This is a genomic window from Nocardia sp. NPDC003726 (genome assembly GCF_053586955.1).
In genome coordinates this window covers 290,946-348,616 of sequence record NZ_JBSFNF010000002.1, presented here as the reverse complement: position 1 = coordinate 348,616, position 57,671 = coordinate 290,946, and the positions used below count along the sequence as shown (strand labels likewise).

Annotated in this window: 51 protein-coding genes (2 of these 51 cut by a window edge); 24 read left to right on the top strand and 27 right to left on the bottom strand. The window is 70.1% G+C overall.

The genetic code is table 11. The features are described from left to right. The 4 genes from ACWDMM_RS04055 to ACWDMM_RS04040 all read left to right on the top strand — a co-directional run. On the top strand, positions 1-733 hold the 3' portion of the coding sequence (locus ACWDMM_RS04055) for a ferritin-like domain-containing protein (protein ID WP_397069926.1). The gene continues 197 nt to the left of window position 1, outside the view; only the last 733 of its 930 coding nucleotides appear in the window; its start codon lies off the left edge, out of view; the stop codon is at positions 731-733. A gap of 11 nt (positions 734-744) precedes the next feature. After that, positions 745-2,250: a flavin-containing monooxygenase gene (locus ACWDMM_RS04050; RefSeq protein ID WP_357104519.1), complete on the top strand. Its 1,506-nt coding sequence runs from the start codon at positions 745-747 to the stop codon at positions 2,248-2,250. Positions 2,251-2,343: 93 nt separating this feature from the next. After that, positions 2,344-3,126: a MerR family transcriptional regulator gene (locus ACWDMM_RS04045; protein WP_195077555.1), complete on the top strand. Its 783-nt coding sequence runs from the start codon at positions 2,344-2,346 to the stop codon at positions 3,124-3,126. Between the two features lie 40 nt (positions 3,127-3,166). Continuing rightward, positions 3,167-4,261 carry a methyltransferase gene (locus tag ACWDMM_RS04040; RefSeq protein ID WP_323123916.1) on the top strand — a complete coding sequence of 365 codons (1,095 nt, stop codon included), beginning with the start codon at positions 3,167-3,169 and terminating at the stop codon, positions 4,259-4,261. Positions 4,262-4,295: 34 nt separating this feature from the next. On the opposite strand, the gene ACWDMM_RS04035 is transcribed toward ACWDMM_RS04040, so the two are convergent. Then, positions 4,296-4,646, bottom strand: coding sequence for a hypothetical protein (locus tag ACWDMM_RS04035; protein ID WP_195077554.1), 351 nt, complete (start codon positions 4,644-4,646; stop codon positions 4,296-4,298). 239 nt (positions 4,647-4,885) lie between these two features. On the opposite strand from ACWDMM_RS04035, the gene ACWDMM_RS04030 reads away from it, so the two are divergent. The 3 genes from ACWDMM_RS04030 to ACWDMM_RS04020 all read left to right on the top strand — a co-directional run bounded on the left by ACWDMM_RS04030 (position 4,886) and on the right by ACWDMM_RS04020 (position 7,374). Then, positions 4,886-5,590 (top strand): ESX secretion-associated protein EspG, encoded by a 705-nt coding sequence (locus ACWDMM_RS04030; protein ID WP_357104513.1) that lies wholly within the window; start codon positions 4,886-4,888, stop codon positions 5,588-5,590. 93 nt (positions 5,591-5,683) lie between these two features. Beyond that, positions 5,684-6,058, top strand: a complete 375-nt coding sequence (locus ACWDMM_RS04025; RefSeq protein WP_195077552.1) for a hypothetical protein — start codon at positions 5,684-5,686, stop codon at positions 6,056-6,058. Then, on the top strand, positions 6,055-7,374 hold the full coding sequence (locus ACWDMM_RS04020) for a superantigen-like protein SSL4 (RefSeq protein WP_357205112.1): 1,320 nt from the start codon (positions 6,055-6,057) through the stop codon (positions 7,372-7,374). The genes ACWDMM_RS04025 and ACWDMM_RS04020 overlap by 4 nt, the downstream gene beginning before the upstream one ends. An 838-nt stretch (positions 7,375-8,212) precedes the next feature. On the opposite strand, the gene proB is transcribed toward ACWDMM_RS04020, so the two are convergent. The 10 genes from proB to ACWDMM_RS03970 all read right to left on the bottom strand — a co-directional run bounded on the left by proB (position 8,213) and on the right by ACWDMM_RS03970 (position 22,118). Next, positions 8,213-9,355 carry a glutamate 5-kinase gene (proB, locus tag ACWDMM_RS04015; RefSeq protein ID WP_397069921.1) on the bottom strand — a complete coding sequence of 381 codons (1,143 nt, stop codon included), beginning with the start codon at positions 9,353-9,355 and terminating at the stop codon, positions 8,213-8,215. A gap of 131 nt (positions 9,356-9,486) precedes the next feature. After that, on the bottom strand, positions 9,487-10,941 hold the full coding sequence (gene obgE, locus ACWDMM_RS04010; protein ID WP_195077550.1) for a GTPase ObgE: 1,455 nt from the start codon (positions 10,939-10,941) through the stop codon (positions 9,487-9,489). A gap of 121 nt (positions 10,942-11,062) precedes the next feature. Beyond that, positions 11,063-11,329, bottom strand: coding sequence for a 50S ribosomal protein L27 (rpmA, locus tag ACWDMM_RS04005; protein WP_195077549.1), 267 nt, complete (start codon positions 11,327-11,329; stop codon positions 11,063-11,065). A gap of 22 nt (positions 11,330-11,351) precedes the next feature. Further along, complete coding sequence (rplU, locus tag ACWDMM_RS04000) at positions 11,352-11,663, bottom strand: 50S ribosomal protein L21 (protein WP_039796660.1); 312 nt, start codon at positions 11,661-11,663, stop codon at positions 11,352-11,354. A gap of 330 nt (positions 11,664-11,993) precedes the next feature. Then, positions 11,994-15,254 carry a translation initiation factor IF-2 N-terminal domain-containing protein gene (locus ACWDMM_RS03995; RefSeq protein ID WP_449935836.1) on the bottom strand — a complete coding sequence of 1,087 codons (3,261 nt, stop codon included), beginning with the start codon at positions 15,252-15,254 and terminating at the stop codon, positions 11,994-11,996. Positions 15,255-15,723: 469 nt separating this feature from the next. Further along, a complete protein-coding gene (ndk, locus tag ACWDMM_RS03990; RefSeq protein WP_039796656.1) occupies positions 15,724-16,140 on the bottom strand; it encodes a nucleoside-diphosphate kinase in 417 nt (138 codons plus the stop codon). An 86-nt stretch (positions 16,141-16,226) separates the two neighbouring features. Continuing rightward, complete coding sequence (locus tag ACWDMM_RS03985; RefSeq protein ID WP_195077548.1) at positions 16,227-16,643, bottom strand: DUF4233 domain-containing protein; 417 nt, start codon at positions 16,641-16,643, stop codon at positions 16,227-16,229. Positions 16,644-16,749: 106 nt separating this feature from the next. Further along, a complete protein-coding gene (folC, locus tag ACWDMM_RS03980) occupies positions 16,750-18,135 on the bottom strand; it encodes a bifunctional tetrahydrofolate synthase/dihydrofolate synthase (RefSeq protein WP_449935988.1) in 1,386 nt (461 codons plus the stop codon). 77 nt (positions 18,136-18,212) lie between these two features. Then, complete coding sequence (locus tag ACWDMM_RS03975) at positions 18,213-20,891, bottom strand: valine--tRNA ligase (protein ID WP_195077547.1); 2,679 nt, start codon at positions 20,889-20,891, stop codon at positions 18,213-18,215. A gap of 300 nt (positions 20,892-21,191) precedes the next feature. Beyond that, on the bottom strand, positions 21,192-22,118 hold the full coding sequence (locus tag ACWDMM_RS03970) for an NAD(P)/FAD-dependent oxidoreductase (protein ID WP_195077546.1): 927 nt from the start codon (positions 22,116-22,118) through the stop codon (positions 21,192-21,194). A 91-nt stretch (positions 22,119-22,209) separates the two neighbouring features. Between ACWDMM_RS03970 and ACWDMM_RS03965 the strand changes: the two genes are divergently transcribed. Both ACWDMM_RS03965 and ACWDMM_RS03960 read left to right on the top strand, forming a co-directional pair. Continuing rightward, positions 22,210-22,803: a helix-turn-helix domain-containing protein gene (locus ACWDMM_RS03965; RefSeq protein ID WP_195077545.1), complete on the top strand. Its 594-nt coding sequence runs from the start codon at positions 22,210-22,212 to the stop codon at positions 22,801-22,803. Between the two features lie 159 nt (positions 22,804-22,962). Next, a complete protein-coding gene (locus ACWDMM_RS03960) occupies positions 22,963-23,622 on the top strand; it encodes an AAA family ATPase (protein WP_323123919.1) in 660 nt (219 codons plus the stop codon). 20 nt (positions 23,623-23,642) lie between these two features. Here the strand turns inward: ACWDMM_RS03960 and ACWDMM_RS03955 are convergent, their stop codons facing one another. Then, a complete protein-coding gene (locus ACWDMM_RS03955; RefSeq protein ID WP_449935831.1) occupies positions 23,643-24,587 on the bottom strand; it encodes a YegS/Rv2252/BmrU family lipid kinase in 945 nt (314 codons plus the stop codon). Continuing rightward, entirely contained in the window at positions 24,584-26,161 is a 1,578-nt protein-coding gene (locus tag ACWDMM_RS03950) for an FAD-binding oxidoreductase (protein ID WP_449935985.1), read from the bottom strand. Before ACWDMM_RS03950 ends, ACWDMM_RS03955 begins: the two co-directional genes overlap by 4 nt. 145 nt (positions 26,162-26,306) lie before the next feature. Here ACWDMM_RS03950 and ACWDMM_RS03945 point away from each other — a divergent pair, with 145 nt between their 5' ends. Then, on the top strand, positions 26,307-26,927 hold the full coding sequence (locus tag ACWDMM_RS03945; protein ID WP_195077544.1) for a TetR/AcrR family transcriptional regulator: 621 nt from the start codon (positions 26,307-26,309) through the stop codon (positions 26,925-26,927). Positions 26,928-26,970: 43 nt separating this feature from the next. Beyond that, positions 26,971-28,512 carry a glycerol-3-phosphate dehydrogenase/oxidase gene (locus ACWDMM_RS03940; protein WP_449935829.1) on the top strand — a complete coding sequence of 514 codons (1,542 nt, stop codon included), beginning with the start codon at positions 26,971-26,973 and terminating at the stop codon, positions 28,510-28,512. A 13-nt stretch (positions 28,513-28,525) separates the two neighbouring features. Here ACWDMM_RS03940 and ACWDMM_RS03935 read toward each other — a convergent pair whose 3' ends face one another. Then, the gene (locus ACWDMM_RS03935) at positions 28,526-29,044 is read right to left on the bottom strand and encodes a GNAT family N-acetyltransferase (RefSeq protein ID WP_323123920.1); all 519 of its coding nucleotides are present in this window, start codon (positions 29,042-29,044) and stop codon (positions 28,526-28,528) included. Positions 29,045-29,086: 42 nt separating this feature from the next. Continuing rightward, positions 29,087-29,758: a TetR/AcrR family transcriptional regulator gene (locus ACWDMM_RS03930; RefSeq protein WP_195077541.1), complete on the bottom strand. Its 672-nt coding sequence runs from the start codon at positions 29,756-29,758 to the stop codon at positions 29,087-29,089. Positions 29,759-30,165: 407 nt separating this feature from the next. Here ACWDMM_RS03930 and ACWDMM_RS03925 point away from each other — a divergent pair, with 407 nt between their 5' ends. From ACWDMM_RS03925 to ACWDMM_RS03910, 4 genes are all read left to right on the top strand, one after another. Continuing rightward, the gene (locus ACWDMM_RS03925; RefSeq protein ID WP_195077540.1) at positions 30,166-31,419 is read left to right on the top strand and encodes an FHA domain-containing protein; all 1,254 of its coding nucleotides are present in this window, start codon (positions 30,166-30,168) and stop codon (positions 31,417-31,419) included. An 86-nt stretch (positions 31,420-31,505) separates the two neighbouring features. Then, positions 31,506-33,803, top strand: coding sequence for an FdhF/YdeP family oxidoreductase (locus ACWDMM_RS03920; protein ID WP_449935826.1), 2,298 nt, complete (start codon positions 31,506-31,508; stop codon positions 33,801-33,803). 121 nt (positions 33,804-33,924) lie between these two features. Next, positions 33,925-34,764, top strand: coding sequence for a formate dehydrogenase accessory sulfurtransferase FdhD (gene fdhD, locus ACWDMM_RS03915; protein WP_357205099.1), 840 nt, complete (start codon positions 33,925-33,927; stop codon positions 34,762-34,764). Between the two features lie 80 nt (positions 34,765-34,844). Further along, entirely contained in the window at positions 34,845-35,426 is a 582-nt protein-coding gene (locus ACWDMM_RS03910) for a hypothetical protein (protein ID WP_195077537.1), read from the top strand. Positions 35,427-35,473: 47 nt separating this feature from the next. Here ACWDMM_RS03910 and mihF read toward each other — a convergent pair whose 3' ends face one another. Next, positions 35,474-35,788: an integration host factor, actinobacterial type gene (gene mihF, locus ACWDMM_RS03905; protein ID WP_039796616.1), complete on the bottom strand. Its 315-nt coding sequence runs from the start codon at positions 35,786-35,788 to the stop codon at positions 35,474-35,476. A 463-nt stretch (positions 35,789-36,251) separates the two neighbouring features. Between mihF and ACWDMM_RS03900 the strand changes: the two genes are divergently transcribed. The 4 genes from ACWDMM_RS03900 to ACWDMM_RS03885 all read left to right on the top strand — a co-directional run bounded on the left by ACWDMM_RS03900 (position 36,252) and on the right by ACWDMM_RS03885 (position 38,840). Further along, positions 36,252-36,545, top strand: coding sequence for a hypothetical protein (locus ACWDMM_RS03900; RefSeq protein ID WP_195077536.1), 294 nt, complete (start codon positions 36,252-36,254; stop codon positions 36,543-36,545). A gap of 134 nt (positions 36,546-36,679) precedes the next feature. Beyond that, positions 36,680-37,057, top strand: coding sequence for a nuclear transport factor 2 family protein (locus ACWDMM_RS03895; protein ID WP_449935823.1), 378 nt, complete (start codon positions 36,680-36,682; stop codon positions 37,055-37,057). Between the two features lie 106 nt (positions 37,058-37,163). After that, positions 37,164-37,733, top strand: a complete 570-nt coding sequence (locus ACWDMM_RS03890; RefSeq protein WP_195077534.1) for a carboxymuconolactone decarboxylase family protein — start codon at positions 37,164-37,166, stop codon at positions 37,731-37,733. Between the two features lie 225 nt (positions 37,734-37,958). Continuing rightward, on the top strand, positions 37,959-38,840 hold the full coding sequence (locus ACWDMM_RS03885; protein ID WP_323123921.1) for a hypothetical protein: 882 nt from the start codon (positions 37,959-37,961) through the stop codon (positions 38,838-38,840). Positions 38,841-38,948: 108 nt separating this feature from the next. Here ACWDMM_RS03885 and ACWDMM_RS03880 read toward each other — a convergent pair whose 3' ends face one another. The 7 genes from ACWDMM_RS03880 to ACWDMM_RS03850 all read right to left on the bottom strand — a co-directional run bounded on the left by ACWDMM_RS03880 (position 38,949) and on the right by ACWDMM_RS03850 (position 45,320). Continuing rightward, positions 38,949-39,212, bottom strand: a complete 264-nt coding sequence (locus ACWDMM_RS03880) for a ribosomal protein L7/L12 (protein ID WP_195077533.1) — start codon at positions 39,210-39,212, stop codon at positions 38,949-38,951. Between the two features lie 27 nt (positions 39,213-39,239). Further along, positions 39,240-39,650 carry an STAS domain-containing protein gene (locus ACWDMM_RS03875; protein WP_195077532.1) on the bottom strand — a complete coding sequence of 137 codons (411 nt, stop codon included), beginning with the start codon at positions 39,648-39,650 and terminating at the stop codon, positions 39,240-39,242. A gap of 148 nt (positions 39,651-39,798) precedes the next feature. Next, entirely contained in the window at positions 39,799-41,079 is a 1,281-nt protein-coding gene (gene clpX, locus ACWDMM_RS03870; protein ID WP_067802795.1) for an ATP-dependent Clp protease ATP-binding subunit ClpX, read from the bottom strand. Positions 41,080-41,541: 462 nt separating this feature from the next. After that, positions 41,542-42,210 (bottom strand): ATP-dependent Clp protease proteolytic subunit, encoded by a 669-nt coding sequence (locus ACWDMM_RS03865; protein ID WP_039796610.1) that lies wholly within the window; start codon positions 42,208-42,210, stop codon positions 41,542-41,544. A gap of 70 nt (positions 42,211-42,280) precedes the next feature. After that, positions 42,281-42,868: an ATP-dependent Clp protease proteolytic subunit gene (locus tag ACWDMM_RS03860; protein ID WP_067802392.1), complete on the bottom strand. Its 588-nt coding sequence runs from the start codon at positions 42,866-42,868 to the stop codon at positions 42,281-42,283. A gap of 235 nt (positions 42,869-43,103) precedes the next feature. Beyond that, on the bottom strand, positions 43,104-44,480 hold the full coding sequence (gene tig, locus ACWDMM_RS03855) for a trigger factor (RefSeq protein ID WP_195077531.1): 1,377 nt from the start codon (positions 44,478-44,480) through the stop codon (positions 43,104-43,106). Positions 44,481-44,744: 264 nt separating this feature from the next. Then, on the bottom strand, positions 44,745-45,320 hold the full coding sequence (locus ACWDMM_RS03850) for an FKBP-type peptidyl-prolyl cis-trans isomerase (RefSeq protein WP_195077530.1): 576 nt from the start codon (positions 45,318-45,320) through the stop codon (positions 44,745-44,747). 206 nt (positions 45,321-45,526) lie between these two features. On the opposite strand from ACWDMM_RS03850, the gene ACWDMM_RS03845 reads away from it, so the two are divergent. The 5 genes from ACWDMM_RS03845 to ACWDMM_RS03825 all read left to right on the top strand — a co-directional run bounded on the left by ACWDMM_RS03845 (position 45,527) and on the right by ACWDMM_RS03825 (position 51,521). Continuing rightward, on the top strand, positions 45,527-47,995 hold the full coding sequence (locus ACWDMM_RS03845) for a phosphoketolase family protein (RefSeq protein WP_449935815.1): 2,469 nt from the start codon (positions 45,527-45,529) through the stop codon (positions 47,993-47,995). 65 nt (positions 47,996-48,060) lie between these two features. After that, entirely contained in the window at positions 48,061-48,681 is a 621-nt protein-coding gene (locus ACWDMM_RS03840) for a TetR/AcrR family transcriptional regulator (RefSeq protein ID WP_195077528.1), read from the top strand. Between the two features lie 180 nt (positions 48,682-48,861). Further along, a complete protein-coding gene (locus ACWDMM_RS03835; RefSeq protein WP_449935812.1) occupies positions 48,862-49,611 on the top strand; it encodes a DUF6008 family protein in 750 nt (249 codons plus the stop codon). Between the two features lie 851 nt (positions 49,612-50,462). Continuing rightward, on the top strand, positions 50,463-50,837 hold the full coding sequence (locus ACWDMM_RS03830; protein ID WP_195077526.1) for a hypothetical protein: 375 nt from the start codon (positions 50,463-50,465) through the stop codon (positions 50,835-50,837). Between the two features lie 141 nt (positions 50,838-50,978). Continuing rightward, positions 50,979-51,521: a hypothetical protein gene (locus ACWDMM_RS03825; RefSeq protein WP_195077525.1), complete on the top strand. Its 543-nt coding sequence runs from the start codon at positions 50,979-50,981 to the stop codon at positions 51,519-51,521. Between the two features lie 37 nt (positions 51,522-51,558). Here ACWDMM_RS03825 and ACWDMM_RS03820 read toward each other — a convergent pair whose 3' ends face one another. The 4 genes from ACWDMM_RS03820 to ACWDMM_RS03805 form a co-directional block, all read right to left on the bottom strand. Beyond that, the gene (locus tag ACWDMM_RS03820) at positions 51,559-54,111 is read right to left on the bottom strand and encodes an ATP-binding protein (RefSeq protein WP_449935807.1); all 2,553 of its coding nucleotides are present in this window, start codon (positions 54,109-54,111) and stop codon (positions 51,559-51,561) included. A 42-nt stretch (positions 54,112-54,153) separates the two neighbouring features. Next, entirely contained in the window at positions 54,154-56,685 is a 2,532-nt protein-coding gene (locus tag ACWDMM_RS03815) for an ATP-binding protein (RefSeq protein WP_449935805.1), read from the bottom strand. A 115-nt stretch (positions 56,686-56,800) separates the two neighbouring features. Then, complete coding sequence (locus ACWDMM_RS03810; RefSeq protein WP_323123922.1) at positions 56,801-57,376, bottom strand: dihydrofolate reductase family protein; 576 nt, start codon at positions 57,374-57,376, stop codon at positions 56,801-56,803. Positions 57,377-57,617: 241 nt separating this feature from the next. Then, positions 57,618-57,671, bottom strand: the end of a protein-coding gene (locus ACWDMM_RS03805) for a MerR family transcriptional regulator (protein ID WP_067802421.1). Its footprint extends 681 nt past the window's final position; only the last 54 of its 735 coding nucleotides appear in the window; its start codon lies beyond the right edge, outside the window; its stop codon occupies positions 57,618-57,620.

Here is a 57,671-nt window from a genome sequence, read left to right as displayed (position 1 = left end):
GAAGGCGCCGAACGAGACGCTGCGCGAGATCTACCGCTATTTCCATGCCGAGGAGCAGAAGCACGCGAACGCCGAGCTGGCGCTGATGCGCCGGTGGGGCATGCTGGAGGGTGACGAGATCCCGCAGCCGAACGTCAACGTCAAGCTGGTGATCGACTTCCTGGACAAGTACTCCGACGACATGTCGCTGTCGTTCCTCGGCACGGTCATCCCGATGCTCGAGGTCGCGCTCGACGGCGCGCTGATCAAGTTCATCATGGACGAGATCGAGGACCCGGTCTGCCAGGAGGCGTTCAAGAAGATCAACTCCGACGAATCCCGCCACCTCGCCGTCGACTTCGCCGTGATGGACCTGCTCGGCCACGCGGAAATGCGCAAGCTGCTCATCGACCTGGTCGGCGGCTGGGCCAAGCCGTCGCTGATCATCGGCGTGCTGAGTTACGTCCCGCTGCTGAACAAGATGCGCGACAACATCGTCGCGATGGGCGTGGACGAGGAGAAGCTCTACGGGGCGCTCAAGCGGTACGCGAACGTGGGCGAGCGCAGCGAATTCGCCCGCAGGCTGCCGATGTACCAGATCGTGAAGATGCACGGCAGCTGGGTGATCGACCGCGGACACCCGTATCACCTGGTGGCCGACGCGCTGGTGAAGATCACCGGGTTGGTGCCGAAGACGCTGCTGCGCAACAACCCCACGTGGTCGAAGGAACTGACCTACGAGCCCGCCGCATGACAGGGAATCCGATGAGCACGCACACCCTCGACGTCGCCGTCATCGGCGGCGGGTTCGCCGGAATCGGCACGGCCATCCGGCTGAAGCAACGCGGGATCCGCGATTTCGCGATCCTCGAACGCGGCGCCGCGATCGGCGGCACCTGGCGCGACAACACCTATCCCGGTGCGGCATGCGACATTCCGTCGCGGCTGTACTCCTACAGTTTCGCGCCGAACCCGAACTGGTCGCGCACCTACTCCGGCAGCAACGAGATCCTCGGCTACATCGAGACGATGGCAGCGCAGTTCCGGCTCGGTCCGCACATCCGGCTCGGACACAACGTTTCCGGCATGGTGTTCGACGAGCGGGCGGGAGTCTGGGAGATTGCGGTCGACGGCCACGCGGAGCCGATCCTCGCCCGCACCGTCGTGCTGGCGTCCGGCCCGCTGGCCAACGCCAGTTTCCCGGACATCCGCGGGATCGAGACCTACAAAGGCCACAAGATCCACAGTGCCCGCTGGGATCACGACTACGACTTCACCGGCAAACGCGTCGCCGTCGTCGGCACCGGGGCCAGCGCGGTCCAGATCATCCCGGAGCTGGTGGAGAAGGCCGCCTCGGTGAAGGTTTTCCAGCGCACGCCCGGCTGGGTGCTGCCACGGGTCGACCGGCAGACCAACGGCTTGACCAAGGAGCTCTACCGCCGGGTGCCCGCGGCCGAGCAGCTGGCGCGGCGGGCATGGTTCTACGGCCACGAGTCGGTTGCGCTGGGCGTGGTCTGGAACACGCCGCTGACCAGGGTGGTCGAACTGGTCGGCAAAGCCCAGTTGCGCAGGCAGGTCAAGGATCCATGGCTGCGCCGCCAGCTCACCCCTGACTTCCGCGCGGGCTGCAAACGCCTGCTGATGACCGACGACTACTACCCCGCCCTGCAACGGGACAACTGCAAGCTGATCACGTGGCCGATCGCCCGGATCTCCGAGCACGGCATCCGCACCGCGGAAGGCATCGAGCACCAGGCGGATTGCATCGTCTTCGCGACCGGTTTCGACGTCTCGAAAACCGGGACGCCCGTTCCGGTGGTCGGACGCGACGGCCGGGTTCTCGCGGACGAATGGTCGCGCGGGGCCTACGCCTACAAGAGCGTCGCCGTCTCCGGTTATCCCAACCTCTATCTCACGTTCGGACCCAACTCCGGCCCGGGACACAACTCGGCGCTGGTGTACATGGAAGCCCAGATCGACTACCTCGTCGGCGCGATCGGCATCATCCTGGACCGGAACCTGCGCATGCTGGACGTGCGGCGCGACCGGCAGGACCGCTACAACGCCGCCATCCAGCGCAAGTTGTCGGCCACCACCTGGAACTCGGGATGCCGCAGCTGGTATCTCACCGAGGACGGCTTCAACGCGACCATGTACCCGGGCTTCGCCACCCAGTACGTCCATCAGCTGCGCAAGGTCGATCTCGACGACTACCTGGTGGTCGAATCGACCGCCGACCAGCGGCGACAACGAGTGGCGCCGGTTTCCTAGGTGCCGGAACACCGGCGGCGCGGACGATAGACTCGGTCCGCAGGGAGTTCTACGGCGCGCCGCCGGTCATCGGCGCCGTGGTCAGCGAGGGAGGTGAGGTCGACGCCGGAGTACCGGATCGATGACCTCGCGCGCGCCGCGGGCACCACCACCCGCAACGTGCGCGCCTACCAGGAGCGCGGGCTGCTGCCGCCGCCGGTCGGCAAGGACGGCAGGGCCAGCATCTACGACGACGCCCACCTCGAGCGGCTGCGCTTGATCGACGCGCTGCTGCAGCGCGGCTTCACCACCGCGCACATCGCCGACTTCATCACCAGCTGGGAGACCGGCAAGGACCTGACCGAGGTGCTGGGCCTGCAACACGCCGTGACGGCGTCCTGGGCCAAGGACGAGACCTTCGAGGTGCCGCGCGAGCTGATCGGCACCATCCTCGGCGCCGAGGCCGACGAGCTGGTGGACCGGCTGCGCGAGATGCGGCTGGTCCGGCTGGAGGGCGACACGGTCGTGTTCACCGAGACCCAGTTGCTCACCTCGTTCGCCGAACTGCACGAGTACGGCCTCGAGCTGCGCACGCTCATCGAGATCTATGCCAAGGTGGCCGACCGGATCGATGACATCACGCACATCATGATCACCGCCGCCAAACAGCACATCATCGACGAGCACGGCCCCGGCTGGATGCCCGACACCAGCAGCGAGATCGCCGAGACCACAACGATGCTCAACAAGATGCGCGAGCTGGCGGTGGCCTCGGTGCACGCCACGCTCGCCCGCTCGCTGGACGTCACGCTGCGCCGCGAACTCGGCGACTATCTCGCCACCGCCGCCGAGCGCGACAAACAGCGCAGCGAATCCGGCCGCGACGTACCCTCCTAGACGAAGCGCAGAGTGCCTACCTTCGACGGATGGAGTCGCCGTGGCGTCCGATCGACCGAGAATTCCGCCACTGCCGCTGGTACGGGCCGTCGAATCGGTGCGCGCCGCCATGGCCGTCGCGTTCCGCAAGCTGGTGCCGGGGCACCTCGCGCTGATGGAGCTGATCGCCGCCGGCTGGATCACGCAGGCCATCCACGCCGCCGCGGCGCTCGGCGTGGCCGACGCGCTCGCGGCTGGGCCGCGGCGGGGTGCGGACCTCGCGGCGGCGGTCGGCGCCGACGAAGACGCGCTGCGACGGTTGCTGCGGCTGCTGATCAGCCACGGCATCTTCACCCAGCGGCGCGACGGGCGGTACGCGCTGACGCCGATGGCGCGCGCCCTGTGCCGCGACTCGGACGTGTCGTTGCGCGACGCGGTGCTGTTCTTCGGTTCGCCCGGCCACCGCAACCATTGGACGCACCTGGTCGACGCCGTGCGCACCGGTGAACCGGTCGGCGTGAAACTCGACGGGATGCCGTTCTTCGAATACGTCCAGCACGACCGGGAACTCGGCGAACTGTTCGACCGGGCGATGAGCAGCATCGGTACCCTGTCGATGGAATCGCTGCTGGCCGCCTACGATTTCGGCCGCTACGAGACCCTGGTCGACGTCGGCGGCGGCGAGGGTTCGCTGCTCACCGAAATCCTGCGCCGCGCTCCCCGGTCGCGCGGCATCCTGTTCGACCTGCCCGAAGTGGTGGCCGCGGCCCCGGCCCGGCTCGCCGCCCTCGGCCTGGCCGATCGCTGCGCGGTGGAAGCCGGCTCCTTCTTCGACCGCGTTCCGAAGGGAGCGGACGCCTACATCCTCAAGCACATCCTGCACGACTGGGCCGAGCCGGACGCCGGGCGCATCCTGCGTACCGTGCGCGCGGCCATGCCACCGCACGCGCGGTTGCTGCTCGTGGAATTGGTCGTCCCCGAACACACCGCACCGCATCCGAGCAAGTACATCGACTTGGAGATGCTGGTCAACGCGGGCGGACGGGAACGCACCGAGGCCGAGTACCGCGACTTCCTCGCCGGGCACGGATTCACGCTGATCCGGCGCGTGCCGACGGCTTCCCCCGACAACGTGCTCGAGGCCAGGCCGAGCTGACCGCCGCGATCCCGGTCGGCGCCGATTCGCGGTGTTACGACGTCGCGGGGACGATGAACGCGAGCGTGGCGATCCCCACGGCGCCCTCGGAGACACAGGTGACGCGCATCGGCTTGCCGACCGGCGTCTGTCGCGACTCGAAGCCGCTGTAGTAGCCGAACACCGGCGTGGACCGCTCCGACGGCAGGAAGAAGCCGAGGCATTCGGCCTCGAGCACCGACGCCCCTTCACCGCTGTGGCACAACGCGGCCGCATCGGTGACGCCACGGTCGACATAGCAGCCGCCGGGTTCCGCTGCGGCGGGCCCGGCTCCAGCGCAGACGAGGCCACCGGCCAGGAAAGACAGAACGGCTCCCGCGCCCAGCTGCCGCTTCATGGTGTGCACCGCAATTCCTCCTCGGCAGATCGCATTCCTACCCGGTCGTTGCCGTGCCTTTCTCTTATTTCAGCAGAACAGAAGGGGAGGGTCGAGCACGACACCGTCGCGAACCAGGGTTTTTCAGGCCGGATGCCGGACGCGTCCGGCGAGGCGCCGGGGTCCCCGCGCGGGACTTCCCCCGTCCGGCGTCGGAAACGCTAGGCTACGAGCAGCATTGGCGGGTTCGGTGAGGATGTGATTCGGCCGTGGAATGGACCTTCACTCCGGACGAGTTCGCCCACATATGGCGCGAGACCGACTTGGACCGCCACCCCTTCCCGCTGCGCATCCTGGAAACGCCCAGAACCGAGGACGACGCCGAGAAGCTGCGCATCACTCTGGCCGAGCGGCTGCCGCTCGGCTCCGATCCCGACTTGTCGGCCTGCCTGCGCATTCTGGCCAGGCCGCACACCAGGATCGTGGCGATCGGCGGCACCCACCAGCCGGGGGGCGAACTGCGGCTGCTGGCCGCCGCCATCTACGACCGCGCCGTGCTCGCGGTGCAGGAACCCGGAACGAGCCCCGATTTCGGTGGACGCGTGCGTATTTCGATCGGACACAGCGCCAAACTGGGCCGGCGGATCGCGGCGCTGCTGCCGAAGACCCCCGCGGGCCGCGAACCCGCTCGTGTCGCGTCCGGAGCCGCGGTGCGCGATCAGGAGACCGTGCCCGCACGACAGCAGGCGGCGCCACGGATCCGCAAGTTGCTGCTGGAGCCGCATACCGCCGAGGGCCACATCAGGATCGAACCGCGGCTGGATCGCCCGACCCCGCCCCCACCGATCCACTACACCTGGATCGATGTGCGTGACGACGGAAGATACCTGATCAAGGCGGGCGACGAAGTGCGCATCGCGCCCGCGTCGGCCGAGCAGATCGCCACCCAATTGCAAAAGCGCATACCGATATAGCTCACTTTCGTGACCGCGGCCGGTGCCTATTGCTGACCCCGCACAGGGCTTCCGGTTAGTCTGGGGCGGACCGACCGATCTCAGGGGTGAGCGATGACGATCGAGAACAGCCGAGCCGATATCGCCCGATTCAAGGAGGCCGCGCAGGCCGGGACCGTCCAGTTCGATCCGGCGGCGGCTCGGCAGTGCGCCGAGATGTACGAACGGCAGGCCGATCGGCTGATCCACCTACAGCAGAGCCTCGAATCCGCCGCGGAACTCGGCGGTTTCGGCGGGTTCGTCTCCGCCCAGCAGTTGCAGGCGGGTTTCAGCCATAAAGCGCGGGACGCGGCGGCGCTGCTCGATCACTACATCGAGGCGGCCTACCGCATGAAGGAAGCGTTCCTGATCAGCGGAGGACTGTTCGAAGAGGCCGACGCGGCGAGTGCCGCCGCTCTGCGCGCGGTCCGGACGAGGTTGCCCCGATGACCGGTTCCGATCCCACCTACATCAACTCGATGGAACATTTCGAGTCGCTGCGGCACGAGGAGATCTACGCGAAGGCGCAGCAGATCGACGCCGCGCAGGTGCTGCGCGCCTCGACGATCTGGCTCGACGCGGCCGGCGCGCTCGCCACGTCGTTCCCGCTCACCCACGGCGGCGTCGACCGCGTGATGAACACGGCCGAGTGGCGGGGCGCCGCCGCCGACGCCGCCCAGGCCTGCGCTCGCAGTTTCGCGGCGTCGGCCGACGAGCTGGCCGCGGTGCTCGGTCAAGTAGGCGCACGGCTCGGCGGGGTCGCCGCGGCCGCCGAGGCGGTGAAACTCGCGGTGGTTCCGCCGGGCGCTTCCGGACCGGTCGGCGCGATAGCGCAACTGCTGGAGGCGGCGCACGTCATCGACGCGCAGATGGCGCAGGAGGCGCTGCGCCAAGAGGCCGTGCTCACGATGAACATGGTCTACAAACCAGCCTATTCCGCGGCGGGATCCGCCGTGCCCGCGCTGCCCGCACCGCCCGCGGCCACGGCGCCGCAGTCCGCCTCGCCCGGCACGCCGCGATACTCGGCGCCCGAGCAGACATCACCGAACGACGAATGGTCGCCGCGCGCAACGCAGCCCGAGCCTTCCGGTCCGGAAACGCCGGGGCCATCACACAATTCGTCGCCACCCACACAGCCGAAGCCGGAATCGCAGCAGACTCCTTCCGCACCGCCTGCCCAGCAGGCTCCGACGCAGCAAGCGCCGTCCACCGAACAGCCCACTCCGTCACCGGAGTCGACACAGCAGGCGCCGTCCACAACCGCGCCGCCGAGCCCCACTCCGGCGCCACAGTCCCCGGCGCCCACGCAACCGCCGAGTTCGTCGGCCCCTCCCCCGCCGCCGACCACCGAGCCGACGCAACCACCCAGTTCATCCGCCCCGGCAGCGCCTGCGACCCCGGAACCGACGCAGCCGCCGAGCTCGTCCGCGCCACCACCCCCGCCTCCGGCCCCGGAACCACCGAGCTCATCCGCGCCACCTGCGCCACCGAGCCCACCGCCGGCCCCCGAACCACCGAGCTCATCCGCGCCACCTGCGCCACCGAGCCCACCGCCGGCCCCCGAACCACCGAGCTCATCCGCGCCGCCAGCGCCCCAGGCCCCCCAACCGCCTCAGGCACCGCCGCCGAGCCCGCAGCCCGCGCCGCCTCCCGCACCCTCCGTGCCGATGCCCGACCCGAACGGCCAACCCGGAGTCACCGGACCGGTGGACGGCAGCCAACAGCAGATCCCGACCACCAACCAACCCGGCGTCGTCCCATCCTGACGCCCCGCACCGGATCTTCCGCCGCAACGCGAGGCGCGTCCTGGCGACCTCGGACCCGTCAGCAGCACTCGTGGCGGTCGGACCACTCCGATCGCCACGACAGCGCCGCACCTCTCGGCTGCATACGCCTGATCATGTTGCGCCGGACACCGTGAGGGGGTCGAACGGCCTAGTGGTCGTGTGCTGGGCGACTCGTGGCGAGTTGGGTTCTGCATGCGTTCTGTATCTCATATGCGAGTTGCGGTTCCGATCGACCCCAGCCCGCTCCCCACTCGTCTTCGAGATCGAATATCCGGCCGAGTGGAAGTGCGAGGACGCTGTCGGCATAGCCGGACCGGGCGACGATCTCGTAAACCTTGCCCAGGACCCATCTCTCGGTGGCTCGGTTGTCGGCGTGCATGCGTGCGAGTTTGGTGAACGCCACCTGGGCCGCGGCTGCGTCCGAGTCCGGGATGGCTGCGCCGCAGTCGGCCAGCGCCGCGGGCAGTATGTCGTGGACCTCATGAGGATCCCTGCCACTCAACCCAGCCAATTCTCTGAGCGTTTCACCGTCGTACCCTTGAATCAGCCACTGCGCTGCCCAGAGTGGGATTCGTTCGGACGGGATGGTGTCGAGCGCTACCCACGCTGCGACCAATTCCGGGGTCGGGACCTCTCCGGAGTCGGGTGCGGGCCAATCGTGCATGCCGGCCATGATGCCCGACCACGTCGTACTGCGTTCGGCTGGCAGCGGTCGGTGCGACTGCCCCCGAGATACGGAGGGCTTCAGCAGCCATGCCTCGCGGTGATCGGAGCTCCGGGACGTAGCGCATCGGGCGCCGACTCGAACGGCGCGTGCTCAGACCTTCACGAGGTCGTCGGCGTGGATGACGGGACGTTGCATCGTGTCGGGGAGTTCGGCGGTGGAGCGGCCGAGCATGCCCGCCAGTTCGGTGCTGTCGTACTCGACGACGCCCCTGGCGACGACGCGGCCGTCCGGGGCAACCAGGTCCACCACGTCACCGCCGTAGAAGCGGCCGCGGACGCCGACGATCCCGGCCGCGAGCAGCGACCGGCGCCGGTGCGCCACCGCCTGGACCGCGCCGTCATCGATGAGCAGCGTGCCACGGCTGTCGGCGGCGTGCCGGACCCAGAATTTCCGGGCGGACAACCGTACCGGGCGGGCGGCGAACGCGGTCCCGACGGTGCCGGTGCTCAGCGCGGTGGCGGCCGACGACGCGGCGGCGAGCAGGACCGGCACGCCCGCGTCCGCGGCCAGGCGCGCCGCCGACAGCTTGGACGCCATGCCGCCGGTGCCGAGCGCGCCACCGCTGCCCGCGATGACGCCGTCCAGATCGGCGCTGCTGCGCACCTCGGGGATCAGCGTGGCCGCGCCCTTGCGGGGGTCGCCGTCGTAGAGGCCATCCACATCCGACAGCAGCACCAGCGCGTCGGCGCCGATGAGGTGGGCGACCAGCGCGGCGAGCCGGTCGTTGTCGCCGAAGCGGATCTCCTCCGTCGCGACCGTGTCGTTCTCGTTCACCACCGCGATCGCGCCGAGCGAGCGCAGGCGATCGAGGGTGCGCTGCGCGTTGCGGTGGTGCTCGCGCCGGGCGAAGTCGTCGGCGCTCAGCAGCACCTGCCCCACCGTGCGGTCGTAGCGGGCGAACGACGTGCCCCAGGCGTGCGCGAGGGCCAGCTGCCCGACGCTCGCCGCCGCCTGCTTGGTCGCCAGGTCACGCGGACGGCTGGTCAAGCCCAGCGGCGCGATGCCTGCGCCGATGGCGCCCGAGGAGACCACCACCACATCGGATCCGGCGCGCATCCGCGCCTCCACCGCGTCGGCCAGCCGATCCAGCCGCGCGGTGTCCAGTCCGCCCTTCAGGCTGGTCAGCGCGGACGAGCCGATCTTCACCACGACCCGTCGCGCCGCCGCGATCGCCTGCCGCGCCTCGCTCAGGCCCGAGGAATCCGCCTCGGCGCTGATAGACCTCACCTGCATCGCCACCGAACTCCCTGCACCACCATCGAATCCACGTCGGCCGGGGCGGTTGTCCCGGCCTGGACCGGACCGCGCACGATCGAGTCCGGCGCCCACCGGGGGCGCACGGCGGCTCGACCGTGGTCCACGTCCTACTCCTCGTCTTCGCGTACCAGGCCGCGGCGCACCCGGGACGCGTGCTTGCGCTCGGCCGCGCTGACCCGGTCGGTCTGCTCGAGCCGGATGTCGGTGCCGCGCCCGGTGGGCACCATGTCGATGCCCGCCGAGATCTGCGGCTCCCAGTCGAACGTCACGTCGCCGATGGTCACCGGCGCTCCCGGCTCCGCGCCCTGCCGCACCAGCTCGTCTTCCACGCCCAAGCGCGCGAGACGGTCGGCCAGGTAACCCACGGCCTCGTCGTTGTCGAACTGGGTCTGCCGCACCCACCGCTCCGGCCGGGTGCCGCGCACGATGAAGCCGCCCGGCTCCTCCGGGTCGGCGATCACGCTGAATCCGGTGTCGTCCACCGCGATCGGGCGAATGACCGGGCGCTTCGGCGCGGCCTTCGGATGCTCTTCACGGTAGCGGCGCACCAGGTCCGCGAGAGCGAAGGTCAACGGGCGCAAGCCCGCCCGGCTCACGGCGGAGATCTCGAACACCGGCCAACCGCGTGCGGTGAACTCCGGGGTCACCATCTCGGCCAGTTCGGCCGCGTCGGGCACATCGATCTTGTTCAAGATCACCACGCGGGGGCGGTCGGCCAGGTCGCCGAGCCCGGCGTCCGCGCTGAGCGCGGGCTGGTAGGCGGCGAGTTCGGCCTCGAGCGCGTCGACGTCGGACACGGGATCGCGGCCCGGCTCCAGCGTCGCGCAGTCCACCACATGGGCGAGCACCGCGCAGCGCTCCAAGTGCCGCAGGAAGTCCAGCCCGAGGCCGCGGCCCTCGCTGGCGCCCGGGATCAGTCCCGGCACATCGGCGATCGTGAAGGTGGTCTCACCGCTGGCGACGACGCCGAGATTGGGCACCAGCGTGGTGAACGGGTAGTCCGCGATCTTCGGCTTGGCCGCCGAGAGCACCGAGACCAGCGAGGACTTGCCCGCCGAAGGGAAGCCGACGAGCCCGACGTCGGCGACCGATTTCAGTTCGAGCACCAAGTCGAGTTCTTCGCCGTCCTCGCCGAGCAGCGCGAAGCCCGGCGCCTTGCGGGCCTTCGAGGCCAGCGCGGCGTTGCCGAGCCCGCCGCGGCCGCCGCGGGCGACGATGAAGCGGTTGCCGGTGCCGACCAGGTCGACGAGCACTTTGCCGTCGTCGTCGAGCACCACGGTGCCGTCGGGCACCTTCAGCACCAGGTCGGCGCCCTGTTTGCCGTCGCGGTTGCCGCCTTCACCCGGCTTGCCGTTGCCGGCCTTCGCGTGGGGGTGGAAGTGGAAGTCCAGCAGCGTGTGCACGTTGGAGTCGACCTCGAGGATGACGTCTCCACCGTTGCCGCCGTTACCGCCGTCCGGGCCGCCGAGCGGCTTGAACTTCTCGCGGTGCACCGAAGCGCAGCCGTGGCCGCCTTTGCCCGCACGCACATGTAGCACGACACGGTCGATGAACTTGGACATACGCCGAATCATCCTCCTTCGGGACTGGTCGTACTGAGAGCGGTCGTTCGCGAACACGAAAAACGGGCCAGGGTTCCGAGACCCTGACCCGCTCGCTGTCTATCCGGATGTGGTTCGGCGGTCAGGCCTGAACCGGCTCCGGGGTGACGATGTTGACGGTCTTGCGTCCGCGCTTGGTGCCGAACTCCACCGCGCCCGCCGCCAGGGCGAACAGGGTGTCGTCACCGCCACGGCCGACGTTCACGCCGGGGTGGAAGTGGGTGCCGCGCTGACGCACCAGGATCTCGCCCGCCTTGACCGTCTGGCCGCCGAAGCGCTTGACGCCGAGTCGCTGGGCGTTGGAATCGCGTCCGTTCCGGGAACTGGACGCACCCTTCTTGTGTGCCATGGCTGGTTCTCCTCGGGATGTCTTACTTGATGCCGGTGACCTTCAGGACCGTCAGCGGCTGACGGTGACCCTGGCGCTTGTGGTAGCCGGTCTTGTTCTTGAACTTGTGGATGCGGATCTTCGGGCCCTTGGTCTGCTCGACCACCTCGGCGGCCACGGAGACCTTGGCCAGCTTGTCGGCATCGGTGGTCAGCTCGGCGCCATCGACGACGAGAACCGGATCCAGCGCCACGGCGGTACCCGGCGCACCCTCGATCTTCTCGACCTTCACCAGGTCACCGACCGCGACCTTGTACTGCTTTCCGCCGGTCTTGACGATCGCGTACGTTGCCATCGGTCGGCTGCCCTTCTTCCTATAGTGCTCGGCACTTGCTCACGCGGCGACTCCTCCGGTCTGATGCCACCGGAAACCGCCACACGACTGGTCTGGTAATCGCCACCGCCTCGGCATCTGGTGGCTCTCGGTATCGCACTGTCGAGAACCGGGCCACGAAGACAAAACATGTTGTCACCGGGCAGCGACTGTCCAAGATTACAGGACGGCCACCGTGACGACCAAACCGGCGTCCGCCCGAGCACCGCGGTCGTGCCGCGGATTCGCTGCCCGGACGCCCGTGGCCCCCGCCGGAAGGACCGGCGAGGGCCACGGGACGGCGGCCAGACCTCAGTTCGAGGCGTCCGGCGCGCCTGCCGGGCGACCGACCGACCGCCTGCGCGGCCTGCTGCGCTGCGGCAATTCGACCGGCTCCGGCTGGGAGTAGTCGATCGCCGGCGCGGGCGCCTGCTCTCCGGTGGGCAGCACGAACACCGCGCCGGAGCTGTCCGCGGCGGGCGCGGCGGCCGAACGGGCAACCCTCCGGCGACGAGCCGGACGGCTCGGCTCGGCGGCACCGTTGGCGGTGGCACCGTTCTCGGTCGTCGCGACGGGCTCGGCGGCCGCCGCGGTTTCGGCGACCGGCTCGGGTTCGGCGACCGCAGCGGACACCGCTACGGGCTCGGCGGCCGGGACAACCGCACCGGCGGGTTCCGCGTCGGCCTCGCCCGCGGAGACGGGCTCTTCCGCCGGCACCGCCTCGGTCTTCTCGACTTCCTCGACGACCTCGACCACTTCGGCGGGCTCGGTCTCCGGTTCCTCGGCGGGCACCGCCACCGCGGCCTCCACGGTCTCCGTGACGACTCGCTCCTCGGTGGCCGCGTCGGCGACGGTGGCCTCGCCCACCCCCGCGACCTGCGGCTCGGCGAAGGTATCGCCGGCCGTCCCCGGCGCCTGCTCGGTGTCGTCGGGCTGGTGCGCCGCCATCGCCAGCGCCACCGGGTGCGCCCGCTTGACGGCCGCGTCGTCCTCGGTGTGCTCGGCGGCGGGACCGGACCCGTTGGCGGGCTGCGGCGCCGCGGCCGCACCCTTGTCCCGGCCACGACGCCTGCGCGAACCGCTCTCGCGGGTGCGCCCTGCGGGCTCTTCGCCGGAACCGGTCTCCACCGGGTAGCTGTGCACGAGGATGCCGCGTCCGTGGCAGTGCTCGCAGGTGGTGGAGAACGCCTCGACCAGGCCGGTGCCCAGCTTCTTGCGGGTCATCTGGACCAGGCCGAGCGAGGTGACCTCGGAGACCTGGTGGCGGGTGCGGTCCCGGCCGAGCGCCTCGGTCAGGCGGCGCAGCACCAGGTCGCGGTTGGACTCGAGCACCATGTCGATGAAGTCGACGACGATCATGCCGCCGATGTCGCGCAGCCGCATCTGGCGCACGATCTCCTCGGCCGCCTCCAGGTTGTTCCTGGTGACCGTCTCCTCCAGATTGCTGCCGCCCGCGCCGGTGAACTTGCCGGTGTTCACGTCGATCACCGTCATGGCCTCGGTGCGGTCGATCACCAGGGTGCCGCCGGAAGGCAGCCACACCTTGCGATCGAGCGCCTTGGCCAGCTGCTCGTCGATCCGGTAGGTCTCGAACACGTCGACGCCGTTGTTGTCGTGCCGCGAGACCCTGGCCAGCAGGTCCGGCGCCACGGTGCCGATGTACTTCTCCACCGTGCTCCAGGCCCGGTCACCCTCGATGACCAGCTTGGAGAAGTCCTCGTTGAACAGGTCACGGATGACCTTGACCAGCAGATCGGGCTCTTCGTAGAGCGTCTTGGGCGCGTTGTTGTCCTTGCCGGTCTGCTCCTGGATTTTGCGCCAGGTCGCCTGCAGCCGCTCCACGTCGCGGGCCAGCTCGGTCTCGCTGACGCCTTCGGAGGCGGTGCGGATGATCACGCCCGCGTCGGCGGGCACGATGTCGCGCAGGATCTCCTTGAGGCGCTTGCGCTCGGTGTCCGGCAGCTTGCGGCTGATCCCGGTGGAGGTGCCGCCCGGCACGTACACCAGGAAACGTCCGGCCAGGCTGATCTGCGTGGTCAGCCGGGCGCCCTTGTGGCCGACCGGGTCCTTGCTCACCTGGACCAGCACTTGGTCGCCCGGCTTGAGCGCCTGCTCGATCTTGCGCTCCTTGCCGCCGAGCCCGGCGGCCTCCCAGTTGACCTCGCCCGCGTACAGCACGCCGTTGCGGCCGCGGCCGATGTCGACGAACGCGGCCTCCATGCTGGGCAGCACGTTCTGCACCTTGCCCAGGTAGACGTTGCCCACCATGGACGCGGAGCCGGTGCTCGTCACGAAATGCTCGACCAGGACGTTGTCCTCGAGCACGGCCACCTGCGTCGCGGTGGGGTGGTCCGGGAAGGACTTCTCGCGTACCACCATCACGCGATCCACCGCTTCGCGCCGGGCCAGGAACTCCGACTCGGTCAGGATCGGCGGACGGCGACGGCCCGCCTCGCGTCCGTCACGTCTGCGCTGCCGCTTCGCCTCCAGCCGTGTGGAGCCGGTGATGCCCTGGACCTCGTCGACCGCGGCCCGGCTGCGGCTCTTGTTGCGCGGCTCGCGCTCGTGCACGACCGTGTTCGGCGGGTCGTCGTCGGCGGACTCGTTCTCGCCCGATTCACCGGCCACCTTGCGGCGACGACGGCGACGGCGACGACGGCTGGAACCTTCCGGCACGCCGTCCTCGTCCTCGCCATCGCCCTCGGCGGCCTCCGTGGACTCCGCCGCCGCGGACTCGGCCTGCTCCGCGGGCGCGGGAGCCGACTCCTCGTCGGTCTCGGACTCGGTGTCCTCGCCATCGCCGTCGGTCTCGGACTGCTGCTCGCCCCGGCCGCGGCCACGCCCCCGGCGGCCGCGGCGCCTGCGCCTCGGCTGGCCCTCGGCATCATCCTGCTGATCGGCCGACTCGCGTTCGTCCTCGGCGACCTCGGTCTCGTCCTCGACGGGCTCGGGCGCCTGCTCCTCGGTGCGGCGCGCCTCCCGCTCGGCGCGGCGCTGCTTGCGCGCCTGCTCGGCGGCCGCGGCATCCGGTGACAGGAACAGCGGCGCCTGCACGACGGCGGCGGACTCGAACACCGCGGGGGCCGCCGGCTCCGGTTCCGGCCGCACCGAGTGCGTGAACAGCTGCGTGTGGCTGGGGGTGGCGCCGAGCGGCGGCTGCGTGGTGGACGGCGTGTCCGGTGCGGAGAAGATGACGCCCGCACCGGAGAAGGGACCGTCACGGCCCGGTTCGGGCTCTTCGGCCCGAGGCGCCGGTTGTTCGGCGGCGGGCGCCGTCCGCGTGGGCGCGTCCTCCTGGGGTTGCGCGGGCGCGGCGGCGTCTTGCGGCCCTGCGGCGGGCTGCTCGGTCGCGGCGTCGGCCTCGACCGTCACCAAGGCGTCGCGCACCGACTCCGCGACGGCCCGGTCGACGTTCGACTGGGCGCTGCGCGCGTCCGCCCCCATCTCGGTCAGCTTGGCCAGGATGCGCTTGCTCGTTACCCCCAGCAGCTTGGCGAGTGCGTGAACTCGGATTCGCTCCGGCAATTGTTCGGCATCCTGTGATGTTGTTTCCAGCGGCTCTTGATCGGCCACGAAGTCTCCTCGGGCCCCCGGGCGCGTCCCTCCCGGCGGGAGTGACGCGGCCGACGCGGGGGCGCTGTCCGTTCGACTCACACCCGGTGGGCGCGAGATCAGTGGTCTCGCCCCGCGTGCCCGGTTATCTCCTCGGTTGTGCGTCGGTCGGGCTAACTGGTCACGCGGCGCCTGGCTGTATGGCTGAACTCCGCGGCGCGAGCGCTCATCCAGCGTGCCTACACGAACAGCGAGCCCGTTGACCAGGCCGTTTGTCCATGGCAGCGATGATCGGCATCGAACCGTGGTGTCATCCGGCTGCCCTCGTCACGTTTCGTTCGCGCACCTGCACGAACAGTCGGCGTCGAAAGCAGCCGATGCCAGTATCCCATACCGCGCGCCGGGCGTTCGCCATCGGCGCTCGACTCGGCCCGGCCCGCGACGCGAACGCAGGTGTCGCGGCGGCGCGGGCCCGGCGATCGAGACCCGGTCAGGCGGGCAGTTCGGGGAACCAGAGGGCGATCTCCCGCTTGGCCGATTCGGGCGAATCGGACCCGTGGACCAGGTTCTCCTGGGTCTCCAGAGCGAAGTCCCCGCGAATGCTGCCCGGCACGGCCTTCTCGACCGGATCGGTGCCGCCCGCGATCTGGCGGAACGCGGCGATGGCGCGCGGGCCCTCCAGGATGGCCGCGACGACCGGGCCCGAGGTGATGAACTCGATCAGCGACCCGAAGAACGGCTTCTCGGCGTGCTCGGCGTAGTGGCCCTTGGCCAGTTCCTCCGATACGTGCTTCAGCTCCAGGGCGGCGATCTTCAGGCCCTTGCGCTCGATCCGTGCCAGCACCTCGCCGACAAGGCCACGGGCCACACCGTCCGGCTTGATGAGTACCAACGTCTGCTCAGTCACGGCGCCCAGCCTATCGGGCATCCTTCCGGCCCCCGCACGAGCGGTCGGCTGATCGTTTCCGGCGCTCCCGCGCCGTGCGCCCGCGGCTAGGACCGCTGGATGCGCTGGCTCGGCAGCAGCCCCTTCTCCATCCGGCCGCGCACGTCGGCGCGCAGCACCAGGATGAAGCCCCAGACCACGGCGAACACCACGCCGATGACGCCGATGGACACGTGGATGAACGCGCCGAGCAGCACCAGCGCCTGCAAGGCGAGATTGAACGGCAGCGCCCAGGGCCGCCGCTGCACTCCGGCACCGAGGAACATCACCACCGCGAGCGCCACGAGGTAGGTGCCGGACAACCAGGTCACCCCGCCGCCGACGTCGGCGACCACCGGTAACGCGAGCAGCACCACGATCGCCTCCAGCACCAGCGTCCCCGCCATCACCCCGCGCAAGCCCTTCCACGGGTCGGTCGCGGGCGCGGGCACCGGCTGTTCGTCTCGTTCGGCCGGTTCGCTCATGCTGTGCCCTCCTCGGTATCCACCGGACGCACCGGGCGACCGGCGCTCGTGCGGTGGCTCTCGGTCCCGTCATGGTCGAGCGGGCCGCCGTACGCACACCCGGCGCTCACGCCGGGTCCTTTCCGAACAGTGCGCGGGCCGCGCCCGCCGTGACCACCGACCCGGTGATGATCACCCCGGCGCCGGACACCATCTCGCCCGCGTCGCCCACCTCCTCGGCGATCGCGATCGCGGTCTCCAGCGCGTCGGGCAGCGTGGCGGCGGAAACCACGCGCTCGTCGCCGAAGCGCTGCACCGCGAGGTCGGCGAGGGTGTCCACGTCCAGCGCGCGGGGCGAACCGTTGCTGGTGACGACGATCTCGTCGAACACCGGCTCCAGTGCGGTGAGGATGCCGTCGGCGTCCTTGTCACCGAGCACCGCGACCACGCCGACCAGCTTGCGGAAGTCGAATTCGTCGGTCAGCGTCGCGGCAAGCGCTCGCGCGCCCGCCGGGTTGTGCGCGGCGTCGATGAAGATGGTCGGCGCGTTGCGCATCCGCTCCATCCGCCCCGGACTGGTGACGCTCGCGAAACCCGCGCGCACGGCGTCGATGTCGAGCCTGCGCTGCGCGCCCGCGCCGAAGAATGCCTCCACCGCCGCGAGCGCGAGCACCGCGTTGCGCGCTTGATGCTCGCCGTGCAACGGCAGGAAGATCTCGTCGTACACCCCGCCGAGGCCCTGCAACTCGAGTTGCTGCCCGCCCACCGCGATCTGCCGGGCGAGCACGCGGAACTCCGAGCCCTCGCGGGCGACCGCCGCGTCCACCTCGACGGCGCGGCGCAGCAGCACCTCCATCGCCTCCGGCTCCTGCTGCGCGATCACCGCGACGTTGTCGCGGGGCACCAGGCTCTCCGGGGCGCGCTTGATGATCCCGGCCTTCTCCCCCGCGATCGAAGCGAGGTCCGGACCGAGGTAGTCGGTGTGGTCCAAGCCGATCGGCGTGATCACCGCCACCTGGCCGTCGATGACGTTCGTGGCGTCCCAGGTGCCGCCCAATCCCGTCTCGACGACCGCGACATCGACCGGCGCCTCGGCGAAGGCGGCGTAGGCCATGCCGGTGAGCACTTCGAACTTGCTCATGGCGGGCCCGCCCGCGGCCGCCGACTGCCTGTCGATCATCTCGACGTACGGCAGCAGCTCACGGTAGATCTCCACGTATTTCGCCGGGCTGATCGGCGCGTTGTCGATGCTGATCCGCTCGGTGGCCAGTTGCAGATGCGGACTGGTGATCCGGCCGGTGCGCCGATGCAGTGCGGTGAGCAGCGCGTCGATCATCCTGGTCACCGAGGTCTTGCCGTTGGTGCCCGCGATGTGGATGGCCGGGTAGCTCTGCTGCGGCGAGCCGAGCAGGTCCATCAGCGTGGCGATCCTGGTGAGCGACGGCTCGATCTTGGTCTCCGGCCAGCGCCGGTCGAGTTCCGCCTCGACCAGCGCCATCTCGGCCAGTTCCACCGGCGAGGGGCCGGAGCCGAGCCGCGCGCCGCCGCCACGGCGCTCGTCGTCGCCGTATTGCGGTTCCGGCTCGTGGTTCACTTGCCGCTCAACTCCGCCAGTCGCGCCCCGATCCGGGCCACCTCGTCGGCGGCCACCTGCTGCCTGCCGCGGATCTTCTCGACCACGTGCTCGGGCGCCTTGGCCAGGAACGCCTCGTTGCCGAGCTTGGCGGTGGTGGTCTCGAGTTCCTTCTGCGCGGCGGCCAGGTCCTTCTCCAGCCTGCGGCGTTCGGCGTCCAGATCGACCGCGCCGGAGGTGTCCAGCTCCACGGTGACCGTCCCGGTGCTCAGGCGGACCTCCACCGACGCGGTCGCGGCGAAGCCCGCGCCGGGCTCGGTCAGCCGCGCCAGGTTCGCCACCGACGCCGCCTGCTCGCCGAGCCCGGCCGCGTCGACCCCGATCAGCTTGGCCGCGACCTTCTGCTTGTCGGCCAAGCCCTGGTCGCTGCGGAACCGCCGGATCTCCGTGATCAACCGCTGGGTGTCCGAGATGCGCTGCGCCGCTTCCCGGTCCGCGGGCACGCCGGAGGCCTGCGGCCACGGCGCGATCACGATCGACTCGCCGCCGGTCAGCGCCTGCCACAACGCCTCGGTGACGAACGGGACGACCGGGTGCAGCAGGCGCAGCACCGCGTCGAGCACGGCGCCGAGCACCAGCCTGGTCGCTTCCGCGCGCGCGCCGTCGGCGGCGAACTGCACCTTGGCCAGCTCCAGGTACCAGTCGCACAGCTCGTCCCACGCGAAGTGGTAGAGCGCCTCGCACGCCTTGCCGAACTCGTAGGCGTCGAACGCGGCGTCGGCTTCGGCGCGCACCGCGTCCAGCCGGTCCAGGATCCAGCGATCGGCGTCGGTGAGCTGGGCGCGGTCGGGCAGTTCCCCCACCCGCGCGCCGTTCATCAGCGCGAACTTGGTCGCGTTGAACACCTTGGTCACGAAGCTGCGCGAGGCGAGCACGTGCGGCTCGCCGACCGAGAGGTCGCCGCCCGGCTGCGCGCCGCGCGCGAGGGTGAAGCGCGTCGCGTCGGCGCCGAAGGCGTTGATCCAGTCCAGCGGGTCGATGCCGTTGCCGCGCGATTTGGACATCTTCTTGCCGAACTGGTCGCGGATCAGGCCGTGCAGGAACACGTCCTTGAACGGCACCTGCCGCTGGCCGCCCTTGCCGGTGGTCAGCACGGCGTCCTCGGCGACGTAGGTGCCGAACATCATCATCCGCGCCACCCAGAAGAACAGGATGTCGTAGCCGGTGACCAGCACGCTGGTGGGATAGAACTTCTCGAGTTCGGCGGTGGCGTGTGGCCAGCCCATCGTGGAGAACGGCCACAGGCCGGAGGAGAACCAGGTGTCGAGCACGTCCGGGTCCTGCACCCAGCCCTCCGGCGCCTGCTCGTCGGGTCCGACGCACACCACTTCGCCCTCGGGGCCGTACCAGATCGGGATGCGGTGGCCCCACCACAGCTGGCGCGAGATGCACCAGTCGTGCATGTCGTCGACCCAGCCGAACCAGCGCGGCTCCTGGCTCTTGGGGTGGATCACGGTGTCACCGTTGCGCACGGCATCGCCGGCGGCCTTGGCCAGCGATTCGACCTTCACCCACCACTGCATGGACAGGCGCGGCTCGATCGGCTCGCCGGTGCGCTCGGAATGCCCGACGGAGTGCAGGTACGGCCGCTTCTCCGCGACCACCCTGCCCTCCCGCGCGAGCCGCTCGCGCACCTTGACGCGCGCCTCGAAACGGTCCATGCCGTCGAATTCGGTTCCGGTGCCGGTGATCCGGCCGCGCTCGTCCATGATGGTCGGCATCGGCAGCCCGTGCCGCAGACCCAGCTCGAAGTCGTTGGGGTCGTGCGCCGGTGTGATCTTCACCGCGCCGGAGCCGAACTCGGGATCGACGTAGTCGTCGGCGACGATCGGGATCTGCCGTCCGGTGATCGGATGCTCCAGAGTGGTGCCGATCAGCTGTCGGTAGCGCGGGTCATCCGGGTGCACGGCCACCGCCGTGTCGCCGAGCATGGTCTCCACCCGGGTGGTGGCCACGACGACGTGCGGTTCGTCGTCGCTGAGCGAGCCGTAGCGCAGCGAGACCAGCTCGCCTTCCACGTCCTCGTACTTGACCTCGATGTCGGAGATAGCGGTGCGCAGCTCGGGCGACCAGTTCACCAGCCGCTCGGCGCGGTAGATCAGGCCCGCGTCGTAGAGCCGCTTGAACATCGTCTGCACGGCGCGCGAGAGGCCCTCGTCCATGGTGAAGCGGTCGCGGCTCCAGTCCACGCCGTCGCCGAGAGCGCGCATCTGCCACTGGATGGCGCCGCCGGATTCCCGCTTCCAGTCCCACACCTTCTGCACGAACAGTTCGCGGCCGAAGTCTTCCTTCGTCTTGCCGTCCACCGCGAGCTGCTTTTCCACCACGGTCTGGGTGGCGATGCCCGCGTGGTCCATGCCGGGCAGCCAGAGCACCTCGTAACCCTGCATGCGCTTGCGGCGCGACAGCGTGTCCATCAGGGTGTGGTCGAGGGCGTGGCCCATGTGCAGCGTGCCGGTGACGTTCGGCGGGGGCAGCACGATCGAATAGGCCGGCTTGCCGCTGCCGGGGTCGGCGGTGAAATAGCCAGCGGCTACCCAGCGCTCGTACATCTCGGCCTCCACCTCGCTGGGCGTCCAGCTCTTGGGGAGTGCATCGGCACGATTACGCGTGTTGTCAGGGGCTGCGCTGGTCACCCCGCGATTCTAGAGCGCGTCGATCGGCCGACTTCGGGTCGGTCGACCCGGATCACCGCCGCCCACGCATCCACCCGCCGGTGGCACTTCGGAAATCGGCAGGGTATCGGCCCGCAGGGACGCCGCGCGGAATCATTCGGAGGGGAATTCCACGACGAAGACGAAGAAAGGCGGAGTCTTCGGTGGATGAGGGACACCGAACACTCCGCCTATGTCAGAAGCTTACCGGCGATCCACGACCGCACTCGGAATCCATAAGCAATTCTCAGCTTCCGGCATTTTCTACCCCGGATACACCCCTTATCGGGCGAGGACGGCGACGTCGGCGAGCACCAAATCGCCGTTGATCGCGATGGCCGCGGTCGAGCCGGCGCCCGCCGCGGATATCACCTGGGCGGCCGGATTGCTCACATTACCGGCGGCCCAGACACCGGGCACGCTGGTGCGCCCGGTGGCGTCCGTCACGACCCAGCCGTTGTCGTCGAAGGCGCAGCCGAGCGCCACCAGCACGTCGTCGGCGGCGCGGAAGGCCGGCGCGACGAACATCGCCGTTCTCGGCACGGCTCGCCCGTCGGCCAGTTCCACACCGCGCAGCCGGTCGTCCACCACGAACCGCGCGACCGCGCCTTCGACCACACGGACCCCGCGCGCGTCCAGGTGGGCGCGCTCACCATCGGACAGCGGCATCGTGTTGGGGAAGAAGACGACGTCGCCGGACCACTGCGGCAGCAGCAGCGCCAGGTGCACCGCCCTGGCCATGGCGCCGGGTTCCGGTCCGCCGAGCACGCCGATCGGCTGGTCACGAACCTCGTAGCCGTGACAGTAGGGGCAGTGCAGGACGTCGCGGCCCCATCGTTCGCGCACTCCGGGCAGCTGCGGCAGTTCGTCGCGCAGTCCGGTCGCGACCAGCACGCGGCGCGCTCGCAGCGTCGCACCGCCGCCGAGCCGCAGCGCGAACTCCGAGTCCCCCGCCGGTTCCGCGCCGACGACGAAGTCGGAGATCAGCTCCGCGCCGTAGCCCGCCGCCTCCTCGGCTCCGGCCGCCAGCAATTCCGCGGGCGGCATGCCGTCCCGGGACAGGAACCCGTGCATGTGCTCGGCGGGCGCGTTGCGCGGCGCACCGCCCCTGACCACCGCGACCCGCCGCCGCGCGCGGGCCAGGACCAGCGCCCCGGACAGCCCCGCCGCACCGCCACCCACGATCACCACGTCATATGTCTCGCTCATTCGCGATCACCTCCACCGACACAGTGCCGTCGACCGGCGGCATTCAGCAACTAATATTGCCGAATCCGGGAAAACGCGGTGCACTGGTGACATGTCCACACCACCGGGCGTCGCCCGAGCCCTCGCCGACATCGGTCCGCGACTCAAAGCACTGCGGACCCGCCGCAATGTCACACTCACCGCGCTGGCGGAAAGCACCGGGATCTCCAAGAGCACGCTGTCGCGGCTCGAATCCGGCCAGCGAAAAGCCAGCCTGGAACTGCTGCTGCCGATCGCGATGGCCCATCAGGTGCCGTTGGACGAACTGGTGGCCGCACCGAAGATCGCCGACCCCCGGGTCCACACGACGGCACGCAAGACCAACGGGCTGACCATTCTTCCGCTGACCCGGCAACCGGGGCCGCTGCAGGCGTTCAAGATCGTCATTCCACCCGAGCGCAGCGAGCCGGACCCGAAGGTGCACGAGGGTTTCGAGTGGCTCTACGTGCTGTCGGGACGGCTGCGGCTGGTGCTGGGCGAGCACGATCTGACGCTCGGCCCCGGCGAAGCCGCGGAATTCGACACCCGCCAACCCCATTGGTTCGGCAGCGCGGGGCGGGGCCCGGTGGAAATCTTGAGCCTATTCGGTTCCCAGGGCGAGCGAATGCATCTGAGAGCGCGGTCGGCTGGCCGCAAACCCACGTGAACCGACACGTGCCTGAAATGTCCGATATTGCCGAATCGGCGAAAACTCGGAAGGCTGGAGAGGGTGAACACCCCAGGCGCGCCCTCCCCGGCGAATCACCAAGAAAAACCAGGGTTTTCCCGGTTGTCGAACGCGTCTCGGCCACGGACGCTGGGAGAGGTGAACCCCCCGCTGGAAGCCGCGCCGCAGCACGTCCCGGAACCGGCGCCGCCGATCCTGTTCCCGGCCGCACTGCATGATCTGCGCGGTCACGCGGTCGCGGAGCTCCGATATCCCGCCGCGGCGGCGCTGATCGTCGCCGGCGTCCCCGGCGCGGGCAAGAGCACCGCCTTGGGCAAGTTCTTCGACGCCGACGCGGCGGCCACCGCACCGTCGCGCAGTTCCGCCGGGGTGCTGGTGCTCGACTCGATACAGGCGCGCAATCGGTGGCGGCCCAAACTCCGGTGGCTGCCGTATCTCCTATGGCGACCGGTGGTGCACGTGGCGCACTTCCTCGCCATCCGCGCCGCGCTGCGTGCGGGCGGCCCGGTGGTCATCCACGACTGCGCCACCTTCCAGTGGGCGCGCACCCTGATCGCCCGCTGGGCCGCGCATCGCGAACTGCACCTGCTCCTGCTCGATGTGCCCGCACCGGTGGCCAAGGCGGGTCAGCACAGTCGCGGACGGCGGATCAACCGCGTCGCCTTCCGGCTGCACGTGCGCGGCTGGGGCCGATTGATGAGCGCGGTGGCCACCGGACACGCCGCCCGCGGCGCGCGGTCGGTGGTCATCGCCGACCGCGCCACCGTGGACAACTTGCGGTGCGTGACCTTCGCCTGACCGGCGAAAGCCGATGCGGCTCAAGGCACCAGCACGGTCAGAGCCGCCGGGACGGCCCGGATGGTGATCGGCAGGACGCCCGCCGGTTCGCCGTCGGCGGTGGCGGGCGCGCCCGCTGCGGTGAGCGTCACGGCCGCGGCACGGAACTGCTTCACCTCCGGATGATCCTGGCGTTTTCCCGCCGACAGCGCGGGCAGCAAGCGCAGCATCTCCCGGCGCGACAGCGCGCCGACCACGGTGAGGTCGAGCAGTCCGTCGTCCATGATCGCGTCCGGACAGATCAGCATGCCGCCGCCGTAGGTGCGGGTGTTGCCGACCGCGACCATGACCGCTTCGGTCTCCAGCACAGAGCCCGCGCCCGGGTTGGTGAGACCGTCGGTCACCGCGTCCACCAGCTCGACCCGGTAGGGCACGGTGAAGCGGCCGGAAATCTCGGACAGCGCGGCGAGGGTGTAGCGCAGCCTGCCTTTGGGCCAGCGCATCTCGTTGGCGCGCAGGGTGACCCGCGCGTCGAACCCGGTGCCGGTCACCGTGGCGAACCACATCGGCGCGCCGGGCGATTCGATCCTGCCGAGGTCGATCGTCCTGGTCCGCCCGCGCAGCACGAGCGCAGCGGCGGCGACCGGGTCGTCGGTCGGCACACCCAGTTCCCTGGCCAGGTCGTTGCCGGTGCCTGCGGGAACCATGGCGAGCGGGACGCCGGTCTGCGCCACGGCCGGGAGGGTCACGTTGAGCAAGCCGTCGCCGCCGACGCAGACCACGGCATCGGGCGGGACCGCGTCCGCGATGGACTCCCGCACCTGCCGGACCGTTTCGGCGGCCGAGGGCGCGCACACCTCGGTGACCTCGGCGCCGCCCGCGCGCAGCCGGCCGATCGCGGCGCTCGCCGCCTCGCCGCTCCTGCCGTGCCCGGAACGCGGGTTGGTCACGACGGTGACCTTGCGCACCGGCGAATGGTCGTTCACGGCACCAGCTTTCCGGGGTTCATGATGCCGGCCGGGTCGAGTTCGGCCTTCACCGCGCGCAGGACGCGCACGCCGAGCTCACCCACTTCGTCCGGAACCCAGGGACGATGGTCGGTGCCGACCGCGTGGTGATGGGTGATGGTGCCGCCCGCCGCGATGATGGCGTCGCCGGCCGCGCGCTTGGCGGCCTGCCACTGGGCCGGCGCGTCGTCCGCCTGCTTGGCGACGACGGTGAAATACAGCGACGCCCCGGTCGGGTAGGTGTGCGAAATGTGACACATGACCAGCGGCGGCGTTCCCTCGGCGCTGAGCGACTCGCTCAGCGCCGCGGTCACCTCCGCCTTGAGCGGGATCACATTGGACCAGGTGGTGGCGGTTTCCAGCGTCTCGCAGAGCACGCCCACATCCAGCAGCGCGTCGCGCAGATACGGCGCGGCGAAACGACCGTGCTCCCACTCCCTGGCCGGTGTCTCGCCCAGGGCCGAGCCGCCCGCCGCCGCCAGCAGCGCACCCGCTTCCGCGCTGCGCGCGGCGACGTGCGCGGCGCTGCCCTCAAAGGTGGTGATGGCCAGGCATCCGGCCACCGGGTTGCCGCCGACGTCGCCGGACCGGGCGACGTTGATCCCGGTCTCCGCCTCGTCGGACAGCCGCAGCACGGTCGGCGCCGCGCCCTCCTGCACCACAGCGCGCAGGGCGGCGGCGCCGGTCGCGAAATCGGGAAACGACCATGCCTGGTAGGCAATGGTTTCCGGGACCGGGTGCACGCGCAAGGTGACCTCGGTGATCACGCCGAGCGTCCCTTCCGATCCGACGAACAGCTCACGCAGGTCCGGCCCGGCCGCCGAGGCGGGGGCGCGCCCGAGCGCCAGGGTGCCACTGGGCGTGGCGATCTTCAGCCGCTGCACCATGTCGTCGAAGCGGCCGTAGCCCGCCGAAGCCTGGCCGGATGACCGCGTCGCCGCGAAGCCGCCGATGGTGGCGAACTCGAAACTCTGCGGGAAGTGCCCCAGCGAAAGCCCGTGCTCGCCGAGCAGTTCCTCCGCGCGGGGACCGGTGAGTCCCGCACCCAGCGTGGCCGTGCCGCTGATCGGATCGATCTCGGTGACCGTGTCCAGCCTGCGTAGATCCAGGGCGATCACGATGTCGAAACGACCACGCAGCGGTTGCACGCCGCCCACCACGCTGGTGCCGCCGCCGAACGGAACCACCGCGACGGAGTTCGCCGCGCAGTAGGCCAGCACGGCGAGCACCTCGTCGTGGCCGGCCGGGAAGACGACGGCGTCCGGCGCGTCCTGCGGGCCATCGGCCCTGCGGCGCAGCAGATCGGGTGTGCTCTTGCCCCCTGCGTGCCGCAGCCGATCGCGGTGGTCGGTCGACACGTTGCCGGCGCCGACCACCTCGACCAACCCGGCTCGCCGCGCGGGCGTCAACGCCGATTCGCGCAGTGGCACGTCGCCCTCGTCGCGACGCGCCACCGAGTCGCCGGATACCCCGAACACCTGCGTCAGCAGGCCGCGGACCCGATCCGAGAGTGGCTGGTGCCCGGCCGGGACACCCCAGGCATCCCAGACCATACTCGCCGCCGGCCCGCTCACGTCGGGCTTCGCGGCGGAAGCCGGATCGGCCGGGGTGCGCTGCTCTGTCTCCACCATGCGTTACAGTTTGACATAGAGTGTCAAGCAGTAATGATTTGCCGATCTACTTCCCGGTGGTGACACGTTGACCGCTCCCGACGACTCCGCCGAGCGCCTCTCGGCGACCGACCTGGCGATTCTCGACGCCGCCCGCGCCTGCGTGGCGGAGTTCGGCGTGCGCCGCACCACCCTCACCGAGGTGGCGCGCCGAGCGGGCGTCAGCAGACCGACCGTCTACCGCCGCTGGCCGGATACCGGCGCGCTGGTGGCCGAACTGCTGGTGCGCGAGCTGCGCGGGATCGTGGCGGCGACGATGCCGTCCGCGGGCAGCGCGCGCGCCAGGTTGGTCGACGGCGTGGTCGCCGGGGCGGCGACGGTCCGGTCGAATCCGTTGTTCGGCAAGATCTTCCGCACCGACACCGACCTCATGCTCACCTACGTCTTCGGCAGGCTCGGACGCAACCAGCGCGCTCTGATCGAGCTGTTCGCGGCGGGTATCCGCGACGGCCAGCGGGACGGCTCGATCCGCGCGGGCGACCCCGATCGCATGGCCACGATGCTGCTGCTGATCGCCCAGTCCGCGGTGCAGTCGGCGGGCACCGTCGCACCGCTGCTGGCCGGCGAGCACCTCGACACCGAACTCCGCCGCGCGATCGACGGATACCTCGACCACCGCGAGACCGGCGAACCGAGGCACACGCGATGAGCCGTGTTTCGCGCGCTTCTCGTCAGAACCGAAAGGCCTCGTGATGAACCCTGATCCGGGACACATCGGTGATTCCGCGTTGAACGCCGCCCGCCGCGCCGCGGATCTGTCCCGGCTCGGCGACGGCGCCGAGGTCGACGTCCTGGTGATCGGCGGCGGCGTCACCGGCGCGGGCGCGGCACTGGACGCCGCGGCCCGCGGGCTGCGCACCGTGCTGGTGGAACGCCACGACCTGGCCTTCGGCACCAGCCGCTGGAGTTCCAAGCTGGTGCACGGCGGCCTGCGCTATCTGGCGAGCGGCCGGGTCGGCATCGCGCACGAGAGCGCGGTGGAACGCGGCATCCTCCTGCGCACCACGGCGCCGCACCTGGTGCGCCCGCTCCCCCAGCTGGTACCGCTGCTGCCGAACGTCGGCACGGCGCAAGCCGCGCTGGTGCGCGCCGGTTTCCTGGCGGGTGACCTGCTGCGGCGCGGTGCGGGCACCCCCGCGGCGCTGCTGCCACGGTCCCGGCGCGTCGCCGCAGCGGAGGCGGTGCGGCTCGCACCGACCGTGCGCCGGGCGGATCTGCGCGGCGGGCTGCAGGCGTGGGACGGACAGCTCGTCGACGACGCGCGCCTGGTCGTGGCACTGGCGCGCACCGCGGCGGCCAACGGCGCACGGATTCTGACCCGCGTCGAAGCCCGAGACGTCACCGGGAATTCGGCGACCCTGCGCGACACGCGCACCGGCGAGACCCTCGCGGTGCGGCCGCGCGCCGTGGTGAACGCCACCGGCGTCTGGGCCGATCAGGTGGATCCGAGCATCCGGTTGCGCCCGAGCCGCGGCACCCACCTGGTGTTCTCCGCCGCCTCCTTCGGTGGCCTTACCGCAGCGCTCACCGTACCGGTGCCCGGCAGCGTCGGCCGCTTCGTCTTCGCTTTTCCCGCCGCGCACGGCCGGGTGTACCTGGGATTGACCGACGAAGATGCCCCCGGCCCGGTGCCCGACGAGCCGAAGGCCACCGACGGTGAGATCGATTTCCTACTCGACACCGTCAATCCCGCCCTGCGCGAGCCGCTGACCCGCGACGACATCCGCGGCTCGTACGCCGGACTGCGCCCGCTGCTGGAGACCGCCGACGACAGCACCGCCGACATCTCCCGCAAGCACGCGGTGCTGCGATCCCCGACCGGGATCGTCACCATCGTGGGCGGCAAGCTCACCACGTACCGGAAAATGGCCGAGGACGCGATCGACGCCGCGGTCGCGCACGGCGGCCTGACCGCGGGACCGTGCCGCACCCGGCGGCTGCCGCTGGTGGGCGCGGTCTCCGGCGCGGAGCGCGATCGCATCGACGCCCCGCCCGTACTGATCGACCGCTACGGCGGCGAGGCGGCCACCGTGCTGGCCGCGGCCCGCCGTGACCCCGCGCTCGCAGAACCGGTCGCACCCGGAATCGACGTGCTGGCGGCGGAATTCGCGTTCGCGGTGTCCCACGAGGGGGCGCTCGATGCCGACGACCTGCTGGATCGGCGCACGCGCATCGGCCTGATCGCCGCAGACCGGGTCGCCGCGGCACCCGCAGCCGCGCGCGCCCTCACCTGACGGGCCGGTTCGCTCAGTCCATCGACCAGGTGGACAGCTCCGCGCGCATGCACGCGCGCGGCCAGCGGTCGAGCCCGTGGGCCCGCTCGGCGGCGCGCAGTGCGATCAGCCCCGGCGTCTCTTCCGCGGCCGACAGATACCGGAAGCCGAGGCGTTCGTAATACGGGCCGTTCCACGGCACCTCGGTGAACGTGGTCAAGGTCAACGCGGGCAGGCCCGCGGTCGCCGCCCAGCGCGCGGCCCGGTCGAGCAAGCGCTTGCCGATGCGGCGCCGCGCGTGCTCCGGGCGTATCGAGACCTGCTCGATGTGGGCGTTCCCGTCGACCACCCCCACCAGGAGATAACCGATCGGCAGCTCGTCATCGGTCCACACCCAGGCCCGTCCCGCCTGCTGGAACTGTCGCAGCGTCGCCAGCGGGGGTGGTTCGTCGTCGGCCACCGTCGTCATGCCGATTTCCGCGAACGGCTCGCCCGCCGCACACTCGATGTCTTGCAGCACGGGGAGGTCTTCGGGCGTCGCGGGCCGGATCACCGGCTCATTGTGAATGCCCATCGGCGGGCGGGCCAGCGCATTTCACTCCGCCCGTGTGGCGAGCATGCCGTTGAGCAGCACGCGCACGGCCCAGGCCGCGCGCGCCTCGCCGCCGCCGGCCAGCAGCGTCTCCCGCATGGCCACGACGGTCGGATAGCGGTCGGCCGGAAGTTCCGCGAAGCGCCGCTCGATCGTGGCGAGGTACTCCTGTTCGCTGCCGCCGCCCGTGCGGTGCGCGCTCTGTTCGGCCGCCGACGCGGTGACGTGCAGATACAGCAGGTCCACCGCCCACGCCGCGGTCCGGTCGTCCAGTCCCGCCTCGATGAGCGAGCGGAGCATCAGCTCCACCAGGCGTATGGCGTTCGGACTGCTCGGGATCACGCCGAGCGCCACAAGCGCCAGCCCTTCGTGCCTGCTCATCGCCGCCACCATGGCATCGACCAGCGCGGTGAGCCGTTCGCGCCAACTCGCCCCGGCGGGTTCGGGCACCGAACCGAGGACATGGTCGAGCATGGCTGCCATCAGATCGTCGCGATTGGCGACGTACACGTACAGCGACGCGGCGCCGGTGTCCAAGTCCTGCGCCACCCGGCGCATGGTCAGCGCCGCCGCTCCGTCCCGGTCCAGAATGCGCAGGCCGGTCTGCACGATCACCTCGCGGCTCAGCGGAGCTTTGGCCGGACGGGCCCTGCGGCTGACGGCTGCTGCGCTCATCGGGTGAGCATAACCACGGGCGAACGGCGTTCGGACGAACGGCGCAATTCCACGGCGGAGGGACACCCGCCTAGCGCCCTCGCACAACGGGTGGGCAGGCGATCCGAGACATGGCCCCGGTGAGTCCTCGTACCGTCGGTGGGTGACCCACGACATAGTGATATATCGCCCCACATGACCGGCAGCTCGCTGCGGAAAACACCACAACGCGCAGCTCACAGCCCCTGCCGAAGGCGGAACCGACCGTTGGCGAGAACCCGCCCGGCGGAGTGTGATTCGAGCATCCGGCGGCATGGCGCGGCGATCGCGATGTCCGCCGCGCGATGCGCGCGGAGCCCGGTTCGGTTGTCGCCGACGCTCTATGCTGGCTTCGGTATGCCGGTAGTGCGCCGGGAAGGAGGGCGCGGGTGCGCAGACAACCGTCCACCGTGGGTATCGCACCGGGCGACGGGCTCGTCGCCCGATTCGGTGCGGTCGTCGCCTACCTCGGGGCCGAAACGACCTCCACGGACCGAATACTCGGCACCATCGAAGCCGTGGCCGAAGGCGAGCATCCCGGCGCCGCGCTGGCGCAGCGCTTGGCCGCGGTGATCTTCGGCAGCACGGTGCAACCGCCGCCGTTCGGCGTCGTCGCGCCGACCGCGGACGGGGTGCTGATCCTGCTGCGCGGCCCGGTGACCGCGGAGATCCAAGGCGCGGAGGGCGCCCGCCGCCTCGACGGCGGGCGTGCGTTCACCTGGGTGGACGAGATCGTGCGCGAACCGGTGCGCCGCATCACCATCGGCGCGGGCACCGGCGCGCCGCCCACCGCGCTGCCCCGCACCGACCTGCGCTCAGGCGTGGTCCCCGGTGGCGGCTTCGTGCTGCACGCCGCGGTACGACGCGCCGGAAAGCCCGCCGGGCCGCGGACATCCGAGCCTTCCGCCCAGGGCGAGCCCGAGCCGACGGCCGCGGCCGGTTTCGCCGCGATGCCGGAACCGACCGGCGCCGCCGACGCCGTCGTCCAGGCAAAGCCCGGGGCCAGGCAGACCGGTACGTCCGACGCCGTCGCGCAGGCGACCCCCGCTCCCCGGCCGACCAGCGCCGCCGACGCCGTCGCACCCGCCCGGCCGACCGAGTCGTCCCGCCCCCTCGTCAAACCGCGCCCGCCCCGGCCCGTTCCGGATCGACCGCTCGCGTGGTCGCAGGTGCAGCCCGCGCACGAACCGGTCGCCCTGCGCAAAGCGCCCGACAACGGCGGAACGCGTGGCCTGCGCCAGGCAGCGCTGTCCGCGGAGGCCACCGTCGGCGCCCTGGTCACCGAAGAGGGGGCGGCCTACCCGTTGGACCGCGCCTACGTCATCGGGCGCGGACCGCAGGTGGACGAAGCGGTCCGCACCGCCGCCGCCGAGCCGATCGTCATCCAGCGTGACCGCCACGTCTCGCGAGTCCATGCCTATGTGTCGGTGGACGGCGGCAAGGTGTACATCCGGGATGCCGCCGCCACCTCCGGCACCTTCATCGCAGGCCCCGGCACCGATCAGTGGACCCGGATCAGCACCTCTCCGACCGAACTCCCGCCCGGCTGGCGCGTCCGCATCAGCGAGCGAGTCCTCACCCACCGCGGCGATACGCAACGCACGGGCACGACGGATATCGCGGGAGCACGCCGCCGTTCGTGACCGCAGGGTGCGTCGGCCTCGAGCCGGAGACCAGCCGATCACCCGGTCGCGTCCGGTCCGGCCCGCGCGGGGAGGACAATGGCGACATGCACCGAAACGGACCGAGCCGCGACATCGACGAGTCCGAGCTGACGGTGACCCCGCCCGAAGAGCAGGCCGCGGGCGTCACCGCCGTGGCGGTGGCGTTGAAACGCTCGATCGAGGAGATGGGCGTGGTCCGCGCCGCGCGCACCCTGGCCCGGGTCAATCAGGTGCACGGCTTCGACTGCCCCGGCTGCGCGTGGCCGGAGCCGACCGGCCACCGCAGGCCCGCCGAGTTCTGCGAGAACGGCGCGAAGGCCGTCGCCGAGGAAGCCACGCTGCGCACGGTGACTCCCGAGTTCTTCGCCGCGCATTCGGTGGCGGAGCTGAGCGAGAAGTCCGGCTATTGGCTCGGCCGGCAGGGCAGGCTGACCCACCCGATGGTGCTGCGGCCCGGCGACACCCACTACCGGCCGATCGCCTGGGACGACGCCTACCACCTGATCGCGGAAACCCTGCGCGGACTGGACTCGCCGGACGAGGCGGTGTTCTACACCTCCGGCCGCACCAGCAACGAGACCGCGTTCCTCTACCAGCTGCTGGTGCGCAGCTACGGCACCAACAACCTGCCGGACTGCTCCAACATGTGCCACGAGTCCTCCGGCGCGGCACTGTCGAATTCGATCGGCATCGGCAAGGGTTCGGTCTCCATCGATGACTTCGCCGAGGCCGACCTGATCGTCGTCGCGGGACAGAACCCGGGCACCAACCATCCCCGGATGCTCAGCGCGCTGGCCGACGCCAAAGCGAAAGGCGCCCGGATCGTCGCGGTGAACCCCCTGCCCGAGACCGGGCTGCTCGGTTTCCGGGACCCGCAGACGATCAAGGGGGTCACGACCGGTGTGCCGATCGCCGACGACTTCCTGCAGATCCGCCTCGGCGGCGATATGGCCCTGTTCCAGGCGCTGGGCCGCCTGCTGCTGGAAGCCGATGACCGCGCGCCGGGCACGGTGGTCGACCGAGCGTTCGTCGACGCACACTGCGCGGGCTACGCCGAATACGAAAAGCACATGCGCGCGGTCGATTTCGACACGGTACTGGAAGCGACGGGCCTCACCAGGGCGGAGCTCGAGCACACCGCGGAACTGTTCGCCCGCTCCCGCAACATCATCCTGTGCTGGGCGATGGGCCTCACCCAGCAGACCCATGCCGTGGCCACCATCGAGGAGGCCACCAACCTGCTGCTGCTGCGCGGCATGATCGGCAAGCCGGGCGCGGGCGTGTGCCCGGTGCGCGGCCACTCGAACGTGCAGGGTGACCGCACCATGGGCATCTGGGAGAAGATGCCCGCCGCCTTCCTCGACGCCCTCGACCGCGAGTTCGGCATCACCAGCCCGCGCGAGCACGGCTTCGACACCGTGGCCGCCATCCGCGCCATGCGCGACGGACGGGCGAAAGTGTTCGTCGGCATGGGCGGCAACTTCGTCTCCGCGACCCCCGACACCGCCGTGACCGAGGCCGCGCTGCGCGGCTGCGCGCTCACCGTGCAGGTCTCCACCAAACTCAACCGCAGCCACATCGTGCACGGCCGCACCGCGCTCATCCTGCCGACGCTCGGGCGCACCGACCTCGACCTCGCCCCCGACGGCAGCAAGAACCAGGTGTCGGTGGAGGACTCGATGTCGATGGTGCACCTGTCCACCGGACGGTTGAAGCCGGTCAGCGACCATCTGCGCAGTGAAGTCGCCATCGTCTGCGAACTCGCCCATGCGCTCTTCGGCCCCGATCACGCGGTGGGGTGGGCGCGGTTCGCCCGCGACTACGACAGCATCCGCGACGCCATCGCCCGCGTCGTCCCGGGCTGCGCCGACTACAACGCGAAAGTCCGCGGCCGCAACGGTTTCCAGCTACCGCATCCGCCGCGCGACGCCCGCGAATTCCGCACCGCCACGGGCAAGGCCAATTTCGCCGTCAACGAGCTGACCTGGCTGCCGGTCCCCGAAGGCAGACTGATCCTGCAAACCCTGCGCAGTCACGATCAGTACAACACCACCATCTACGGCCTCGACGACCGCTACCGTGGCATCCACAACGGCCGCAAGGTGGTGCTGGTCCACCCCGACGACATCACCGCGTTCGGTTTCCGCGACGGCGATCCGGTCGACATAGTCTCCGAATGGACCGACGGCACCGAGCGCCGCGTCGAAGGGTTCCGCCTGGTCTCCTACCCGACGCCGCGCGGCAACGCCGCCGCCTACTATCCCGAGACCAACCCTCTCGTACCGCTGGATCACGTCGCGAAACGATCGAACACGCCCGTCTCCAAAGCGGTCACCATTAGGTTCGAGGCGAGCAAGGCATGACCGACCGGGTCCGTCAGCAGGACTGCGCGGCCACACACGGGCTCGCTGGTGCCGCCGAGCAACGCCGCATGGGCGGCAGACCCCGCGCGTCGAGCACCGCTCGCGCTGTAGGAAACACAGCATGAGCCGCGTCACCGCCCGCCGCCGGATGCGCCGGATCTCGCCGAGCGGAGAGATCCACCGCCCGGACACCCTCGCCGTCGAAGAACCGCTGGAGATCCGCATCGGCGGGCAGTCGCTGACGGTCACCATGCGCACCCCCGGCAACGACATCGACCTGGTGCACGGTTTCCTGCTGAGCGAAGACGTGATCGGCTCCGCCGAGGACATCGTGGCGGCCCGCTACTGCGCGGGCACCGACGACAAGGGCCGCAACACCTACAACGTCCTCGACGTCACCCTGCGCACCTCCGTCCCGGTGCCGACACGCTCCTTCCTGACCACCGGAGCCTGCGGACTGTGCGGAAAGACCGCCCTGGACGAAGTTCGCACCCGCACCAGGTTCCCGCTGCCCGCCGGCGGCCCGGTGGTGGATACCCGGGTACTGGCCGCGATGCCCGGCCTGCTGCGCGACCGCCAATCGGTATTCGAGGCCACCGGCGGCCTGCACGCCGCGGGCCTGTTCACCGCCGACGGCGAAGCGCTCGCCGTACGCGAGGACATCGGCAGGCACAACGCGGTGGACAAGGTGATCGGCTGGGCCCTGCGTGAATCCCTGATACCCGCCCAAGATTCGGTGCTGATCGTGAGCGGGCGCGCGTCGTTCGAACTGGTGCAGAAGGCCGTCATGGCCGGAATCCCGATGCTCGGCGCGGTCTCGGCGCCGAGTTCGCTCGCGGTCGATCTCGCCGCCGACGCCGGACTGAGTCTGGTCGGCTTCCTGCGCGGCGACACCATGAACGTGTACACCGCTCCCGACCGCGTCCGCGCCGCTCCGGGCGCGGACTCGTTGTTGGCCTGACTCACTATTGCCCGCGCCCGACGCCCGTTCTACCGTGACTGCACGGAGCCGGAACGGATTCTGCGAGAACGGAGCGGCCGATGCGGATTTCGGTGGAGGGGAACTCCGATGGCCTGCGGGTGCGGATGCGGTTCGAACAATACCGCCGCCTGCTGCTGACGCGGATCGTGCTGGCCGTCTTGGCGGTGCAAGGAGCGATCGTCGGTCTCTGGGCCACGCTCGCGCCGCACTCCTGGTACACCAGCTTTCCGGGGTTCGGCGCCCGATGGGTGGCGGCGGACGGGCCGTACAACCACCATCTGGCGGCCGATGTGGGGGCCTTCTTCCTGGCGCTGACTGCGGTGACGATCGCCGCGCTGGTGGTCAACCGGACCACTGCCGCCCGCATCGCGGGCGTCGGCTGGCTCACCTTCGGTGTGCCCCATTTCCTGTACCACCTGCTGCACCAGCCCGCCGAACTCGGCGCCGCGAGTTTCACCGCCAGCCTGATCGCGGCGTTGTTGCTGGTAATCGGCGGGGCGGTCTGCGTCTTCCTGCCGCCGCGGGGCGAGCTGCCCCTCTCGGAGCCGCGACCGGTGACGCTGCGTTTCCCCCGCCGCCGTCCGAGCGGCAGATCCGGCGGCCGAGTCCGGGACGCCCGTGGACGATCACCACGGGCGTGATCCGGTGAATCCGCGGATGACGCCGCGTCTTCCGAATTCCCCGCCCGTCAGTCCTTCAGCGCTTCGAGCAGTGCCGCGCGCTGGCGCGCCCCGAGCCCACCGATCCGGCGATCCTCCGGGATCTCCGCCTGGTCCATCAGCTTCGCGGCCTTCACCGGCCCGACACCGGGCAGGGCCTTGATCACCGCGGCCACCTTGGTCTTCTTCACCAGCTCGTCGGAGTCGGCCTTCTTCAGCAGATCCGCGACCGAAACCTTGCCCGCCTTCACCTTGCCGATCAGTTCGGAGCGTGCCTTGCGGACCGCAGCCGCCTTGGCCAAGGCCTCGGTGCGCTGCTCTGCGGTCATGGTAGGCAGTGCCATGTCTCCTCCGCTTCCACTCGTCACTCGAACATCTGGTTGACCGGACCGAGTAAACAGCACGGCACCGGGCACGCAAGCTCGACACACCGCGCACGAACAGCGGAAATAGCGATGAATTTCCCCGCTGCGCGCCGTCGGAACAGGTGAACGGCCGACGCTCGCCGGGCGAAAAGGACGAAAGGACCATCACGTCAGCGGGCTGCTCCGCGGTCGGTTCGCCACGCCGGATGGCCGGTGCCGAAGACGGGGCGCTCCGGCAGCGACGACCCGGAAATGGCGGCTATCGAGCAGTAACACGCGGTCCGCTGTTCCCGACACAATCAACAGATGCCGAGCGCGGGTCATGGTTCAACGGCGAACCTGGGAGATCAACGGCGATCGCCCGCGTCCGCCCGGGTCGCACCGGGCGGACCTGTCAGCCCGCACAACAGAACATCGTCCGGTTCGCACGAACCGTGACGGCATGACGGCAGGAGGCCGAGCCCCCGCCGGAAACGCCTTCGTCCTCGGCGCTGCGCGGGCCCGGCAGGCGAGCCATCGCACCGTCGCCTCGCCGAAGGCGCATCCGACCGCTGCGGCCCTCTCCGTCGGGGTGGACGTTCCGTTCGTGCTCGCGACCGTTGACGTCGCGTACCGTGCGCAGCGCCTTGATCCCGCCGTGGCGGGCGCGCCGCGTCGTCGCGAGCGGCGACCGGATGATGTTCTGTCATCCGAATCCGGGTTCACGCCGCATTCCGGGCCGCATGACGCGCACTGAGCGGCCGGTCGGCCACAGCACAGCTCACCACCGCGGTGCGGATCGTCGTACTGAACGAAACGAAGGGGATCGAATCGGGCGCGCGAACGCGCTAGGCTACGAATTAGAACACGTTTCATTTCGAAGGAGACGCCGTGGCCAAGCAGATACGCGACGTGGTCGAGCAGTACGTCAAGCTGGTCGGCTCGGGTCCGACCGAGGACATCGTCGCGCTGTACGCGCCCGACGCGATCGTGGAGGACCCCGTCGGCACCCCGCCCAAGCGGGGCCACGACGCCATCCGCGAGTTCTACGAGGTGATCGCCGCACTGGATCGGGAGACCGAGTTGCGGCCGGAGGAGGTCAGGATCGCGGGCAATCAGGCCGCGTTCCCGTTCACCATCGTCACCAAGGTCGGCGGACAGCGCTTCGCCCTGTCGCCGATCGACGTGATGGAGTTCGACGAGGAAGGCCGGATCACCGGGATGCGCGCCTACTGGAGCCAGGAGGACATGCGGGTCGAGCCCGAGTAGCGCGCGACGGCCGGGTGCGCCACGTCACATCGCGGCCCCATCACATTCCGGCGCGGTCTCTCGTCCGAGAAGTAGGAACCACATCCGCTGATCGAAGGAGATCGACATGGGCGCCACCCGTATCGCCGCCGTCACCCCGCAGCAGGCGGGACCGACGACCAAGCTGCTGTACCGGCTGGCCAAGCGCCGCTTCCGTGAAGTGCCCGAGCCCTTCGCCGTGACGGCCAACCATCCGAAACTGCTGCGCGCGAGCGCGGTCCACGAAACCATGGTCGACAAGGCCAGCACCGCCCTCCCCGCCGTCATCCGCGAGATCGCGGTCTATCGCACGGCGTGGACGATCGGTTGTTCGTGGTGCGTCGACTTCGGGGCCATGCTCATGCGCCTGGGCGAGCTGGACGTGGCGCGGCTGGAACACATCGCCGACTACGCGACCTCGCCGTTGTACTCCGACGACGAGCGCGCCGCCATCGCCTACGCCGACGCGATGACGGCGACGCCGACCACGGTCACCGACGAGCAGATCGCCGACTTGGAGCGGCGGTTCGGCCGAGCGGGCGTGGTCGAGCTCAGCTACCACATCGCGCTGGAAAACTCACGCGCCAGGTTCAATTCGGCACTCGGCATCACCGCGCAGGGCTTCAGCACCGATTCCTGCCGCGTGCCCTGGGCCTGAAAACGGCCGCGGCGCTGCGGAAATGGTACGGACTCACCTGGCACTTCAGCGCCGCGTCCGCTCCGGGCTGTCGCTACGGCCCGGAATGCACTAAGAATAAGAGGTGTTGACGTCGCCTGGCCGTACCGCGGCCTGCGAGCTATCTTCGCGAGTTTCGGTGCGGGATAGGCCGTGTCGGCGTCTTCGGTGTCTCGAGTTCCCCTCCGCCCGACCGTTTGGAGCCGCATGCTCGACGAACAGACCCCGGACGACGATGTCGCACGGCTGGCCAGGCGAGTCGAGAAGGCCCGTGGCCGGCTCGCCTACCAGTTCGACCCCGCGCTGACCGGCGCGCTGTCGGAGGAGGAGCTGCTCGCCGAACGCGAACTGGCCGAACGCATCCGCACCCAGGACCGCGAACAGCGCTGGAAGCACGCCGAGGCGGGCGCCGCGGGCGCCGACCGGGCCAGGCACACCGCGGAGGCCATCGAGAAGGCCGAGATCAGAGATCTGCTGCTGGCGCGAAAGGCGATCGCCGCGCAACGGCGCGCCTCCAGCCCGCACGCCAGGCTGGCGTCGCTGTACCGGCACCGCTCCTGGTCGCTCGGCGCGCTGGCCGGCGTGGTCGCCGCCGGAATGCTGTGGTCGGCGGTCAACGTCCAGCACAACATCGCGCCGGGCGGGCCGGACGACCCGCTGTACTGGTTCAGCTATCTGCTCGAGGCGATGATCAGCGTGTCGCTGATCATCATCATGATCGGCACCAACAAGGTCACCGAATGGGGCGTGCTGGACAACCGCAGCCAAGTGGCGGCGGCCGAGATGGCCTTGCTCGCGCTCACCGTGGGACTGAACACCTACCCGTACGTGAGCGCGGGGCGGTGGTTCGACGCGGGCGTGCACGGAGTCGCCCCGGTGATGATCGGCGTCGCCCTGCTCATCCACGATGCCGCGAGCGCGCGATACGGACGCGCGATCGGCTACGCCACCGAGCAGGTGCGCAGCCTGCCCGACCCGACCGGGCACGAACCCTTGCCGGAACGCTCCGCGGCGGACGGCCCGTCCAGCGCGGGCGCCGACTTCCCGGTGGAGCTGCACACCCCCGCCGTCCAGGGCGCACACGGCTAGGTCTATTCGGCAGCGGCACAGCACAAGTCGTTCGGGAAGCGCCGCTTACCAGCACATGACAGCGACGGTGTGCGAGCCGTCGAGCCCGGTGCTCGTATCGCCCGGAGGTCAGTACGGATACCGCCGTTCGACGGCGTCCTTGGCCTCTTTGAGCCCGCACCCGGTGAGTTCGCGATACCGCTTGATCGCGTGAATCTTCTTGCCCTGCGCGAGAAGAGCATCGATTTCGGCCATGCCGTCGCCGTGCGGGACGGACGGCACGGCGCGCGGCGCGGCCGAAGCAGGAGCCTCGATGCCCAGATGGCGCATGATCAGATCGAGCTTGGCGTGCAGGGCATCGACCTCGCGCTCCAAGCGCCGGTTGGCGAACATGCCCCGATGGTAACGACCGGGATCACGTCACGCCGCGTCGAGCACGGCGTCGGCGAGATTCGACACGGTCTCGAAGCGCGCCAAGTCCCCGGCCAGCTGCAGCAGCCGGTCCACGCACCGGGGCCCGGTGACCAGGCGCATCCTGCGGCCGGTCTCGGCCAGCATGGACCGTGCGTCGACCAGGACGTGCAACCCGGCGACCCCGAAGAAGGTGACCTTCGACAGATCGACCACCACCAGCGGCGCCGCCGTGCCCAGCGAGCCGATCAGCCTGCGGCGAAACACTTCGGCGGTGTAATGATCGACTTCGCCGGCCAGCGCGCACAGCGTGACGGAATCGCTCGGCACGGTGACGGAGATCTTGAGCCGCTCGGCAGGGTGATCGGCATTGCGAGCAGCGGTGAGAACGTACGAGGGATTGGCCAAGCCTGCCGACATGAGGACCTCGGTCCAGTCGCCCGCGAGCGATCTCGGGAACCGGATTCGCTCGCGGGAATGATGCGCCCCGGCGCGGAACGCCGGAACTAGGCTGTTTGTTCAACCCTCACGAAGGAGTACCCACTACGACGGGGCGCCACACCCCGAATTACGCCGACTTCTCCCGGCGCTCCGGGCGCTGCGCCTTGCGCGGCACGATGGTGGGCAGGACGTTGTCGTTGACCGTGTCCGCGTTGACGACCACCTTGGCGACATCGTCGCGGCTGGGGATGTCGTACATCGCCGGCTGCAGGACTTCCTCCATGATCGCCCGCAGGCCACGCGCGCCGGTGCCGCGCAGAATCGCCTGATCGGCGACCGCCTCCAGCGCGTCGTCGGTGAACTCGAGATCGACACCGTCCATCTCGAACAGCCGCACGTACTGCTTGACCAGCGCGTTCTTCGGCTCGGAGAGGATCTTGACCAGCGATTCCTTGTCCAGGTTGGTCACCGAGGCGACCACGGGCAGACGACCGATGAACTCGGGGATCAGGCCGAACTTGATCAGGTCCTCGGGCATGACGTCGGCGAAGTGATCGGTGGTGTCGATCTCGGCCTTGGAGCGCACCTCGGCGCCGAAACCGATGCCGCGGTGGCCGGTGCGATCGGAGATGATCTTCTCCAGACCCGCGAAGGCGCCCGCCACGATGAACAGGACGTTCGTGGTGTCGATCTGGATGAACTCCTGGTGCGGGTGCTTGCGCCCGCCCTGCGGCGGCACGCTCGCCTGGGTACCCTCCAGGATCTTCAGCAGGGCCTGCTGCACGCCCTCACCGGACACGTCCCTGGTGATCGACGGGTTCTCGCTCTTGCGGGCGATCTTGTCGACCTCGTCGATGTAGATGATGCCGGTCTCGGCGCGCTTGACGTCGTAGTCGGCGGCCTGGATCAGCTTCAGCAGAATGTTCTCGACGTCCTCGCCGACGTACCCGGCCTCGGTCAGCGCGGTGGCGTCGGCGATGGCGAACGGGACGTTCAGCATCTTCGCCAGCGTCTGGGCCAGATAGGTCTTGCCGCAGCCGGTGGGACCGAGCATCAGGATGTTGGACTTGGCCAGCTCGACGGTCTCGCCGCGGCTGTCGCGCCCCTTGTCGCCGGCCTGGATGCGCTTGTAGTGGTTGTAGACGGCCACCGCGAGAGTGCGCTTGGCGGTGTCCTGGCCGATGACGTAGTTCTCCAGGAACTCCCGGATCTCGGCGGGCTTGGGCAGCTCATCGAGCTTCACCTCGCTGGATTCGGCGAGTTCCTCCTCGATGATCTCGTTGCAGAGATCGATGCACTCGTCGCAGATGTACACCCCTGGTCCCGCAATGAGCTTCTTGACCTGCTTCTGGCTCTTTCCGCAGAACGAGCACTTCAGCAGATCGCCGCCATCTCCGATGCGCGCCATCTCGTGGGTCCCTACTTCCTTGTCCGCGTGCAACCGTCCGTCCAGGTTGCCAGCTGTCCACCACTTTCGCAGCCGCAAACGCATCGGCTGATTTCGTGGCCGGTGGGGCAGTGCCGTCAACCGGGAGCAAAGGTCCCTAGGTTGACCGTACCCGGTGTTCGGGATGGAGGTCGACAACTCGCGCATGTTTCTCGCGCGGGTTGTGCGAGTCGTCACGACGCCGAAAGGCGAAGCGTCCGCCGCGGCGGCAGTCGACACCTCCGCACCGCCCGCGGCGCCGCGCCGCCGGTTCGAACGAATTCTCGAACCCGCGGCCACGCGTGGGCGGTCCGGCCGGGCGGTATGCCCCATTGCGCACTTCCCGGCCGGAATTCCCTGTCACAAAGCAATTCAGAGCGGATCGCCGCCGGGATCGGCAATTCGCCCCGCCGTCCCGGACCGGCCGGAACGGCGATTCGCGCCTTATTTCTGCGCGCTGAGCTTCCGGTAGTCGAAGACCGTGTCGATGATCCCGTACTCCTTGGCCTCCTCGGCCGTGAGGATCTTGTCGCGGTCGGTGTCCTTGCGGATGGTGTCGGCGTCCTTGCCGGTGTGCCGCGCGAGCGTGGTCTCCATCAGGCGGCGCATGCGCTCGATCTCGGCGGCCTGGATCTCCAGATCCGACACCTGACCCTGGATGCCGCCCTCCAGCGAGGGCTGGTGGATCAGCACGCGGGCGTTGGGCAGGCAGGCCCGCTTGCCCGGCGTACCGGCGGCCAGCAGCACGGCGGCGGCCGATGCGGCCTGGCCCAGGCAGACGGTGGCGACGTCGGCGCGCACGTACTGCATGGTGTCGTAGATGGCCATCAGCGAGGTGAACGAGCCACCGGGCGAGTTGATGTACATGGTGATGTCGCGGTCGGGGTCCAGCGACTCCAGCACCAGCAGCTGCGCCATGATGTCGTTCGCCGAGGCGTCGTCCACCTGCACGCCGAGGAAGATGATGCGCTCCTCGAACAGCTTGTTGTACGGGTTGGACTCCTTGACGCCGAAGCTCGAGTGCTCGATGAACGACGGCAGGATGTAGCGCGCCTGCGGGCTCTGCGGTGCCATGCCGGACAGGCCGGCGCGCGGGTCGATCGAATTGGCCATCTTCGTCTCCAAAGTCGGTGCGGCGGCCGGACGTTCGAGGTGTCCGGGGGCCTGTGGGTGATCCGGTGCGTTACTTCTTGGCGCCGTTGGCCTGATTCGCGTGGCTGATCACGTGGTCGATGAAGCCGTATTCCAGGGCTTCGGCCGCGGTGAACCAGCGGTCGCGGTCGGCGTCGGCGGTGACCTGCTCGACCGACTTGCCGGTGTGCAGCGCCTGCAGCTCGTTCAGCTCCCGCTTCGTGTGCGCGAACTGCTCGGCCATGATCGCGATGTCGGCCGCCGAGCCGCCGATCCCCGCGGAGGGCTGGTGCATCATGATCCGCGCGTGCGGCAGCGCGTAGCGCTTGCCCTTGGTGCCCGCGGTGAGCAGGAACTGCCCCATGGACGCGGCGAGGCCCATGCCGTAGGTGGCGATGTCGCACTCGGCGAACTGCATCGTGTCGTAGATGGCCATGCCGGCGGTCACCGATCCGCCCGGCGAGTTGATGTAGAGCGAGATGTCCCTGGTGGGATCCTCCGCCGAGAGCAGCAGGATCTGCGCGCACAGCTTGTTCGCGATGTCGTCGTCGACCTGCGTGCCGAGGAAGATGATGCGCTCACGCAGCAGGCGCTCGTACACCGAATCACTGAGGTTGAGACCAGCAGTCGCGGTTGTCATGACCCCTGCCTGGTTGATTGTCACGGATACCTGCCTTCTCTCGCCGGCTCGTTGCGGATTGCCACATAGCCATCACTGGTTGGATACGCCGCACCCGGTCGGACATGGCCATCCAACTTGCCGTCACAAACATTAACGAAGCAGGGCGGCACCGAACTCCCGGTACCGCCCTTTCTTCGCTCACAGCGCAATCAGCGCACCTCGCGGGCGTCGATCACGCCGACATTCCATGGATTTACTCGGCGTCCGCCGCGGCCGTCTCCTCGGCCGCGTCCTCGTCCGCGGAATCGGCGGGCGCGCCGAACATTTCGGCGGTGTCCACCGGGTTGCCCGCGGAGTCGGTGACGGTCACCTGGCCGACCACGCCCGCCAGCGCCTTGCCGCGCCGCACGTCCGCGAAGATCGCGCCGAGCTGGCCCGCCTGCTGCACCTGCTGGATGAACTGCTCCGGCGACAGGCCGTAGCGCTGGGACTGGAACAGGATCCGCTCGGTGAGCTCCTCCTGGCCGACCTGGGTGCCCTCCGCCTCGGCGATCGCGTCCAGCAGCAGCTGGGTCTTGACCGACTTCTCGGCGGCCTGCTTGGTGTCGGCGTCGAACTCCTCGCGGGTGCTGCCCTGCGCCGCGAGCGCCTCGGCGAACTTGGCCTCGTCGTGGTCGAAGCCGTGCACCGCGTCGTGGGTCACCGCGTCGATCTCGGCCTGCACCACGGCGTCGGGCAGCGGCACCTCGACCTGCTCGAGCAGGGTGTCGAGCACCTTGTCACGGATCTCGCCTGCCTGCTGCACCTTCTTGACCCGCTCGACGCGGCTGCGCAGATCGGCCTTCAGCTCCTCCAGCGTGTCGAATTCGCTGGCCAGCTGGGCGAACTCGTCGTCGGCCTCGGGCAGCTCCCGCTCCTTGACGGTCTGCACGGTCACGGTGATGACCGCGTCCTTGCCCGCGTGCTCGCCGGCGACGAGCTTCGAGGTGAACTCCTTCGACTCGCCCGCCGACAATCCGACCAGCGCCTCGTCCAGGCCCTCGATGAGCTGACCGGAGCCGACCTCGTGGGACAGGCCGGTCGTGGCGGCCTCGGCCACCTCCTCGCCGTCCACGGTCGCCGACAGGTCGATGGAGACGAAGTCACCGTTCTGCACCGGACGCTCGACCCCGGTCAGGGTGCCGAAGCGCTGGCGCAGCGACTGCAACTGCTCCTCGATGTCCTCGTCGCCGACGGTGAACGCGTCGACGGTGACCGCGATGCTCGAGTAGTCCGGCAGCGTGATCTCCGGACGCACGTCGACCTCGGCGGTGAAGGCCAGCTCCTGGCCGTCCTCGATCTTGGTGATCTCGATCTCGGGCTGACCGATGACCTTCACCTCGGAGGTGGTGACGGCCTCGCTGTAGCGACCCGGCAGCGCGTCGTTGACGACCTGCTCCAGGATCGCGCCACGGCCGAGACGGGCCTCGAGCAGCTTCGCGGGCGCCTTACCGGGACGGAAGCCGGGGATGCGGACCTGCTTGGCCAGTGCCTTGTACGCGCGGTCGAAATCCGGCTTCAGCTCCTCGAAGGGCACCTCGACATTGATCCGGACCCGGGTCGGGCTCAGCTGCTCGACGGTGCTCTTCACGGACATGCTCCTTGTTCGTTGTTCGTACTGGTTGACGTTCGTTCTGCGGCGCCACGCCCGCGGCGTTCCCGGTTCGGAACGGCGGGCGAAGCGGCCCTACGCCGGCTGCCGCGCTCCCCCACCGGCGCCGATCCGAACCGGAGTCCCGGCCTCGGCCGAGACGACGAGGGGGTGCGGCGTACGCCACGCATCCCGACCAGGTTAGTTGACCGGCCCGGCGGGGCTGCACCCGGCGGTGCCCGTGGCGGCGCGTGAGCGGGCGGGCTACTTCCCCACCGAGACGGCGTCGGTCACGAAGACCAGCGTCTCGTACGGGGCGATGCCGCGTCCGCCCGCGCCGTAGCCCAGCTCAGGCGGCACGATCAGCAACCGGCGCGCGCCTTCCTTCACACCGACCAGCCCCTGGTCCCAGCCGTCGATGACCTGGCCCGCGCCGAGGGTGAGCTGGAACGGCTTGCCGCGATCGAACGAGCTGTCCAGCGTCTTCTTGTCCGACCAGGTGACCAGCGCGTAGTTCATGGTCAGCTGCTGACCGGGCGCGGCGGCGGGCCCGCTGCCTTCCTTCAGATCCTTGACGATCAGTTGCTTCGGCGGGTCGCAGTTGTCGGGCAGGGTGATCTTCGGCGCGGCGCCGAAATCGCCGCTGACCCCGAGATCGTCGGCCGTGCACTCCCTGCCCTTGCTCTGCGTGGCGGGGCGCTGCGCGGAAGGCCCTGCCGCCACGGTGGTCCTCGTCGTGGAGACGGCCGTGGCGGACTCGTCGTCCGAGCCGCAGGCCGCCAGCGCGACGGTGGTCGCGGCGAGGACGCCGATCCCGATGATCCGTCCGAGAATGTGCATGCCGCGGACCCTAGACCACGAGCGGCCGCGGGGCTGGACGGACTTCACGCGACACGCGCGGGCCGCCCCGCGGAGCCCGCTGCGGCTAGGCTTGGCGGTGAATTCTCCATCCGGCGTTGTCGATTCCGGTCGGCAACCGTTGCAGGACCGGGACGGCGGCCGGTCGCCGTCGCCCCCGATGCCAAGAGCGTGAGGAGAGTCGGCCCATGACCCACATGGCGAGTGCGGGTGGCGATACTTCGGCGGACAACGTCGGCAGCACCGGCGGCCGGACCGTCGCACCGCGTCCCTATCGGCTGGCGGACGTGCCGGGACCGCTGGCGCGCGAGGAGCTGGCGGCGATCGACGCGTGGTGGCGGGCCGCGAACTATCTCGCGGTCGGCCAGATCTACCTGACGGCGAATCCGCTGCTGCGCGAACCGCTGCGCGCCGAGCACGTCAAACCCAGGCTGCTCGGGCACTTCGGCACGGTGCCCGGCCTGAACCTCGTCTGGGTGCACGCCAATCGCGCGATCCGCAGGCGCGACCTGAACGCCGTCTTCGTCGCCGGTCCCGGGCACGGTGGTCCCGGCCCGAACGCGTGCGGCTGGCTGGAAGGCACGTACTCCGAGCTCTACAGCCACATTCCGCAGGACGCCGCGGGCATGGGCGCGCTGTTCCGCCAGTTCTCCTTCCCGGGCGGGGTGCCGAGCCACTGCGCACCGGAGACGCCCGGCTCCTTCCACGAGGGCGGCGAGCTCGGCTATTCGCTGCTGCACGCGTTCGGCGCCGCCCTGGACAATCCCGATCTCACCGTGTTCTGCGTGGTCGGCGACGGCGAGGCGGAAACGGGTCCGCTGGCCACCAGCTGGCATGCGAACAAGTTCCTCAATCCGGCCCGCGACGGCGCGGTGCTGCCGATCCTGGCGCTGAACGAGTACAAGATCGCCAATCCCACCATCCTGGCCCGCATCCCGGAAACGGAGCTGCTGACGCTGCTGCGCGGCTACGGCTACGAGCCCGTCGTCGTCGCCGGTGACGATCCCGCCGCCGTGCACCAGGCGATGGCCGCGGCGGTGGACGAGAGCATGGACCGCATCGGACGGATCCAGCGCGCCGCGCGCGACGGCACGGACGGGACGCGCCCGAACTGGCCGATGATCGTGCTGCGCACGCCCAAGGGCTGGACCTGTCCCCCGGTGGTGGACGGCGACCAGGTGGCGGGAACCTTCCGCGCGCACCAGGTGCCGCTGCCGGGGGCGCGCTCGGACGAGGGGCACCGCGCGGTGCTGGAACAGTGGCTGCGGTCCTACCGTCCGGAGGAACTGTTCGACGAGGACGGCAAGCCGGTACCGGAGCTGACCGCTCAGGTACCCGTCGGCGATCGGCGGATGAGCGCCAATCCGGTCGCCAACGGCGGCATGCTGCTGCGCGACCTGCGCCTGCCGGACTGGCGCGACTTCGGCGTCGAGGTCGGCAGGCCCGGCGCGACCTCGCACGAGGCGACCAAGGTGCTCGGCGGCTGGCTGCGCGAGGTCACCCGGCGCAATCCGGACAACTTCCTCACCTTCGCGCCGGACGAACTGGCCAGCAACCGCCTGCAGGACATCCTCGAGGTCACCGGCCGCAACTGGCAGGCGGAGATCGACCCGCGCGACCAGAAACTCGACCGCGCGGGCCGGGTGATCGAGGTGCTGTCCGAGCACATGTGCCAGGGGTTGCTCGAGGGGTATCTGCTCACCGGCAGGCACGGGGTGTTCACCTGTTACGAGGCGTTCATCCACATCGTGGACGCCATGTTCAACCAGCACGCCAAATGGCTCGACGCCAGTTCGGCGGTGCCGTGGCGGCGTCCGATCCCCAGCCTGAACTACCTGCTGTCCTCGCACGTGTGGCGCCAGGACCACAACGGCTTCACCCACCAGGACCCCGGCTTCCTGGACGTCGTGCTGAACAAGAAGGCCTCGATCGTGCGGGTGTATCTGCCGCCGGACGCGAACACACTGCTGTCCACCTACGACCACTGCCTGCGCTCGCGCCACTACGTGAACGTCGTGGTCGCGGGCAAGCAGCCGCAGGCCGACTGGCTGTCGGTGACCGAAGCCGCCGAACACTGCGCGCGCGGGATCGGCATCTGGCCGTGGGCCTGCCACGGCGACGAGGTGGGCACCACACCGGACGTGGTGCTCGCCTGCGCGGGCGACATACCGACGCTGGAGACCCTCGCCGCGGCGGCGATCCTGCGGGCACGCCTGCCCGAGCTGCGCGTCCGGGTGGTGAACGTGGTCGACCTGATGCGGCTGCAACCGCGCGAGGAACATCCGCACGGCCTGCCCGACTGCGAGTTCGACACCCTGTTCACCCGGGACCGGCCGGTGATCTTCGCCTTCCACGGCTATCCGTGGCTGATCCACCGGCTGACCTATCGGCGCGCCAACCACGACGGACTGCACGTCCGTGGTTACCGGGAGCGGGGCACCACCACCACGCCGTTCGACATGGTGATGCTCAACGATCTGGACCGCTACCACTTGGTGATGGACGTCATCGATCGGGTGCCGAGCCTGCGCGAGCGGGCCGCGGGCTTGCGCCAGGAGATGGCCGACGCGCGGTGGACGGCCCGCGCGTGGACCAGGGAACACGGCGAGGACATCCCCGAGGTCGCCGACTGGAGCTGGCCCTACGAGCGCGCCTGAACCGTACGACGGACTTCCGTCCCGGCCGGTGCGGGTTCCGGCCCGGCAGAAGTACGATCGACCGTATGGAAAGTGTCCCGCGAACCGCCGAAATCACCGACAAACGCCTGCTGCGCGGCGCCAGGACCCGCGCCACGGTGCTGCGACACGCGGTCGACATCGCCTCGCTCGACGGATTGGACGGCCTCAGCTTCGGCAGGCTGGCCGAGGACACCGGGCTGAGCAAGGCCGGGATCCAGACCCTGTTCCGCACCAAGGAGGCATTGCAGCTGGCCGCCGTCGACCACGCGCGCGACCGGTTCGTGGAAGCGGTCGTCGAACCTGCCCGGTCCGCGCCGCACGGCGTCGCTCGCCTGCGCGCCTTGGTGGAGCACTGGATGGTCTACGCCACGACGCCGCTGTTCCCTGGCGGATGCTTCCGCGTCGCGACCATGGCCGAGCACGACAGCAAGCCGGGGCCGGTGCGCGACGCCCTGTTCCGCGACCAGCGAGCGTGGGTGCGGCTGCTGGCGCGGGAACTGCGCGCCGCGGCGTCCGCCGGTGAGATCGCCGAGCTGGACGCCGATCTGGCCGCGTTCCAGATCGACGCGGTGCTCTGCGCGACGAACACCGCCCTGCGGATCGGCGATCCGGACGCCGCCGACCGCGCACGCCGCATCGTCGAAAGCTTCTTGCGCACACCCTGACCACGCCCGATACGTCTTCGGTATGACTCGGGCCGAATTGTGAGAGATTTCAGGACATTAGAAAATCGCGGACAGAGACCGTCGCCACCTTGTATCTTGCGGACAACGCGTTTCGCGCGTTTCCGTAGCAACTCCCCCATCCGTCGCCGTTGCCGGAGGGCGCGCAGAAGGGCGGTTCTCATGAACCACACAGCCGAAGCGACCGGGTTGGACATCCTAGGTGCGATCTTGATGGTGGCGTGGATGGTCGTCATGTGGGCGGCCGTCGGCGTGCTCGCCGTCGCGATACGTAAACCGCTGCGACCGTGGATGTTCCGTACCGCGCTCGGGGTCGTCGCGCTGGGCGTCATCGCCCAGATCGGTCACTTCCAGGAGCACGTGGCACAGGTCGGATACTGGGTCCAGCACCCCAACGCACCGTCGTGGATGACCCCGTGGGGCACCGGCTTGGCCAACGGATTCGGCCAGGTGAACCACATGAAACCGGCGCTGGGCATGGAAATCCTGCACCTGGTCGGCAATTTCCACTTCCTCGCCGGACTGGTCGGCGTCGCACTGGTCACCCATCACGCCGTGGAGAGCAAGGCACGCAAGTGGGGCCGCATGGGCGTGCTGATGCAGGGCATCCACGGGCTCGAACATCTCGCGCTCACGCTGACGGTGGCGTTCGGCACCAAGGCGATCGGGTTGTCGACCTTCTTCGGCCTGCTCGATCCGGGCGCGGGCGCGTCCACCTACCGCATCTGGTGGCACTTCCTGGCCAACGTGATCGGCACGAGCATCTTCGCCATGGCGCTGTACTACCTGTGGCGGGAGCGCGCCGTGATCGAGGCGCCGTTCCGCGACCCCGCCGCCGCCAAGCCGAGCCGCGCGCCCGCGGCGGCCGCGGGCGCGGCGGCTCCGGCGTACGCGGCGGTCACCGAAGCCTGATTCAGCGGCCCCATAAGGGCGTCTGCCATCACGGCAGGCGCCCTTTTTCGCGTCGCGACCTAATTACCCTCTCGCCGGGCGGTGCGGCCGGTCTCGGACGACGAATGCCCACCGAAGTCCAGCCTCGTCGGTAGCAAACCGCAGTCCGCTCGACGAGGTTGCGCGGACGTCGATTCCGACCACCCCAGCGCGCGTCGACAACGCATATGTACGCGGATTCCGGCCCGGAAATGCGGCACCCCTGGGGGAGGTCGCGCAGCCCCTCGGGTTCAAGACGCTTGGCGTCGCCGCTGGTCGCGGTGCCGGGCCGCGCGGAAAACGTGGCAACTCTTCCCATGCTCGAGAAAGCACTCGACAAGGGATCGACCCGTCGATTAATGTGACGTTATCCAACGGCACGATGGATAGGGACCCGCCGATCGGACCCCACCGGACCGATCCCCGAGCCCGAGGTGGCGAGATGAACGGACGCGAACGATGACCGGCATCACGCCGCACCAGCGACGGACACAGACCTGGCTCGTCCGCCCGCTGATCGTGAGCGCGATAGCGGCAACGCCGGAAACCCCGGCGCAAGCCGATGCGCTGGCCGGGCCCGACGCGATCGTCGCGGCACCGCGCCCCGCAGACCCGGGCCGCCACGGATACGACAGGCCGGGCTCCTCCCATCCCGACAACCGGGACCGAGCCGACCGGCACCGGCCCGCGGACGAGCCGTCCGCGACGGATGCCGCCCCGATCCCTTCCCCGCCCCCACCTCGCGCGGCAACCACGACCATCGACGTTCGCCGCACCGCCGCCGCTCGAACCGTGTCGCCGCGCACGGCTCGAATCCCGAACGGAGACTTACGATGACCGCCACCACCCATTCCGCCGCACGGCGACTGCTCGCCTGTACCGCGATCGTCGGCATGCTCACCGCCGCCGCCGCCGGCATCGCAGGCGCCGAGTCGCACTCGGGCCCGTCGGACCCGCGCAACGGCACCGGCGACACCAACGGCTGGCACCACATCGATCCGATGGGCTACAACCACAGCGACAACGACCCGCTGCGCGCGGAGGAGCACGACGACGCCATCCGCGACTATCACCAGCGCCAGAGCCGTCCCGCCCCGGCCGACACCACCACGGGCGACTCGTCGGCCAGCCCCAGCTGGTCGCGCGTCGCCCGCCCGGACGGCAGCGGCTACACCGTCTGCCGTCCGCAGGCCCGCTGGTGCCAGTGAGCGCCGGACCGGCTGCACCCACGAACCTTCCGTGACGTCCACTCGGTCCGATCGTACCGCTATCTAGCGGCACACTACTTGAAGTATCACCCATCCCGGAAATCCACTCCGGCCGGGATAGCGCACGAAAGAGAAACACCCATGTTCAAGATCAACGGGCTTCGCCGGACGACCGCGTGTGACGACAAGCGCGGCACGGCACGGACGCTCACCCTGCTGGCGGCGGCAGCGGTGGCGGCGGGCGGCCTGAGCCTCGGCGCGGGCACCGCCGAGGCTCAGGGCGCTGCCTGCCTCTGGGCCGGGGGCGCCTACGGCCAGGGCACCACGGTCGTCGCGGGTGGCTGGACCTTCAGCTGCGGCACCGACGCGGTCGGCGCGCCCTACTGGCATCGCGGCAACGCCGTGCGGCAGGGCAGCACCGTGCCGAACCCGGGCGCCTACACCCACCCTGCGGGCCTGTTCAGCCCCGGCGCCCGCCAGTACGGCACGGAATACAACGACTACTGCGTCGGAAGCCAGCTCATCGAGGGCTCCGAGGACGTCTACCAGGTGGTCTCGGACGGCCGCGGCTCCGTGTGGTGGAAGGCCGCCGGATCGATCGACCAGTGGACCTTCGATCCCGGCACCGGCCCGCAGCATTCCTGGCGGTCGTCGAGCCTGTGCTACGACGGCTCGCTGACCTGACCCGGCCCATCCACCGGCACGCCCGTGACCGCCGCGGTCACGGGCGTGTTCGCGTGCGCGCCGGCCTCCGCTGCGATTCCAGCCGGATCCGCTCCTCGAGGTGATCCGGCACATGCCAGCTGATGTCGGCCCTCGTGGCCGCCATCAGCTTCCTGCGCACGGTCGCCACCTGGGCATCGACCGTCCGGATCGAACTGCCCCTGCGCGCGGCGATGGCGCTGTTGGCCCAGCCCGCGGCGGCCAGCACGGCGACCTCGCGTTCGGCGGGCGTCAGCTCGTCCCAGCGCGAGGCCGTCGACCTGGCCTGCGGCCGCCGCGCGGGCAGCAGGCGGTCGGCGGGCAGCCTGCCAAGCAGCAGCAATTGCAGTTCGTCGCGTTCGGGACGCAGGCGCGCGCCGCGCTGGACCGCCGCCTCGTGCGCCTCCGCGCCGATGACCGCGGTGACCGCCGCGACGGCCTGAGCGGTGCCCCTGGCCACCAGGGTCACCCGATCCGCGACGATGCCCATGGAACGGTGCAGCGTGGCGATCCCGCCTTGCAGATGGGCGATCTCGGTGGCGGCGGCGATCGCCTCGGCGCTGTCGGTGTCCCCCGCCTCGATCCGGGCGGACAGCAGGTAGGTCAGCGCCATCATGATGAAATGCGCGACCCAGCCCGCCGTCCAGGTGTCGCCCGTGATCAGCAGGCGTTCCAGAATGGACTTCCCCAGCGTGACCGCCTCCCGCGCGTCCCCGTGCCGGGAGACCGCGATCATCCAGGCCAGCTCGGCCCACGAGGTCGCCCAGCCCGCGTCGGAGGCCACGGCCCGGTCCAGATGCCTGCGCGCGGCCGCGAGCGCGACGTCCGCCTCACCCAAGTTCGCGTAGGTGAGCGCTTCGAACAATTCGCTGCGCTGCTCGCCGGCCCGGTCGCCGAGCACGGCGAATTTCCGCCGCGCCCTGGCCAGCACGTCCACCGCGCGGATGTCGAGGTGGATCAGCAGCAGCTCGAGCCCCCAGGTGAACTCCACCGCGGCGGGCAGGCCGGCATCGGTGGCGGTCGTCTCACGCCAGCGACGCCGCAGTCGCGCGTCCGGCAGGCACTCCGCGGCGCATTCGTCCAGTAGTTGCGCGGTGTAGGCGTGTCTGCCCTGCCAGATGGCGATCCAGCCCACCAGTGCGGTCGCGTTGATCCGCAGCCGGGTCGGCGGCGGCTCGACCTGCGCGGTGACTTCCAGCGCCTGTTCGGTGAGGCTGGTGATGGCGCGGTTGGACCCGGTGATGAACGGCACGCGCAACGCCATCAGCGTCGCGGCGGTCTCCAACCCGACCACGGCCTCTTCCGGATCGGCCAGACTGGTCTCGATGGCGATGAGGATGTTGTCCCAGGCCGCGCGGGCCCAGTCGATCCACTCCTGTTCCCTCGGGCCGTACCAGAAGGAGGGGCCCGAGGCGACGCGGTCGCGATAGTGCCGCCGGTGCCGGGCGAGCAGCCGCGCCTCGTCGAGGTGGTCGCCGCGGGCGGACAGCCGGTCGCGCACGAACACCCGGACGCTTTCCAGCAGGTAGTAGCGCACCGTGGACGCGGTGATGCGGGCCGACAGCAGCGAGCGCTCGACCAGGCGCTCCAGCAGCCCGCCGATCCGCTCCGCGGGCAGCGCCGCGTCCGCGCACACCGCCACGATCGCGTCCACCTCGGCCCCGCCGCACGGCGTCTCGTCGTCCTCGGCGTCGCAACCGGTGGCGAACACCGACAAGCGGTCCAGCAGCAACTGCTCTTGCGCGGTGCACAGACCGTAGGACCAGGCGATCACGTCGCGCACACTGCGGTGCCGTTCGCCGACGCCGCCCCTGGCGCCGTGCGTCCACTGCAGGCGGCGATCGTCGGTGTCGCCGGACAACTCGCGCAGCACGATCGCGGGTGGCCGGTGCAGCAGCCGCGCCGCGGCCAGGCGGATGAACAGCGGGTTGTTGTCGACGTGCCCGCAGATGCGGGTGGCGATGTCGAGCTGGCCGGGATCCTCGGGAATCGGCCGTCCGGTGCGCTCGGCTCGCCGCCGGAACAGTTCGAGGGCGTGCGCGCTCGACAACGGGGGCACGGTCACCAGTTGCTCGTCGATCCAGCCGATCGGCTCCCTGCTGGTCGCGACGATGGTCAGGCCGGGGGCCGCCTGCAGCAGCCCGATGACGAGCGGGCCGACGCCCGCCAGCACGTGTTCGCAGTTGTCCAGCACCAGGATGGTCCGGTGCGCCTCGCCCTCGACGAAGCCGTCGGCGAAGATCTCCACCAAGCCGTCCCAGGCGGAGCGGCCCGCGATGCCGTTCTTCGCGACCGACAGCAGCACTTCCTCGGCGACCGCCCCGGTCTCCGCGCCGGGCACGAGCCGGGCCAGCCTGGTCCAGTACACCGGGTGCCGGGCCGCGCCGCGATAGCGCCGCACGGCTTCGACCGCCAGCGTCGTCTTCCCGATTCCGCCGGGCCCGACCAAAGTGATCAACCGGGCGCTCGACGAGCTGAGCAGGGCTTCTATCCGCCGCAGTTCGGCGTGTCTGCCCACGAACTCACCGGGCGCGGCGGGGCCGTTGTCGCCACCGCTGTTCACCTCCGACATGCCGACGCACCTACCGATCCGGGACTCCACCGCTCGAGCAGCCTAATGGTTGCGACCGGTCCTTTTCCTGTGACCGCGCCTGGGCCGACGCTCGGCTTCGTACCTGACCCGATCGGCCAGCTCGTCGGGTATGTGGGCCGCGATGTCGGCGCGCGAGGCGATCATCAGCTTCTGCCGGATGGTGGCGACCTGCGCGTCGACCGTACGGATGGAGCTGCGCCGGTGCCCGGCGATGGCGCTGTTGGGCCAGCCCGCGGCGGCGAAGACGGCGACATCGCGTTCGGCGTCGGACAGATCGTCCCAGCGCGAAGCGGGCCGCCGCGACACCGGTCTGGAGGCGGCCGGGCGATCCGGCCGCCTGGCGGGCGCGACCGCGTCCGCGGTGGGGCACCACAGCGCGTCCAGTTCGGGACGCAACCGCGTTCTGCGCTCGGCGGCGGCGTAGGCCCGGTCGCCGAGCACCGCGCGGGCGACCTCCGCCGCGCCGCGGATCTCGGCGGCGATCAGCGGTACCCGTTCGACGGAGATGCCCATCGAACGCTGCCGCGTCTTGAAACTGCCCACCAGATAGGCGATCTCCGTCGCGGTGTCGGCGCACGCGGCCCGATCGCGGCCCTCGGCGCGCTCCGCGACGAGCACCTGGGCCAGCGCGACGATGTGCGCGCCGACCGCCCAGCTAGCCGTCCAGGTGTCCGGCTCGCCGCGGTAGCGGGTGAGCACGCCGTGCGTCAGTGTCAGCGCCTCCGCGGCGGACCCGTGCTTGGCCAGCGCCACCGCGCGCGCGATCTCGGCCCAGGCGCGCGACAGCGTCGATCCGGAGGACGCCGACCGCGCGAGGAACCGCTCGGTGTGCTCCAGCGCCTGCCGCCGGTCGCCGACGAGGGCGGCGCAGAAGACCACGAACACGTCGCTGCGCTCGGCGCCGATGCGATCGCCCTGTTCGGCGAACTTGCGGCGGGCCCGGGTGAGGACGGCGATCGCGCGCGGGTCGCCGCGCACGAGCATCAGTTCCAGTCCCCACATCCACTCGACCGGCGCGGGCAGACCGAAATCCGTGTCGGTGTAGCGCGGGCCCGCGCCGGGCGGCAGGGCCGCGCGGTCGGCGAGTAGTCGCGGGATGTGATCGGTCCGCCCTTGCCACAGCGCGATCCAGCCGAGCAGCGCGGTGGCCAGGTCGGCGAGCCCGGAGGGGCCGAGGCCGCACCCGCGGGTGGCCTCCAGCGCGCGTTCGGTCAACCGGGTCAGCACGCCTGCGCCGGATTTGACGTACGGCACCTTCATCGACAACAGCACGGTGGCGGTCTCCAGCGCGACCACGGCTTCGGCCGGGTCCGCCAAGCCGGACTCGATGCCGAGCACGATGTCGTTCCAAGCCGATCGCGCCCAGGCCAGCCAGGCTTGATCCTGCGGGCCGAGCCACATGGCCTGCCCGGCGACCACCTTGTCCCGGAAATACCGGCGATGCCGTGCGGCGAGGCGGTCGAGCTCGGCGCGGCCCCGACGGCACAGCCGCTCACGGGCGAACACCCGGACGCTTCCCACCAGATACCAGCTGACCGTGGTCGCGGTGAGGTGCGCGGACAACAGCGACCGTTCGGTGAGCCGCTCCAGCAGCTGTTCGATCGCACCGGCCAGCAGATCCTCGTCGGCGCACACCGCGATCGCCGCGTCCAGTTCGATGCCGCCGCGCAGCGACTCGTCATCGGTCTCGTACCCGGCGGCGAAGACCGACAGCCGCTCCAGTAGCAACTGCTCGGCGGGGCCGCACAGCGCGAACGACCACGCGATCACGTCGTAGACGCCGCGGTGGCGCCGTTCGGCGCCCGCCCGTGCCCCGTGGGTCCAGTGCAACCGTTTGTCGTCCGCGTCGCCGGTGAGTTCGTGCAGCACCATGAGCGGCGGCTGATGCCGCAGGCGCGCCGCGGCCAGGCGGATGAACAGCGGATTGTGGTCGACCCTGCGGCAGATCCGCGCGGCGACGGCCGTCGCCTCGCGCTCGTCCGGGATCGCCCGCCCGATGAGTTCGGCCCGCTGCCGGAACAATTCGAGCGACTGCCGCGGCGACAGCGGCGGCACGGGCAGGATGTACTCGTCGGCCCAGCCGATCGGTTCGCGGCTGGTGGCCACGACGGTCAGTCCCGGTGTGGCTTCCAGCAACTCGGTGATCATCGCCGCGACCGCGCCGAGCAGGTGTTCGCAGTTGTCCAGTACCAGGATGGCGCGCTCGGCGGAGCGGTCAGCGCTGGTGAAGGTGCGCACCAGCGCGGACCGGGTCGGCGGCGCACCGAGGTCGGCGCGCACGGCCGACTGCATGACGTCTTGGGCGGTGGCGGTGCTGCCGGCCTCCAACCCGGCCAGCCGCGCCCAGTACACCGGCCTGCCGCGGGCGCGGACGCCGCGGCGCAGCGCCTCCGCCGCCAAGCGCGTCTTGCCGATCCCGCCCGGCCCGACCAGGGTGATCAGGCGCGCGCCGCCGTCCAGCAACGCGCCGAGCCGGTCCAATTCCGTTTCCCGGCCGACGAATTCACTGGTGGATGCAGGCAGCACGCCGCCACGTGCCTGAACCAGGGACATAAAACGAAAGTTAGCCGACGACGCGGCAACGCGCTCGACAATCAGAGGTTACGTCCGAGGTCCGGTCGGCCGCTCACGCGGGCGCGGAGGCGGTGCGCGCTTCCCGCGCCGGTTCCTACCTGGCCGACGCCGTCTGCTGGTAGTGCATCTGGACCACCGCGCTGTCGAAGGTCATCACGTCCACCAGCTGCAATCCCGACACCACCGCGGGCGTCGGGAACAGCGGGATCCCGCCGCCGAGCAGGATGGGGTGCACGAACAACCGGTACTCGTCGATCAGGTCGTGCTTCATGAACTCCGACGCCGTCTCCGCGCCGCCGAACAGGACCATGTCGCACCCCGGCCGCGCGCGCAACGCCGTGACCTCCTCGACGAGGTCGCCGCCGACCACGCGGGTGTTCCAGTTCGCCCGCGACATGGTGCGGGAGAACACCAGTTTCGGCGTCTCTTTCCAGCACCGCGCGAAATCCACGTAGAACTCCGAGATCGCCGGATCCACGTCGGCCGTCGGCCAGAACGACGCCATGATCTCGTAGGTCTTGCGGCCGTAGAGGAACAGGTCCGCCGAGCGCAATTCGTCCAGGAACGATTCGCACAGTTCCTCGTCCACCACCGGCCAGTGGACTTCCTGATCCGGCCCTTCCGCGAAGCCGTCGAGCGACATCTGCATCCACAGTGTCACGCTTCCCATGTGCCCACACCCATCTGCTGCCCTTGTGCGACAGAGAGATTGTCGGGCGAAGCGACACTTCGGCGCATCGGTAGGTTGCCCGCAGACATACCTAAGTAGGGGAACTCAGGCGGCTCGGCGCCGCGATCGCGCGCCGGATGACCCCAATATACCGTTGATCAACGGCACGTTACCGCTACGTATCGCCAATGCTGGGAATCTGAAACGGAAATACTTCGATCGGTGCGGCCGCGCGGGAGGATCAAGCGTCCGGCAGCGTCTCGGCCAGCTCCGCGTCCTGGTCGAGATACCTTGC

Excerpts from the sequence above, each read along its gene's own strand:
- ACWDMM_RS04025 (WP_195077552.1), top strand. The coding sequence starts at position 5,684 with ATGACGATCGAGAACAGCCGAGCCGATATCGCCCGATTCAAGGAGGCC.
- ACWDMM_RS03985 (WP_195077548.1), bottom strand. The coding sequence starts at position 16,643 with ATGAGCGAACCGGCCGAACGAGACGAACAGCCGGTGCCCGCGCCCGCG.
- ACWDMM_RS03825 (WP_195077525.1), top strand. The coding sequence starts at position 50,979 with ATGTTCAAGATCAACGGGCTTCGCCGGACGACCGCGTGTGACGACAAG.
- ACWDMM_RS03875 (WP_195077532.1), bottom strand. The coding sequence starts at position 39,650 with ATGTCGGCAGGCTTGGCCAATCCCTCGTACGTTCTCACCGCTGCTCGC.
- ACWDMM_RS03815 (WP_449935805.1), bottom strand. The coding sequence starts at position 56,685 with ATGTCCCTGGTTCAGGCACGTGGCGGCGTGCTGCCTGCATCCACCAGT.
- ACWDMM_RS03865 (WP_039796610.1), bottom strand. The coding sequence starts at position 42,210 with ATGGCCAATTCGATCGACCCGCGCGCCGGCCTGTCCGGCATGGCACCG.
- ACWDMM_RS03860 (WP_067802392.1), bottom strand. The coding sequence starts at position 42,868 with ATGACAACCGCGACTGCTGGTCTCAACCTCAGTGATTCGGTGTACGAG.
- ACWDMM_RS03835 (WP_449935812.1), top strand. The coding sequence starts at position 48,862 with ATGAACCACACAGCCGAAGCGACCGGGTTGGACATCCTAGGTGCGATC.
- ACWDMM_RS03845 (WP_449935815.1), top strand. The coding sequence starts at position 45,527 with ATGACCCACATGGCGAGTGCGGGTGGCGATACTTCGGCGGACAACGTC.
- ACWDMM_RS03900 (WP_195077536.1), top strand. The coding sequence starts at position 36,252 with ATGACGGCAGGAGGCCGAGCCCCCGCCGGAAACGCCTTCGTCCTCGGC.
- clpX (WP_067802795.1), bottom strand. The coding sequence starts at position 41,079 with ATGGCGCGCATCGGAGATGGCGGCGATCTGCTGAAGTGCTCGTTCTGC.
- proB (WP_397069921.1), bottom strand. The coding sequence starts at position 9,355 with ATGCAGGTGAGGTCTATCAGCGCCGAGGCGGATTCCTCGGGCCTGAGC.
- ACWDMM_RS03850 (WP_195077530.1), bottom strand. The coding sequence starts at position 45,320 with ATGCACATTCTCGGACGGATCATCGGGATCGGCGTCCTCGCCGCGACC.
- ACWDMM_RS03965 (WP_195077545.1), top strand. The coding sequence starts at position 22,210 with ATGTCCACACCACCGGGCGTCGCCCGAGCCCTCGCCGACATCGGTCCG.
- ACWDMM_RS03820 (WP_449935807.1), bottom strand. The coding sequence starts at position 54,111 with ATGTCGGAGGTGAACAGCGGTGGCGACAACGGCCCCGCCGCGCCCGGT.
- ACWDMM_RS03920 (WP_449935826.1), top strand. The coding sequence starts at position 31,506 with ATGCACCGAAACGGACCGAGCCGCGACATCGACGAGTCCGAGCTGACG.
- ACWDMM_RS04020 (WP_357205112.1), top strand. The coding sequence starts at position 6,055 with ATGACCGGTTCCGATCCCACCTACATCAACTCGATGGAACATTTCGAG.
- ACWDMM_RS03840 (WP_195077528.1), top strand. The coding sequence starts at position 48,061 with ATGGAAAGTGTCCCGCGAACCGCCGAAATCACCGACAAACGCCTGCTG.
- fdhD (WP_357205099.1), top strand. The coding sequence starts at position 33,925 with ATGAGCCGCGTCACCGCCCGCCGCCGGATGCGCCGGATCTCGCCGAGC.
- mihF (WP_039796616.1), bottom strand. The coding sequence starts at position 35,788 with ATGGCACTGCCTACCATGACCGCAGAGCAGCGCACCGAGGCCTTGGCC.
- ACWDMM_RS03890 (WP_195077534.1), top strand. The coding sequence starts at position 37,164 with ATGGGCGCCACCCGTATCGCCGCCGTCACCCCGCAGCAGGCGGGACCG.
- ACWDMM_RS03930 (WP_195077541.1), bottom strand. The coding sequence starts at position 29,758 with ATGAGCGCAGCAGCCGTCAGCCGCAGGGCCCGTCCGGCCAAAGCTCCG.
- ACWDMM_RS03880 (WP_195077533.1), bottom strand. The coding sequence starts at position 39,212 with ATGTTCGCCAACCGGCGCTTGGAGCGCGAGGTCGATGCCCTGCACGCC.
- obgE (WP_195077550.1), bottom strand. The coding sequence starts at position 10,941 with ATGTCCAAGTTCATCGACCGTGTCGTGCTACATGTGCGTGCGGGCAAA.
- ACWDMM_RS03970 (WP_195077546.1), bottom strand. The coding sequence starts at position 22,118 with ATGAGCGAGACATATGACGTGGTGATCGTGGGTGGCGGTGCGGCGGGG.
- rpmA (WP_195077549.1), bottom strand. The coding sequence starts at position 11,329 with ATGGCACACAAGAAGGGTGCGTCCAGTTCCCGGAACGGACGCGATTCC.
- rplU (WP_039796660.1), bottom strand. The coding sequence starts at position 11,663 with ATGGCAACGTACGCGATCGTCAAGACCGGCGGAAAGCAGTACAAGGTC.
- ACWDMM_RS03810 (WP_323123922.1), bottom strand. The coding sequence starts at position 57,376 with ATGGGAAGCGTGACACTGTGGATGCAGATGTCGCTCGACGGCTTCGCG.
- ACWDMM_RS03950 (WP_449935985.1), bottom strand. The coding sequence starts at position 26,161 with ATGGTCTGGGATGCCTGGGGTGTCCCGGCCGGGCACCAGCCACTCTCG.
- ACWDMM_RS03940 (WP_449935829.1), top strand. The coding sequence starts at position 26,971 with ATGAACCCTGATCCGGGACACATCGGTGATTCCGCGTTGAACGCCGCC.
- ACWDMM_RS03910 (WP_195077537.1), top strand. The coding sequence starts at position 34,845 with ATGCGGATTTCGGTGGAGGGGAACTCCGATGGCCTGCGGGTGCGGATG.
- ACWDMM_RS04050 (WP_357104519.1), top strand. The coding sequence starts at position 745 with ATGAGCACGCACACCCTCGACGTCGCCGTCATCGGCGGCGGGTTCGCC.
- ACWDMM_RS03830 (WP_195077526.1), top strand. The coding sequence starts at position 50,463 with ATGACCGCCACCACCCATTCCGCCGCACGGCGACTGCTCGCCTGTACC.
- ACWDMM_RS03885 (WP_323123921.1), top strand. The coding sequence starts at position 37,959 with ATGCTCGACGAACAGACCCCGGACGACGATGTCGCACGGCTGGCCAGG.